We start from the raw sequence: 56,140 nt of genomic DNA on the forward strand, positions 1-56,140 counted from the left end.
AATATGAATAGGTCAGAGCTAGGTAAAATAGATAATATTTACTAATCTAAATTGAATACATAAATACAAAAATAGAATACAGAAGAATAAAAATAGTAATTGTTATCAATTATTGGATAATAAAAAGCCCTGTAGGATTACAGGGCTTAATAATGTATTTAGAATTCGTATTGGAAATAAATCGTGTTGTAGTTACTTCCGCCTTTAATTCTGCCGAATTGAGAGGCGTTTTCGAAGATCGCAGAGCGATGGTGTAACGAATACCCCACCCACATGTTCTCCCAATCTTTTTGGTTAAACAGGTCACCGACGTTCACATCCAATGAAAAGTCCAGATAGTTAAGCAAGTTACTTGGCGTGTAACCTTTCTCTTCCATTTCTGTACCTTCGATATAGGTGATGTTGTCGATGTAAGACATCCCTTCTGCAACACCAAAGCGCCATTGAGTCGGCCAGTTAAAGGTGTAATACGCTTTAATCGCCATGACATATTCGGTACTAGATGACTGAACATCCGACGACCAATGGTGAACCAAACCAGGCGTTAAATAGATATCAAGAGGCAAACCAAACAGTTCATCAGTCAACGGATGTCCGTAGAAAAACGAAGTGAGCTGATTATCGTATTCATCCTTTTCAGCGTTGAACTTGAAAATGTCGCCCATATTGGAAGGCGTCGCCCAGCCGTGCGCAATTCGCAAATATGGACGATTGTGAAGGTCAGATTTTCGCTCTTTGCCTTTGTCGTTAAAGAAGCCGAAACCGACAAACACTTCACCTTGGTAACGATCTTCGACAATTCCGCTCTTGTAAGCTTCGTTGTCTAAGCGCGTCACGCTGGTTTCGCCCAACAAATAGAGGTTAGAAATCACGTGATAACGCGCTTTGATGCCCAGATTAGCATCTGCGCCAGCACCGATTCTTTCCCCTGTCACATCTTTGAAAGCGTAATACTCGCTGTTGAAATCAGAGTCCTTATAACGGATGGTAAAAGATGGTTCGAACTCCCAATCACCCAGCTCGTAATTTGCTGCAATTCTGTAGTTTGAGTGGAACTGAAACTCGTCATCCGTCATCAACTCCACTTCAGCGCGCCAGTTTTCATTGAAGTCATAACGCAGTTGGCCACCAAAATCGACGCGATCACCTTCAAACGCGTTTTGAACGGATTTAGGAATGTCGACAAAACGAAGACGCGTAATCGCACTCACTCGCCAGTCAGAATCCTCTTCGTTAAACAGAAAAGCGCCACCCTCAAGTCCGTTAATGTACAAATGTTCATTTTCAAAAAACATCATCGGTACGAAGGTGCTCACCGTAGAGTCATCGTTAGCAGTGTAAAAAGGAATCGAGGCCGTGCGATACATGGCGGCAATGCCCCACGTTTGCTCATCTGTTGCATAAGCCGTTGATACAGCCGCAGCGAGCGGAAGCATCATGGTGGCTTGTTTCAATCTCTTCATGGGTTTTAATCAAAGTTGATGGAAAAAATCAGTGAATTAAGCTTATGTTCTTTCGATATTAGCCGTTACAATACTTAACGTTGTCATGTGCGTGACAGTTCGCGTCATGCACTTTGATACGTTGGCATGAACATAATCTCAGTGCGTTATTAACCTAACAACGAACTATGCCAGCAATCTAGGCATGTCGTCATCAAAAATCATTAAAAGCAGCCACTTATGGGTTTAGCTTGAACTTAAACATAACGAAGTAAACGTGAAAGCATCAGAACTTATCTCTATCCTCAATAATTTGCCGTCTAACTCCAACCCAGACATCGTGATGGGAGAAGAGTGGCTACCTGAAAGATTAGTGGATACCAAGCTCGATGGTGAGCTCCTGTTTTTGCACTTCGATAACGCACCTGAAGATGGACAAGGTGACGAAGAAGGCCGTGGTTTTGTCGATCATGAAATAGATTTGATCCGCACTCGCCTGCAACAAATTCTGGATGAAGACAGTGACAACGCATCAAAAGCGGATGCGATGCTAGGTTTGTTCTTAATGGGGCATGAACTTAGTAGCTCTCAAGTCATCGAAGTATTAGAAGAAGAATCAGATACATAAGGAAGCGCTTTGCCAACAACGTTGACCAATACTGAACCTACTCCCCTTCCTCTTATTATTGCAGGGCCTGTCCTGCGCAAAGTTACCGCGTCTGAAATCAACATTTGGTTAGTGACGACCAAGCCTCTTAAAGGCGTGGTTGAAGTAATGGATGCAAGCACTCACAACGTATACACATCACAATCACTTGATGAACTTCAGCAGCTCCAAATAGGTCAGAGCGCGTGGGTAAGCTTACTCGCCATTAAAGGTGATTACCCAACTCATCAACCGCTTCGCTACCAAATTCAAACTCAAGATGGTCTATTGACTGAGCTGTTGCCACATCTGAGCTATGAACAAGACCAACATCCACATCAAGGATTGGAGTTTGTGATCAGCGAGAAAGCCGATTACGTTCTTCATGGCTCTTGTCGAAATCCTCACCATTTTAGTCAAGACACTTTAGTCACTGCAGACGAAAAGGTCGCTAGCTTACGTGTTGATGAGCGACCAGACATGCTGATCATGAGTGGTGACCAAATTTATGCAGACCACGTAGCGGGGCCGACTTTGGACGCCATAGAGCAAGTCGTTAAGCTACTAGGGTTACCAGACGAGCAATTTGAGCAAGCGCCCATTGCAGATACAAAAGCACTGTATAAACACCCAGATTGCTACTATGGACGCGATAAGCTTCTGCCACATTATGTCGATGATGGTAGTTTGTTAACTAAGCTGTTCCCTCATCGTGGCACACCCATTTTTAGTGCGAAAGAGTGTGAAAACCACCTGATCAGTTTCGCTGAATGCTTTGCGATGTATCTGCTAGTTTGGTCACCTACCCTTTGGGATCTAATCCAACGCGACCGCTTGCTGGAAAATGCATTCACGGTTGGTGGAAAAACTCTCGAACCAAAATGGCAGCAGCAATGGCGCGAGGAAAAAGTCCAAATCGATAACTTTGTTGCAGGTTTGGCGAAGGTACAAAGACTGCTTGCGCACATTCCTACCTATATGATCTTTGATGATCACGACGTAACCGACGATTGGAACTTAACCATCGGCTGGGAACAAGCGGCTTACAGCAACGTTTTCTCAAAACGCATTATCGGCAACAGTTTGATCGCGTACTGGCTTTGCCAAGGCTGGGGAAACGCGCCAGAAAAGTTTAACGAGACGTTTTGGCGACACGTTAACCACTTTTTCGACGCTCCCTCTTCGCAAGCTCAAGATGCCTTTATTCAACATCTCTATCGCTTCGAAGAATGGCATTATACTATCCCTACTTCACCAAAGGTCGTGGTACTCGACACACGAACTCGCCGCTGGCGGTCTGAATCTCGCATGAATAAACCATCGGGTTTGATGGATTGGGAAGCGATGATTGACTTCCACCAAGAGCTGGTGCATCAAGACAAAGTGATTATTGTTTCTGCCGCTCCCATGTTTGGTGTGAAATTCATTGAAGCCTTGCAGCGTGTGGTAACAATGCTTGGCAAACCGTTGATGGTCGATGCCGAAAACTGGATGGCGCATCCGGGCAGTGCCAATACGCTCATCAGCATTTTTACGCATACCAAAACACCAACCAACTTTGTGATTTTGTCTGGTGACGTTCACTACTCGTTCGCCTATGACATCAAATTGCGTTATCGAAAAAACAGCCCGAATATTTATCAAATCACCTGTAGCGGCATTAAAAACCAATTTCCTACGCAACTGCTCACGATCTGCGATGGCCTAGACAGAATGCTTTACAGTCCGCGTTCACCACTCAACTGGTTTACGAAACGTAAACGCTTGAAGATCTACAAACGCGCGCCAAGCACTCACAATTTTTATCGCTTGGTTAATCACAGTGCTATCGGAGAGTTACGCTTGGACGATGAAGGAAAACCGAGTCACATCGGCATTCTGACTAGCGACGGAGAGGAGATTAACTTCCCTCCAACTCGAGCAGAAGATAAAGGAAAATAACCTGTCAGTGCGGTGCTAAATTTGATAGGACACCTTGAGATTTACCGTATCTATTACCATCTTAAAAGAAAACAGCTTGGTGCTTACTATGTTTAATTCTCTTACTTCGTTGTTCAAACAACTTATCGACGGCTCGGATTTGAGCAAAACCAATGCACTGTCGCCAAACATGGCGATCGCATGTCTGCTGTGTGAAGTGTCTGGTGCGGATCATCTAATTGATGAAAAAGAAGAAAGCACAAAGCGTTCTTTACTGATGAAGTTGCTCGAGTTAAACGAGCAAGAATCGGAGCAGTTACTTGCTCAGGCAAAAGAAAAAACGCAAGACGCTACCTCTTTGTACGATTTTACTTCCCAGCTTCGAGAACTCACACAAGAGACTCGCTACAACTTGATTAAGAGCATGTGGGAAGTCGCTTATGCCGATGGACAAATCGACCCACTTGAGGATGCCGTAATTCGCAAAACCGCAGAACTCTTGTACGTTGACCACAGCGATTTTATCCGCGCAAAACTGCAATCACAGTAACGCAGTGACAATAAAACTTGTGCTCAATGCTCATTTTCTACCAATAAAAAAACGCGCATTACGCGCGTTTTTTCTTCAGCCAACGACATTGTTATTAAAATACTGGTCAAGGTATGAATGTGTTTGACAGCTTCTACACTAAGCTACATCCATGACAAAACAACAATGATTGGATGACGAACTAATTACAGCATGGTGAGCGCAAGCTTCGCTAGGTTGTGCGCATCCACGTAGCCCGAGTGCTGACGCCCTTCCCACTCAATCCCTTTTGCTTCTTGCGCAGCTCGATGGCCAATCCGCTTGTCTTTTAAACGGTTTTGAATACGGTACAGCGTCGCGAGATTGATGAATTCCGTAAACGGCGCTTCAATGCCTTTTTGTTTACACTCTTCAAGAAGAATGACATCGTCACGTCCCCAAGAAGCATAAATCTTGTTGCGACCACCAAAGTTCTTAATCATAGATTTGATTACTTCGGCCAATGGTCTGCCTTGCTTTTCGATTTTACGCGGCGTGATGCCCGTCAGCTCGGCACAAAACAGTGACACTTCATCATGTTCTGGCTTCACGTAGTATTGAGCACGCTTGACGATCTCGCCTTTAGACAAATCTATTTCAGCTAACCCTACTTCGATGATCTCTCCCGTGCGGCCGACGCCATTCTCGCTCCAGCAGCACATTTCTAAATCGAAGCAGACGATACGGTTATGGTTCATAGCTTGTCTTGGTTCCTAGCGTAAATTTGAAAGGGTGCGATTCTACCGCAACACTATGAAAAACTCGAATTTGCGCGCTGATTTAATCACCGATCGACACGGTATTGCGGCCATTTTCCTTACTTAAGTACAGTTGAGCATCCATTTTGTGGTACAAGTTTTCCGGATCTTCGTCGTGATGAACTACCGCACCAATACTCAATGTGCAAATTATAGACGCCTCTTCATAGTCAAATGACGAGCTCGCCACGATGCCGCGTAATTTTTCAAGATACGCTTCTAGCTCTTCTGTGTCCGTCACCGTGGAAAGAATACAAAACTCATCTCCACCTGCGCGATAGAATCGGTCACCCGCATTTAAGTTGGCATTAACCAATTTCGTGACATGAAGTAACGCTTCATCACCCGCCAAATGGCCGTGCTTATCATTAATCACTTTAAAGTGGTCAATATCGAAACCAACCAAAGAGAACGGTTTACCGCTATTAATTTGATTGAGCAAATTGTCGTTAAACACGCGACGGTTCAACAATTGCGTCAGAGGGTCTAACTCGGCCATGCGTTTTAGTTCAACCGTCTTAATATCAAGCATTTCGGCTAAACGCTCTTTTTCTCGTGACTGTAAGTTAACGATGTAGCTGATCAAAAACGCAATCAGAAGACCTGCGATGGTCGTTCCCGTTAAAATGGAGCGCTCCCAAGCAGACACGGCATCTGAAAGTTTGAAATCAATTCGCCATTGTCGATTAGGCAGCTGAATCGTTCGGCTGATCACTTTACCGCTGATCCGATCCCAGTTTTCACTTTGAAACAAAAACGGGTCGTCAGAGGCATCAAAACCTAAATCTTCCACTCTGACCGACATCTCAAGTTCCGTCGCTGTCTTGGTGATCAGTTCTTCGAAATAAACAGTGCTACGAATCACACCTGTGACCACGCCCAACAGGTTTTTATTCTCGAAGTCAAAGACCGGGTGATATACCAGCAAGCCCGATTTGGGGATGGATTTGTCGTAGCCGTCTTGAAGCAGACGAACTTTATCGGAAACATTTGCGCGTTTGTTCGTCGAGATGTCGTCAAAGATCAAATCAAAACGCTTTCGAGAGAAGTAAAAACCAAGTAAAGATAAGTTGGCTTGGGTTCTTGGGTAGATGTCCGTTGCAACGTAAACAGGAGTGTTGTTTTCTAGAATGTAGCCAAAGGTTTTGGGCTGATCTTTTGGAACGGTAAAGATTTGGTAATCTGGGTATGTTTGACGCATTTTAGCAATGTGCGCGTCTAAATCTTCTCGCTCTACTCGTTGCATCCACTGCAAACCAATCAAACTGTGCGAGCTATTGATAACCTGCTCTGCATAAACGGGAAATGCTGACCAATAAGAACTGTCTATAGAATGATAAAAATTGGCCCCCGCTCCGATAAATTTCAAATCATTTTCAACATTTGCTTTTAGAGATTCAGCTTGTCGATCTGCAAGGGTTGCAAAAGTAGCGAGGGTATATCGTTGCTGAATTTGGTAGGCCACACCAACTACGCCTGCAGTGACGAGGAGCGCCGCTACAAAAGCAGAAATGGAATCAGAGTGTCTCTTTATAAAGCTCTTTTGAGCAGTGCTTGTGGTCATCTCGTCTACTGATATTTCCGTAAGTTAAACTTCGGTATTTAGGGAAATACTGCGTTACCAGCGAATAAACATCAAGCAGCAACCTACCAAGCTTAGTTCAATCGTTGATTTTTCACGCTGATCGTACGGTATATTCACGAATTATTACAGCCTTAGGCCTTGAATATGCTACCATCCGTCATCATTTTAATGTCTAAACTTGGTGCAAGATCGCAAAGACGATCGCTTTTAGTCAATAAATTGAGCCAACACTGAGCACCGAGCAATCAATAGAAAGAGAAAAAACGTCATGAACATTGATTTGAACCTAATTCCTCAAACGTTCGATATGCTGCACGCAGGCCTTGCGGCTTCGAGCGTATTGCTTCTTCTGATCGCAGTATCACGCAAATCAAAAGTGATTGAGAAAGTGGTAGAGAAACCTGTCGAGAAAATCGTCGAGGTTGAAAAGCCAGTCGAGAAGATCGTAGAAGTGGAAAAGGTTGTAGAAGTAGAGAAAGTCGTAGAAAAAGTGGTGGAAGTTGAATCAAAACTTGCAACAGCTTCTACTGATTCTGCAATGCAGCTGCTTTCTATCATGCAGCAAGAAGCACGTCTAATCGACTTCCTGAAAGAAGACCTAACTTCGTTCTCTGATGAAGAAGTAGGCGCTGCGGCTCGTGTTATCCACACTGGCGGTCAAAAAGTATTGAACGATTACGTGACACTTGCGCACGTTCGTAACGAAGAAGAAGAAACTCGTATTACGGTTGAAGAAGGCTTCAACCCACAAGAAATCCGCCTAACTGGTAACGTGACAGGCAGCGCGCCGTTCCACGGCACTCTAGTTCACAAAGGTTGGAAGGCAACGTCTATGAACCTGCCTAAACTGGCTGAGAACTACGATGCTTCTGTGATTGCTCCAGCTGAGGTTGAGCTGTAATGGAACACATGAACCAAGAAAACCTTTCTCAAGAGACAGCGCAAGAGCAACAGTCTCCTAAATTCAGTGTTGGTATCGACTTAGGTACCACTCACTGCGTAATGTCTTACGTTGATACTCAAGACGAAGATGCTCGTGTACAAGTCATGCCTATCCCGCAGCTAACAGCTCCGGGTACTGTAGAAACTCGCAGCCAATTAGGCTCGTTCCTATACCAGCCGCATGAGCACGAAATGAACCCGCAATCACGCGTTCTACCATGGTCTAGCGAACCAAAGGCACTTGTCGGTGCGATTGCTCGTAACCTAGGTTCAAAAACACCAATTCGTTTAGTTGCTAGTGCAAAATCTTGGCTTTGCCACGCTGGTGTAAACCGTCGTGACGCATTCCTACCTGCGGGTAGCCCAGAAGAAGTGGAAAAAGTATCCCCTCTTCGCGCAACCGAGCTATACCTTGAGCACCTAAAAGACGCTTGGAATCACGCGAATCCAAACCACAAACTTGCCGATCAAGACGTTACCATTACGGTTCCAGCTTCTTTCGATCCTGCGGCTCGTGACCTGACAGCCGAAGCTGCACGCAACGTTGGTTTTGTGCACCTAACGCTTCTAGAAGAGCCTCAAGCTGCGCTTTACAACTGGATTGATAACAGCAACGACAAATGGCGCGACGAAGTTGAAGTTGGCGACATCGTGCTTGTGGTCGATATCGGTGGTGGTACAACCGACCTTTCTTTAGTTGAAGTAACAGAAGACGAAGGCAACCTAACTCTGAACCGTATCGCGGTAGGTGAACATATCCTACTTGGCGGTGACAACATGGACCTTGCACTTGCGTACCGCTTGAAGATGAAGCTAGCGCAAGAAGGCAAAGAGCTACAGCCATGGCAAGTTCAGGCGATGACGCACGCATGTCGTGATGCTAAAGAAGCGCTATTGAACGACAGCGAGCTTCAGTCAGTGCCAATCGTGGTACCAAGTCGCGGTTCTAAACTGCTTGGTGCAACGCTGAAAACTGAACTGACTCAAGAAGAAGTACAACAAACATTAGTTGACGGTTTCTTCCCTCAAGTTGCGATTACCGACCACCCTGTTCAACGCAACCGTGGTGCACTAACACAAATGGGTCTGCCTTACGCACAAGATGCGGGTATTACTCGCCACATTGCAGCATTCTTGTCTAAGCAAGCACACGCGCAAAGCGGTGGTGAATCAGCGCAAGCTCAAGATTTCAACCCATTTGCAAACATGCCAGGTATGCCTGGCTCTGATGCAGCGCAATCGGCTGACTTCATCAAGCCAACAGCAATCCTATTCAACGGCGGTGTTCTGAAATCGAAACTTCTAGCAACTCGCCTAGAAGACACGATCAACGAATGGCTAATTGAAGCAGATGCACAAATGGCGAAACGCCTAACAGGTGTGGATCTAGACCTTGCGGTTGCTAGCGGTGCGGCTTACTACGGCTCTGTGCGTCGTGGTCAAGGTGTGCGTATCCGTGGTGGTATTGCTTCGGCGTACTACGTGGGTATCGAAAGTGCGATGCCAGCGATTCCGGGCATGGCGCCTCCAATGGAAGCACTTTGTGTCGCACCATTTGGTATGGAAGAAGGTTCAAGCGTTGACGTACCAAGCCAAGAGTTTGGTTTGATCATCGGTCAGCCAGTTAACTTCCAATTCTTCGGCTCAACCGTTCGTCGTGATGACCTAGCAGGTACTCACTTAGACTACTGGGCACCAGAAGAGCTTGAAGAGCTACCAGAAATCCAAGTAACGCTGCCTGTATCTGAAGGTCGTCGTGAAGGTGAAGTGGTTCCGGTAACCCTAGCCTCTCGCGTCACAGAGCTTGGCACGCTTTACTTAGAAGCCATCGCCGCAGATAACGGGCAAAAATGGCATGTTGAGTTCGATGTGCGCGAAGACGCGAAAAGTGACTCAAACGAAGAACAATAATTAGAAGTCAAACGGCATCCAATCGGGTGCCGTTTTTAAATACACGAAGGTTTGGTTTTGTATGGCATCTCCTCGTTTTCTTGTTGGTATTGACCTTGGCACCACAAACACTGTGGTGGCCTACTGTGAAATAACCGACAACCTTGAACAATCCGAAGTATCCCTATTTGACATTGACCAACTGATTGGTCCGGGCGAAGTCGTTCGTAAACCACTTCTGCCCTCTTTCCGCTATCATCCAGCTGTAGGTCAAATCTCCCCTTCTGACCTCACTCTTCCTTGGGACAACGAACCTGTTGCCGGCGACATTAACAATGTAATCGTTGGTGAATGGGCTCGCGAATTAGGCGCGAAAGTAGAAGGCCGTCAGGTATCCAGCGCGAAAAGCTGGCTCTCACATCAAGCGGTTGATCGTAACTCAGACATTCTTCCTTGGGCTGGTGCGCAAGACGTGGATAAAGTCTCGCCAGTTATTGCCAGCGCAAGTTACCTCAATCACATTCGTCAAGCATGGAACTACCGTCATCCAAGTAACAAACTCGAAGACCAAGACGTAGTTGTCACCGTTCCGGCATCATTTGATGAAACCGCGCGTAAACTGACACTTGAAGCCGCCGAGCTTGCTGGCTTGAAAAAAATCGTCTTGCTCGAAGAGCCACAGGCGGTGTGTTACGACTGGTATGCACGCCACCAGCAAACCGCGGCTGACGAATTAAAAGATCTGCCACTAATTCTTGTTTGCGATGTGGGTGGTGGCACAACAGACTTAAGTCTTATCGAAGCTAAGTTCACTCATGACGACTTAGCTCTTGATCGTATTGGCGTTGGTGAACACTTAATGCTAGGGGGTGATAACCTCGACTTAGCGTTAGCGCACCTTGCTGAAAGTCGCTTCAATCAAAACAAAAAACTCACTGCTGCAAGCCTGACTAAGCTGATTCAACAAACTCGTAAAGCCAAAGAAAACCTGCTCTCAACAAGCGCGCCTGACGAAGTAAAGATCACCATGCTAGGCAGTGGTTCTAAGCTGCTTGGGGGCACAAAGAGTATTGCTCTAAGCAAACAAGAAGTGCACCAAATCGCATTAGATGGCTTCTTCCCGCTTTCTGATTTCAGTGAAGTACCAGACAAACGCCGCAGCGCGGTTGTCGAGTTTGGTCTTCCATACGTTGCTGACCCAGCCGTCAGTAAGCACGTTGCCGAGTTCTTAACTCAGCATCAGCAAGTGTCTCGCGCCGCTCTTGGCATTGAAGACGACAAACAAAACGCGATCCCAGTTGGCTTATTGCTGAACGGTGGCGTGTTCAACAGTGATCTGGTAACTGAACGTGTCACTACCCTACTTTCTGACTGGCGCGGCGCACCAGTTACGGTATTAGATAACCCACATCCAGATTGGTCGGTCGCACTAGGTGCGGTTGCGTTTGGTAAAGCGCGTCGTGGCGCACAACTGAAAATTGGTGGTGGTGCTGCACGCTCTTACTTCTTGCATCTACAAGAAAAAAACAAAATGGGTAAAGCCCTCTGTTTACTTGCAAAAGGCACAGAAGAAGGTCACGAGATCCGCTTAAGTGGTCGTCGTTTCTCGCTTACCCTAGGTGAGCCAGTCCGCTTTAACCTGCTGACTTCTACACACGATACCTTAACCAACAACACGGCGATTCAAAACGGTGTGATGGTTGACGTTGACCCAGACTTGTTTGCTCCGCTACCGCCTTACATCACCACACTTGAAGGTGAAGGCGCAGAGCTACAAGCCAACCAGAAAGAGCGCGTAGAAGTGCAACTGGCGTGTCAGTTAACCGAAGTCGGCACTCTTAAGATGGAGTGTGTCAGTGCCGAAGACGACAACAAACGTTGGGAACTGGAATTTGAAGTTCGCAATAAACAAGCCGATGACGGTGAGGAAATTCAGCTTCATCCAAGATTGAACGAATGCAAGGAGCTGATTGCTCGTCTATACAGCGGCAACAAGAAAAGTGCTGAAGGCAAAGAAATCAAAACCTTAGCAAAAGATCTTGAGAAGAAACTGGGTAAACGCGATGAGTGGGATTTCACCACACTCCGTCAGCTTTTCGATACTTTTGCGCAAGGTCGTAAGCGTCGTCGTCGCTCTGAACAACATGAGAAAAACTGGCTTCGTTTGGCTGGCTTTGCACTGCGTCCGGGCTTTGGCGATCCAACAGACTCTTGGCGTATTGAGCAAGTTTGGGGACTGTATCAACAAAATATTCAGTTCAAAAACCATCAAGGCTGGACAGACTGGTGGGTATTCTGGCGACGTATCGCGGGCGGTCTAAGCCAAGAACAACAAGAAACCATTTTGGCAGACATCGCTAAATATCTGCATCCCGGCGCGATGAAAAATCCGCAGTCAGCAAAAGCGGCTCAGGAGATGGGGTACGAATCCATGGTGCGTCTTTCAGCCTCTCTGGAGCATCTAGAAGTGGAAGATAAAGTCCTGCTGGCGACGTGGTTCTTAAGCAAAGCCATCAACCAAAACCAGTTTGAACAAGCACACTGGTGGGCGATGGGACGTTTGGCTTCTCGCACACCGCTTTATGGCAGCCAGCACAACGTCATTCCTCGTGAACAAGCTGAGCAATGGTTACCTAAGCTTTTGGAACAAAATTGGCTGAAAGAACCAATGATCGCTTTCGCAGCCGTAATGATTTGTCGTAAGACAGGTGACCGATTATTCGATATTTCTGACGACTACCGGGAACAAGTTCTAACAAAACTCAAACAGAGCAAAGTACCTGAGTCGTGGGTATCGCTGGTTGAAGAAGTGAAAGAGCTTTCAGAAAGCGAATCAAAACGTGTCTTCGGTGATGCTTTACCAAGCGGTTTAACGCTGGTTCATCATTAAATCCACTTTACAAAAGAAGACGAGTTAAACGTACAAAGCCCTTCCGACGAAGGGCTTTGTTTATCGCATTCTTTTGGTTTTGACCGCGCACAACGCGCTAATTCATTTCTGTCGTAATCACCACATCGCGCGTTTCGTTATCCATATCACTAATACCGACCACCGACACTTCTCTATCCGATAGAGTCTCAATTAGGCTGTCTTCTAATCCACCATCAGCAAGCCAAGAATAGAATTTATCCGCAATACGCTCCGAACCTTCTCCAACAAACGTTAATGTGACCTTCTTCATTTGTGACACTCCATCAATTTACGATTCAGCCACTTAAGCGTAGTATGTTTCCTAAATATCGACATACACTAAGGTTAACTTCTTTTATGAGTATCGAAAAATTTGACGCCATCTATCAACGTGCCGCCGAACGAAAAGGTGGAGAAGATCAGCTCGAAGCACTGCTGTCGCATCCATTAAGTAAAGAAGAGTTAGCAGCCATTCCAAACGACCGTTGGTTAGCGGCATTTTCGATGAAGGTATTTCAAAGTGGCATCTCGTGGAGCGTAGTTCGTAAGAAATGGCCGAACTTCGAAGAGGTCTTTTTCGGCTTTAAGATTGAACCATTACTGATGCTATCTGACGAACAATGGGAAACCAAAGCGACCGATGAGCGCATTATTCGCCACCTAACGAAAGTGATGTCGATTCCTGCCAATGCTCGAATGATCCACGAAGCATCAATCCAGCATGGGTCATTTGGCAAAATGGTCGCAGATTGGCCTCAGGAGAAAATCACTGAGCTTTGGGCGTATCTAAAAAAACATGGCAGCCGTTTGGGCGGTAATACAGGGCCATATACTTTACGTCAAATGGGTGCTGATACGTTTATTTTGTCTAACGATGTGGAAGCATACTTGCGCAATTGCAAAATCATCGAAGGCGGAAAAGACACCAAAAAATCTCACGATGCAGCAACCCAAGCGTTTATGCAATGGCAGAAGGAGAGCGGTCGTAGCCTCACCGAAATCAGTCAAATCATTGCATTTAGTACCGGTGATAATCGACTCTAACGACAGGTTGACAAGCACATTGGCTCTTATCACAGTGTGCTTTTTCTGACCATATCTCTAGCTCCACTCTTGGCTTCATTAAACTTCAACCACCTTCCCACCTTGAGAATCACAAATAATTGTCGTATCGACAAAATTATTTTTTCATACAATATTTTTATTTATCAAACACCTACCTATGGTTGATGTTTTATTAGGCATGTTTTATTGATTCTGCTCAATTGCATTGCCTATTCAAACTGACTAGGATACACGCCCTTCCTGAGTGAACTATCAAAAATAAAATCGAGAAACTTGCTCGAGTTTCTTAACAGTTCACGAACATTCTCGACAATTATATTCATTTCATGATTTTTAGCGCACTTAAGCGCTGATTGAAACGACCATTGCTCCGTACTCGAAAGATTTCGTATTCGCGCTTTCTTACGTGGAGTTATTTATTTCATCAAGGTTGGTCAAAAGGATGATGCCCCTTGAATGCATTTACTGGAGGACAAAAAATGCCAAAAGGTCTAATGCTGACTGACTTAGCCATCGCAGGCTTACTTTTGATTGTAGCGAAAGTGATTCGCGTGCACACGCCATTGCTACAACGCATGTACATTCCATCTGCTGTATTGGCAGGTTTATTTGGTCTCGTGTTTGGCCCTGCCATGCTCGATCTATTACCGTGGACAGACACGTTTACCGCTAACGCAAGCCTATTAACCGCTGCACTTTTTTCTGCGTTAGGGTTAGCAACGGATGTTCCATCCCCAAAAGTTGTCGCACAACGTGCAGGCTCGTTATGGGCATTTAACCAAATTGCTTCTGTCTCACAGTGGTTATTTGCTGCAATGTTTGGCCTGCTCTTAACTACATTTTTCTGGCCAGAAATCAATCCTGGTTTTGGCGTAACAATGTCTGCGGGTTTCATGGGAGGTCACGGTTCAGCCTCAGTTGTGGGAGATATTTTCACGGGTCTTGGTTGGGAAGATGGCTTCACGCTTGGTTTGACCTTTGCGACAGTCGGTATCTTCATCTCAATTTCCATCGGCATGTTGATGCTTCAATTTGCTCTAAAAATGGGTTGGATTCGAAGCTTTACAACTTTTGACAGCATGGATGAACATGAACGAAAAGGTCTTGTAAAACCAACAGAACAAGAACCAGTGATGAAAGACACAATGTCTTCACTCTCTGTGGATTCATTTGCTATTCACGCAGCCCTTGTCGTCGTCGTTACGGCTTTCTCTTATGTCGCAGCAAACTACTTATCGTCGTTCCACGACAAAGTACAAATTCCGACATTTGTAACGGGCTTTTTGGGCGGAATGCTCGTGCGAATTGTCGCGAAACAAACCAAAGCGTCGCGATACCTTTGTGATGGAGCATTTAAGCATGCAGCTGGTATCAGCACCGACTACCTGATCATATTTGGTATTTCGGCAATCAAAATTACTGTTCTTGCTCAGTACCTTGCGCCAATGATCGTACTCGCCATTGGTGGCATCGCATTTACGTTGTGGCTGATCTTCTGGGTTGCGCCTCGAATTATGGGCGATGATTGGTTTGAAAAAGGCATATTCTCCTGGGGCTGGCTAACAGGCACAGTTGCAATGGGCATCGCGCTATTGCGCATTGTTGACCCTAAAATGCGTAGCAAAGTTCTGGATGACTACGCCATTGCTTATGTACCTGGTTCAATTACGGATATCTTTATCATCTCTCTGATGCCTATCGCGATGTATAACGGTATGGAGTGGCAAGCACTTGGTGTCGGCTTAGCTTATATCGCCGTAGTCCTGTTTATCTGGCGATTTGTATTTAAACACAGTGGCCAAACGGTAACGGACGCGTCTTAAATACTCCGGCTCGGGAGATTTTTCCTCCCGAGCACATCTTTATTCATCTTTTTTCCTCCTCTCTTTAAAATCCCAATTGAGAAACCGCTTCAATCTCTAATGAATAAATAGGCAACTTGTTTTATATATGAAATTTGCAATTGCAGTCACACCTTCTCATTCTTTTTTAATACCGATATAACCCCATTTTTATTCCAGAATAGCAGCCTATAAAATGACAAAGCTGGAGGCTGGTTGTGCGTGGTTCACGAGGATTTACCCTTATCGAGTTAATAATGTGCATCATCATTCTTGGTGTTGTTGGCGTTGTTGCCCTACCCAAGTTCCTCGGAATACAAAAAGACGCACGAATTGCCGTTTTGTATGGCGCAAGAGAAGCGCTAATGACAGCCAACAACCTTGTTTACACTAAAGCCGTTATTCAGTCTCAAGAGAACATCAACTCAGAAGACACGCGAAACATCGACTTAGATAACGACGGAGTAAACGATCTTATTGGTTACTTTGGGTTAATCAAAAACGTGATTCCAGCAAAAGAGCTTGCCGGTTTTGACCCACAACTCACCATCAACAAATGGTACGGCGCCGATTCAGAGACTGAACCCTACTTCCTTATCGGCTTTGCCAACAAACCCGTGAGCATCCATCACCTGTGTTATGTCGAAGTGTACTACCCTAAAACACCGGGCGGACAACTTCGCTATGGAATTCAAACTGAAGACTGCTAAAACCCCTCCCAAACAAGCTTCAAAATTGTACATTTTGAAGCTTTCTACGTTTAGCACTCACTTACGCGCCAAAACCTCAACTTAACATAGATTTCACATAATTTTGTTGCATGGTTTTCTTGCAGCGAGAAAGCAAGTAATTCCTGGGTGCATATATTCAAAATCGACACAATCTGTTGTTTTCTTCTTCGCTCAAAAATTGTGCTTGTAAACTCATCATTTCGCTCAATAATAGTTCCATAACAAATTCAATAATTTAAAGCAGGAGGCGTAATGAGAATTTTCTGGCAGCTACGTTGGTACTTCCGACAAAAATGGAAACATTATGTGGGTTCCATTCTTTTATTTGCAGTAATCTCTGCCCTTCAGCTGGTTCCACCCAAGGCAGTCGGAGTGATTGTCGATGGCGTTGTTGATAACACATTAGAAACAAACACGTTAATCATGTGGTTGTTAGGCCTTATTGTTCTACTTTTCACCATCTACGGGTGCAGAATCCTCTGGCGTATATGGCTATTTGGTGCGAGTTGGGAACTTGGAACCATTTTACGCAACCGCCTTTACCGTCACCTTTCGACTCAACCTCCCCGCTTTTTTGAACGATACAAAACTGGCGATTTGATGGCGCGCGGCACGAACGACGTAAGAAACATCGTTATGACAGCTGGCGAAGGGGTATTAACGGCAGCCGACTCGGTTATCACAGGCATAGCAGTATTGATCATCATGGTCACGCAAGTCAGTTGGAAACTGACCGTTATGGCCCTGTTGCCAATGCCATTTCTCGCGGTAATTATTTTCTTTATCGTCCGCATTCTTCACCAACGTTTTCGTGTCGCGCAGGAAGCATTCTCTTCGATGTCCGATATGACGCAAGAATCCCTAAATGGTGTGCGAATGCTGCGTGCTTTTGGTTTAGAAAACCAAGAGCAACAACGATTTGAAGATGTCGTTGACGATACCGGTGCTAAAAACATCGCGGTAGCAAGAGTAGATGCGCGCTTTGACCCTGCGATTCAGTTGACGATTGGTCTTTCGTTTCTTCTTAGTGTGGCGGCAGGCGCGTATCTGGTCGACAAAGGCGAAATCACTCTTGGTGATTTGACAGCCTTCACCATGTACTTGGGTTTGATGATTTGGCCAATGCTAGCGTTCGCATTCTTGTTTAACATCTTAGAGCGCGGTTCTGCCGCATGGAATCGGCTACAAGAAATCTTCGATGAACAACCAGAGATCATCGGTGGTACACAGCCTTTAGATGAAAAACCATTACCGCTGCACATCAAGATTGACGCGTTCCATTGGAGTAAAGAACTCCCACCAGCTCTTGCCGCTGTGGACGTAACGTTAGAGCCAGGGAAAATGCTCGGAATTGCTGGCCCAGTAGGCAGTGGCAAATCGACGTTGCTCACTCTGCTATTGCGTCAACATGATTTAGAAAATGGCACCATTCAGTTTGGCGATGTCAAAATCAAAGACGCTATCTTACCTCAATGGCGTAATCGCTTTGCGGTTGTGAATCAGAGTCCATTTTTGTTCTCAAAATCGATCTTTGACAACATCGCCCTTGGCAATCCTCAAGCAACAAAGGAGCAAGTTTATCAAGCAGCGAAATTGGCGTGTATCCACGACGATATAGAGAAATTCCCTGACGGATACCAAACCGAAGTTGGCGAAAAAGGCATTACTCTTTCTGGCGGTCAGAAGCAGCGTATTGCGATTGCACGCGCCATGCTTCTCAACGCTCAAGTGTTAGTTTTAGATGATGCCCTATCCGCCGTAGATGGTCGAACCGAACATCAGATTCTCAAGAACCTTGAAACACACTACCGTGATCAAGCGTTGATCGTTATCGCACACCGATTAACGGCATTAGAAGCGGCTGATGAAATCATCGTTCTTAATCATGGCCATGTCACCGAGCGAGGGAAACATCATTCTCTACTCGAACACCAAGGCTGGTACGCAGAAATGTTCCAGTACCAAAAACTCGAACAAGCAATGGAGGAGTAATCAATGAAACAAACCAGTACATTTAAGCGGTTGTTGTCTTATCCATTGTCTCAGCCGAAGCCAATGATAAAAGGCTTAGCTTTGCTGTTTATCGCGGCGTTAGCGAGTGCGAGTGGCCCTTGGTTGATCCAGTATTTTATTGATGAACACATTGCCAAAGGTGACTACTCTCGTAACGTATTGATTGCTTTAGCGTTGGGCTATGTATCACTTCAAGTCATTTCAGCAACGTTCCAATATCTTCAATCGTTGCAATTTAGCATGGTGGCAACGAACACGATCAAAACCATTCGCAAGCAAGTGTTTTCGGGAGTGATCAAACAGCCACTTTCTGCGTTTGACTACACACCTGCCGGTAAGCTTGTTTCTCGAATCACGAATGATACAGAATCACTTCAGCAGTTTTACGAGTTGTTAATCGCGACCGTGGTTAAGAACGTTGTGATGATCGTGGTGATGTTGGGTGTCATGTTCTTCATGAGTTGGAAGTTGACGCTGGTTGTTCTCGTCCTGTTACCGATCGTAATTGGCTTTATGTATCTGTTTAAACAACTCAGTACCGATAGTTATCGCAGAATGCGTGACTTGCTCACGGACATTAACGCCAACTTAAGCGAATCAATCCAAGGGATGAGCGTGATTCAGCTGATGCAACAAGAAGAGCGCTTTAATAAACAGTTTAACGAACTCACTGCTGAGCATTTGGTCGCGTCCAAAAAAGTCATTCGCTTAAACGGGTATCTGCTGCGGCCTCTCATGGATCTGTTGGCTGGACTTGCCCTACTCTGCTTAGTTGCCATCTTTGGCTTTAATGGTGTCGAGTTGATTGGTGTCGGTGTACTTTATGCATTCATCAGTTATTTGGCGCGTGTGACCGAACCTCTGATTGAAATGACCCAACAACTTGCACTTTTACAACAAGCGTTGGTATCGAGTGAACGTGTTTTTGAGTTGATTGATGCGAGGCCACAAACTTACGGTGACGATCATCAACCGCTTAAAACGGGCTCGATTGAGCTAAGTAATCTGACGTTCAGTTATGATGGTAAGCAAGATGTATTAAAAGACATATCCTTGAAAGCGGCTCATCAAGATTTTATCGCGCTGGTCGGCCATACTGGCAGCGGCAAGAGCACGTTAGCATCTTTGCTCATGGGCTTTTATCCAACCAATGTGGGCGAGTTATTGATTGATGGGCGGCCACTTAATACATTGGGTAAAGACGTACTTCGCAAAGACGTAGCAATGGTTCAACAAGATCCGCACATTCTCCCAGCCTCTGTACGTGAGAACATTTCTCTTAGCCGAGCAGTGAGCGATGCGCAGATATGGGATGCGTTAGATAAGGTAGGTTTATCGGAGCAAATTCACCGCTATCCAAACGGCTTAGACACTCAACTCGGCCAAGGTGAAACCAACCTTTCGGCAGGTCAAAAGCAATTACTTGCGTTAGCCCGAGTGTTAGTAGCGAAACCAAAAATCTTAATTTTGGATGAGGCAACGGCGAACATCGATTCAGGAACTGAGGCTCTCATTCAAAAAAGCTTAAAAGTTTTGCGCCAAAACATGACGTTAGTGGTCATTGCTCACCGACTGTCCACCATATTGGATGCAGACCAAATTGTGGTTCTACACCATGGTGACTTGGTCGAACAAGGCACGCATAAAGCCTTATTGCAACAAAATGGTCGCTACGCTCAAATGTACCAGTTACAACAAGCGAATAGACACCTTCAACAGATTGAGCAAGAAGATGCTAAACAACTAGAAGAAGCTGTTTAAGCACTGTACAAGCCACCTGCAAATCGCAATGCAGGTGGCGCCATTTAGTTAAATCCATTCACAATTTAAACTAATTTTTTATTTCTTACCTATTATTGACATAACCCCTCGCTATATAACGCAAGGTCGTTGTAAAATCGTAACGAACTTCAGCTCAACTTCTTGCCGATGACTCGGTGAGCTGATTACCTATTTCTCATATTGCATATTAATTTCATGACACAAGTCCATGGACAAAGATAAGTTTACTAACATCTATCGCTTGCCTGGTTCGATTCAAATTCGAATCGGTAAATGGCAAAAAACGTTCCGCGGCACCTCTGATTTGGTTTTACATCAGGCGCTAATGGAGCGTAATAAACAGTTTAAAAAACCAGACTTTCTACCTAAAGGCTGGTGTGTTACTCCTATTGACGAAAACGACATCACCATTACGCACCACGGTAAGTACATCCAAACAGTCATGCGTACCATGTTAGATAGAAAGGTATCGTATAAGCGGCTGTTCATGTCGCGTATGAATGCAGAAGATGGTGAAAAGGCACTTCGAAAATACAAATTGGAGTGGGTTCAAAAACACAATCAGATTGCGAAAAAATACAACCAAATCAAGAAAAAGCAGTACATGAATTTTGCAAGGGAAGAAGAAGAAACACTCTACCCTTCCATTCCAAAAGGCGAGTTCGATAAAACGCTGTGGAACAAATTGGTTATATCCACTTTTGGTCCAGAGAAAAAATACAAAAATCCTCACTTTGTACGCAAAGCAGACATCTAATTAAACACCCCTAAATTTAGGGGTGTTTATCTACACGTTAATACAATAAAAATGCAAGACTGATATTCAACTCAAGTAAACTCGAGATACTTGAGTTCTCGTTTTTGACCTATGGCGTTGAAGGATTGAAATGACGCCATAGCGGTTAATTTAATGACGAGCGTCAGCGCCAAATTCTACTTCTTTATAGATATCGGCCAGCGACTTCTTACCTTGTTTGTCTTTGGCTGAACGCTTTTTCTTTGCATGATAGTGATATTCTTGCTCCTGAAGTGCTTCTTCATGCTCTTTCGCTGACTGCACAAACTCAGGGTTCGCAAGTGCTTGTTGGCGTAAGCGGTTTACTCTCTCAAGGGTTTCCCACAACATACTTCACCTCCAAACTAAATACTGTATATAAAAACAGTATTATTTATAATTTCCTCCTAGTCAATATTCGTGCTCCTTCGTTTACGGGGATTACATCAGCCCTAAGCCTGTGTAGTGCTCAGGATATTTATGGATGATTTGTTTTAGATAACTTTGATGCTCACGCAGCGCGTTGACACATTCTCTGGACAACAATCCTTGATACACCCATTTCTCCAACTCAAGCAAGGCGTAAGGTATCGACCAAGCTTGGCGATATGGGTGGTGAGTCGTAAGCACATCGAATGCGTTAGCCACCGCAACGATTTGCGCTGCAATTGGGATCGCCTCTTTCTTCAAACCGTACGGATAACCAGAACCATTAAGGTTTTCGTATTGGTACGTAATCATCTGCAAAAACAGCGTCACGCTTGGGTGAACTGGATTACCAATACGCGCCACTATATCGTCTGCAGATTCGATACACTGCTCGATATGTTGAAGAAGAATCGCCTCCTGCTCTCTCGTGTAACGTGTTCTACTACAGGCTATTTCTATCGGCAGTTGAATATCGCTCAATGCATGAAACTGCGCAAACGTACCAATATGCTCAACCGTTTCGTCATTGAAATGATGATGATCCGCGAGTTGTGTGGCGATTAACTGGCTGTAATATTTCATCCGTTTAGTATGGGCATAATATTCTGGCGAATAACTCGGCATCATACCCTGCATTCGATCGGCAAGCGTTTCGATGGCATGGACGACATGATCCTCAGACTCAACAGCAAATTGAACCATCTCAAAATAAGGCTTAAGTCCATTCAATGCTTCAAGCTTAAAAGCTTGGGGCTGGACAGAATTTAAAAAGACAAACCCGGTAAAGGCTTTGTTGTCATAGCAAGGAATCGCGACTGATGACTGATAGCCTTCTTTAAGCAGGGTTTGTATGCGGGAACAATGATTGATGTCGTGAAGATCATCGACAATACGTGGTATTGCATTTTCAGCGGAGATAGTAAGGTTGTGGAGCTTTCTAAACGGCGCCTCATGATGAGCCAAGCACCAAGTATCAAATTCACTTTCGGCGAAAGATTTGAGCATGTCTTGATGAGGATGATATTTCGCAAACGACACCCTATCGATACACGGCAAATGTGCCTGCATTCTATTCTTCAACGTTTGCAGTTGCTCATTAAGCGGTTTAGCAAACGGGTAAAAACTCCGGTGCGCCATACTTCACCTCCACACCCAAGTAGAGAAACCAGAAGAAAAAGCTCCTTTCTGTCAGAAATTTTGATGATCTTAGAGCGGCTTTTCCCCACTTAAATAATTGATATACCACAATCTAAGTGTACGAAATAAAAACAGTTTTCCGCCAATTTTTTCACCGAATATCTTACGGTAATTTGATCCAGATTAAAAAAGCCAACAGGTTTCCCTATTGGCTTTTCGCGTTCAATTTAAACAGTGGAACTAACCTAGAGCAGGTAATACACCTAAAGTAATTAGCACTTGCGCTAAAACGATGCCCGTACCCGCTATACCAGTGACGACTAGCGCTCCTTGCCCACCAGCGACACGGTATTCACCAGAGAAATCATCGGAACGACGAACCTTGATCACCATGACAAGAGGAAGGAAAATCGCAAGAATAGCCAATGCAATCGCCGCGTAACCCAGCGCCATAATGAAGCCTTGCGGGTAGAAAAGCGCAAAACCAAGTGGCGGAGTAAACGTAATCACCGCAGCTAACAAGCGATTTGGTTTCTCACTTTTGCCTTTGATCGTATCACCTAAAAATTCGAACAAACCTAAGCTCACACCTAAAAACGAGGTGAGAAGTGCAAGGTCGGCAAATACACCTACAATGCTGCTCAAGTTGGATTTGTGAACAGTTTGAGATAATTGACCAATAAGTGCACTCAAGCCACCGTTTTCAATAAGCGCATCTTGGCTTACTACGCCTAAGGTAACGATTTGCCAGAAAATGTAGATAACTAAAGGAATCGTCGAACCAACAATAACCGCTTTGCGCAAAGATGACGTATCGCCATCTAAGTAGTTTACGATTGCAGGAATACTGCCGTGGAAACCAAACGATGTGAAAATCACTGGAATCGCCGCAACAATAAGTCCCTGTTCGATAGGCATGCTTAGCAAGTATGACTCGGTAACGTTTGGCGCTAAAAATGACAGTACCGCAACCATTGCGACTAGCTTTAACGCAAACAACACACGGTTTACTTTATCAACTGTTCCTGTACCAATAGTCACCACTAAAGTAACGATCAGAGTGAAAATCACTGTCGCTGTCGGACCAGAAATGTCTAACTCAAACCACTGAGATAAGCGGTCACCAAATTGGGCACCGCCACCAGCGATGTATGCCGCACACAATGAGTAGAACAAAAATAGCATCGCAAAACTGGCAACCCACTTACCCTTTTGACCAAGGATTTGTTTCGCCAAGGTATGAAGTGTTGCACTACTTTCAGCATATTGGTGAAGTTCAAGCATCAGTAACGCAGTAAAGGCCATCAATGCCCACAAACTCAACATGATGATCAGTGATGTAGTAAAACCAATGCCAGCGGAGGCAAGAGGAAGAGCTAGCATACCAGCCCCAATTGTAGTACCAGCAATAATTAAGGTACTACCAAACACTTTAGAACGACTCATTGTATATTTATCTTTACATCTTATTGGCGGTTATCAGCATCAGATCGGGCAACGGCGCACCAAAACTGACACCATATTTGTAATAAGCATGATATTGTAGGATCTTTGAGAGAAGATCAAGCAAAGTGTAAGGATAAAAAACCACAGCCGTAAAACTATGTTTACACAAAACAATCTAAGCGCTTATTTCTATCAATAAGCGAGCGCATTCTTCAGAATTCATAAACTTGGGAACGGGGTAATTCCAATGTGCCTCTTTCAGAATCAGGTCAACCAAGTCTTCGATATCATCTTGTTTTATGGCTGTGGTACATTTTTCGATACCAATAGCATCGTACAAGGATTCAATCTGTTCCAAGAAATGCTCAGCACTTGGTTTGTCTTTCGTATTGATATTGGTCTTCTCGGCAAGCGTTCTTAGCTCATCTTCAATTTCAGGCAAAGAGAACTTTAAGACGGGTAGCAACGCTAACCCATTTGCCATGCCATGTGGCAAACCATACCTTGCCCCTAAGTTGTGCGCAAAAGCATGCACGTACCCTAGACTTGCCTTCGTAAAAGCTAACCCTGCGTAGTAAGACGCCATGGCCATTTTGTATCGAGCTTCAATATCTCCCCCCTGAGCCACTGCTTTGGGTAAATAACGAAATATCAATTTGATTGCAGCGACTGAATACGCTTGAGTTTCTGGTGTCGCATTGCGCGAGATGTAGGCTTCTACCGCATGAGTTAACGCATCAATCCCTGTGTCAGCAGTGATTTTGGCTGGCAAACCGATAAGCAAGTCGGGATCGAGCGCGGCCATAATCGGCACCAGTTTCGGGTCCATCAAGGGCGTTTTTAAATGCGTATTTGGGTCTGAAACCACTGCCGCGATCGTCACTTCAGAACCTGTGCCAGAAGTGGTTGGAATAACAAACAGAGGCGCTGGGGTTCGCCATACTTTGAAAAGTCCTGAGAGCTTTTTGATTGAGCGCTTGTTACTTACTCTTGCAGCAATCACTTTTGCACAGTCAATGGCAGATCCGCCACCTAACGCCAAAATGGCTTCCGATTGAGAGGCGTTGTAAACACGTAATCCATCTTCCACTTGATCGTAAGTTGGGTCTGGTTTTACTTCAGAAAACACGCCCACCTGTAAACCCAACCCCTGCGTTTGCTCCAAGACTTTACCTACCATACCGATTCGAACTAATCCCTCATCGGTCACTAGCAACAAACGTCGAAAACCTAGATCAGATATCGCCTCCAACAACTCAGATACGGCTCCCGAACCAGAAAACAGCGTCGGCCGTGGAAGTGGCAGCACATGCGCGGCGATTTTTAGCCCTTTGGTGTAACTGCGATACAAACAATGTTTCAACATACAAATTCCTTTTGAGTTGGAGCAATTAGTCTAGTAGTTTTTTCAGGCAACTCTTCTTTGCGGCTTCACAAATTCGCAATCGAGTCGTTTACCTTTTCTTCCTTTAACTCATTGAGCTAATTAAGAAACAAAATGGGGATATTTTCTTTCCTACAGTGACCACCACAATAGGTATTCCATCTGCACCGTCCTTACGAATTACATTGAGAGTGGCAGCAAAACGTGCACCGTCACTTTGAGGCCGAAAACCCTAAAGTCGTCTCTCCCCCTTTGTGTGCTGATGTTTTAGTCAAAAGTAGAAATAAGAATACGTTGCATCATGATTTATTGTCGTTTTCAAAGAAGTCAACCAAAGCAACAAGAATCTTTTAAAACCAATACTCAGCTCAAAGAACTGACGGTAAACAGTGAGCTTCGAGTGATATTCTTATGTAACTAGGATTATTATCTACGCCATAATTAAAATTACGTCCAAATAGCCCACCTTTAAGGGTTCTTTTCGCTGTCGCGCCCTTTCTCTAAATATCAGGCCATGATGTCGGTTTGCGTGGGCTTAAAAACATGTCGGTATAAATAATGAAGCATTCTTCCTCTCCCGATGCTATTGCGGGTTTTGAAGTCGATCTAAAACAAGCGCTCATCTGGGTCGCCCGTGCACTCGACTATGTAGGTGTCGATGACACTCACCACAGTCACCGCGTCGCATACATCGCCTACCAATGTGCTCTAGCCTTAAATTGGGATTTAAAGAAAGCAGAGTTTTGTTACTTTGCAGGCATGATTCACGATTGTGGCGTCTCTGAAACGCAAGAACATAAAATGCTGTTGGACGAGCTCATCCCTCAAGATGCCAAAGCACACTGTCTGCGCGGCTACCAAACGCTCAAACAATGTCGCCTTTTAAGTCAATTTGCCGTTCCAGTGCTTTATCACCACACCCATTGGGATGAGCTGCAACATCTCGACCTGCCTGAATTCGAAAAAGACGTTGCGGCCCTACTCTACCTTTCTGATCGACTAGACTTCATGCGTGCGCGCTATGTAATGAACTGCCACTGTGACATTGTCACTTTGCATGAGGAGTTGATTGCAGAATGTGTATTGGCGAATGCTGGCACCTTATTTAATCCCGTTATGTGCAAAGCCATGGTTAAGCTCATCATGACCGACGGATTTTGGTTCGCGATGGAATCAGAAAACATCGAAACCATTGGTCTAAATTTTAAGAGCATTGATTGGTTACAAAAACAGCTAACCATTTGGGACATGAACAGCCTTGGATTATTTCTGGCGCGCATTGTCGATGCGAAAAGCCCATTTACTTATCAACACTCGCAAAAAGTTGCTGAGTTGTCGCGCTATTTGGCGGGCAAATTAGGACTCGATGAACACGACCAAGAAATGCTGTTTATTGCCGGTTTGGTTCACGACATAGGTAAGCTAAAGACGCCGGATGAAATTCTACATAAGGAAGGCGCGCTCAGTAAGCAGGAATACACGAGAATCAAACGACATACGATAGATACTCAACTTGCGCTGCATAAGGTGTTCCCAAACGCCAAAATCGCAGAATGGGCTTCAAATCACCATGAACGCTTGGACGGCTCTGGCTACCCTTACCATAAAACAGCAGAAGAACTCGACATCCCTTCTCGCATTATTGCCGTTGCCGATGTGTTTCAGGCACTATCGCAAGATCGCCCTTATCGAGGACGAATGAGCCAAACACAAATTGCTGAGATCATGGATGACCTAATTGAGCAGAATAAACTCTGCGCTCACGTCTATGAGGTGTTAGAGCAGAATATGACGGCTTGCTACAACATGTCTATTTGCCATTAAAAGCCGATTTTCAGACATTAAAAAGGGCGCATCACGCGCCCTTTTTAGTATTTAGTGCCTAGATGTTAACTCGCGATATCCAGAAGGTTATCTCTCACACCATTAATTCTGAACCAGCCTGCGATACTGAAACGCTCCGCGTTAGTCGGCAGCACTTCATGAGGAAACTGTTCAGATAAGAACACCAGTAGACGCCCCCCACGAGGCGGTATTGTTGCGATTTCTTTGTCATTGAGGTCATAGACGACCAGTTCGCCCGCGTCCTCTTCACTCCAAGATTCATTCATGTAGAACACCGTGGTTAAGCGACGGTTTTCGTTCCCTTTAAAGCAATCAAGGTGTTTTTGGTAAAAATCGCCTTTTTCGTACTTTGCAAAGTGTGCTTCATACTCAAACAAACCCAAGAAAAAATGGCGGTTAACCTCTTGTCGAATTTCTTCCATTTTGCTCAAATAATTCGCGATTGGCTGGCCCATAGCTGGTTTTAACCATTGAATTTTGTCACTACGAATTGATTCAATTCGGGTCACATCATCATTTCGACCAATGCGTGCTTTCTTCCAATTATCCGGTATGCAATCACGTAATTGGGTTACTTCGTCTTCAGAAAGAAAGTCATCCCAAATGTAGTAACCATCCGTTGCTAACGCATCGATCAGCTTGTTCATTTATTTTATTCACTCGTGTGGATTGGGCGGTTTATATAAAAAATTCAATCCAATGCAACAAATGCAACTTTTTGTCGAAACGACAAATTCTGAATCAGTAAATAAAATTGAAAGAAAAGCACACAAAAAACCGCTCTCTTGAGCGGCTAAATTAATAAGTTATCGGGCACCATAGACCACGGTTGGTTGATGCATCGGCCTGATTCGCTGGATAGTTCGGCGTTGTTTGTTCTTTAGTTGGATGTGACACAGTTCCAGCACCAAACCAAACGCCATCGCAAAGTACACATACCCTTTATTGATATGGATTGCGAAGCCTTCGGCCATCAGCAAGCCACCCAGCAATACTAGGAACAGTAGCGCTAAGGTTTTGAAACCAGGGTAACGGGTAACTAGGTTATTGATCTTCTCAGCAGTCATAACCATGACCAATGCAGAAGCAATAATTGCAGCAACCATAAGCGGTACGTCACTTGTTAAACCGACTGCAGTGATGACAGAATCCATCGAGAATACCGCATCAACCGCAACGATTTGTAACAAAACCACCGCCAATCCCGTGCGCACATGGGTAGAGTGATTGGTTTCATTGTGAGTTAACCAGCTCCAAAGCTCTTTTAAGCTTTTCGCTAACAAAAACGCACCACCCAAGATCATTATCATATCTCGACCTGTCACTGCATGGTTTGCAACGCTAAATAGTGGTTGTGTAAGTTGCATGATCCATGTGATAGAAAACACCAATCCAATACGCGCGAACACCGCAAGACCAATACCTAGGTTTCGTGCGAGCTTTCTCTGGTGGGATGGCAATCTTTCACATAACACGGAAATAAAAACGACGTTATCTACGCCTAAAACAACTTCGAGAGCAAATAAGGTGGCAAATATCACCCATGCTTCGGGCTGCATGAAAAGTTCTAACATGAGTATGCCTCCTGAGAATGGAAGCGATACGGAGAAGGGTTCAGTCGACTAAAGGGGTCGTCCATTAATTATTTATACCTCTGTTACTTAGGGATCTAGAGTTAAGCACCTCTTGGTTTGCAACACAATACTCTTTTCAACACAAAAACTAGTGTCTTTATTTGTGCTCTAAAGGATTCTTTCCATCTCACCCCTCCTCTGTTTATCACTCGGAAAAGTTTATAGTGTAGGCTTAAGGAGCATCCCCGTTCGGAACGCTTCTATATCAAGCGTATTCAGACATTCGGCAAGTAAAACGACAAGTCCGCCAAGCATCTTTTATCAAATAAAGCCAACAATGGACCTTAAGCTATTCCATTGAGCTCAAAGAAAAAGATGCTATTTTTACTCAGTGAACAATAGTAAAAATTTGTTTCATGCTGATATACTGGCAGAAATCGCAAGAAATCATCGCTCTCATGGATTATATCGCTCTATCGCGCATTAGCTTAAAACACCTCACCGTCCTTCACATGTTGCTGACAACTCACAGTGTCACTCAGGCGGCCGAGCGACTTTGTGTGACGCCTTCTAGTGTCAGTAAAACGCTAAGCCAGTTGCGTGAAACGCTCAAAGATGATCTTTTCTATCGTGATGGTACGCGTTTGGTGCCCACACCATTTGCGTTGAATATTGGCCCGTCCATTCACGGTATTCTGTCTAGTATGAACGGCCTATTGCACCAAGGTTCATTCAACCCCGCTTATTATCAAGGTACGTTTTCTCTGTCGATGAGAGGCAGTTCTTTTGAGCTGTTTGCTCCCGTGTTAACGCGCATTTCTCAACAGTTGGGGAACAATGCTCACTTAAGCGTCCATGCAAAAGAAGAGATGAGTTTTGATTCACTAGTGAGAGGACAAGTCGACTTTTTGTTGCTGCCGCATGACATCAGCCAGCCGCCAACTCAAAATAAAGACTTGGTTTGGCAAACAATCTTGAAAGATGAAATGGTGTGTTTAATGGGCGAATCAAACCCGTTAGCTAAAGCGCCCCTGTCGATTGAAGGTTATCTTTGTGCTCGCCACATCGGGATTCACGATAAAGATCTTTCTCAGCCTTACTTCGAGCAAAACCTCACTCAGCAGCATTCAAAACGTAATATGGCGATGCGTGTGGCAGATTTCGGTTCGGCAGCCGTCATGTGCCATCATTCCGATTATCTATTTACGTGTTCAAAACTTTGGGCGGGAGTCGCGCATCAAGCGAAAGGTTTAGTGCAGCGCTCTTTACCGTTTGATTACGGGCAAGTGGCTTACAGCTTGGTGTGGAACAAAGCGAGTCTCAATGATCCTGCTCTGAGATGGCTGCAACAACAGTTGCTTGATGCTTGTATAGAGCTCGAAGGCTGAGGTGTGTAAAGATAAGAGGCAGCTCTAAACGAATACGGAAGGAACAGCGATAGGACGATCAACAAACTTTCCAAGCTGTTCCTTTAGTTGCTCTATCTCTTCTTTTGAACACTTGTCCCAGCTACGTGCCTCTCCCACCACGCCATGATGTTGAAAGGCATTGAGGCGAACGTGTACCGAGCTTGGTAGCGCATTAAGATACCGCCCTACCGATTCGATTTCCGTATCTAAGTCACTTTTACCGGGAATATGCAGAAGACGTACTTCGTGCAGCTTTTGTTGTTCTGCAAGAAACTCAATCGTCTGAAAAACTCGGTGATGTTCTCGGCCAGTTAACCAACGATGTGTGTCGGTTTGCCACGCTTTTAAATCAATCATTGCGCCATCCATAAAAGGTAAGACACGCAACCATCCCGAGACTGACAATGAACCATTGCTGTCGATGAAACAAGTGAGGTGCTGTAGTTCAGGATCCTGCTTGATCCCTTTAAACAGCTCAATAATGAAAGGAAGTTGTAAGGTAGATTCCCCACCGGATACCGTCACACCGCTAATAAAAAAGCGTTGTTTTCGTATCAAATCGAGCATTGTCGGCACAGAGTAGTCAGTAATTTTTGGATTAGATTGGTTCTGACATATCTCTATACAATGATCGCAGTGGGTGCACTCCTCTTTAAGCCAAACAACGTTGTTGCTTTCGTCGAACTTCAATGCGCCTGCCGGACACTCTGCAACACAATCACCACAGTGATTACAATGGTTGATAGTGTGAGGGTTGTGACAGTTCAAACACTGATAGTTACAACCTTGTAGAAAGATGACTAGACGATTTCCTGGCCCATCAACACAAGAGAAAGGAAGGATACGAGTTACTTTCGCCAAAAGGCTTTCACTTCGTCTAGACATCTTGTTCTTTCCGTCACTAGTTACTTGTAGACTGGTGACATTTCTTGGCTCACCACTCGTGGTGAACGCTCTAAAATTCCTGTGTTTTTCGCCGCTTCAGCGCCCAAAAACGTCGTATTAGTACGGGAACCTTCCGCATAGTATTTCGCGATATCAGATAACTTCACCATATAACCGGTCACTCGAACTAAATCATTCGATGCGACGTTTGCGGTGAACTCTCGATACCCCGCGTTCAACGCGCCCTTGCATAAATTGAACATGGCTTCTGGGTTTGACTTCACCGTTTCATCAATCGTTAGAATATCGCTGATACCCGCTCGATAATATTGATGATGCGCCGCAGTTGCTTGTACATAAGTAACAGGGTCTGGCTCGCTACCGTAAGGCAGGCGCACACCTGGCGTTACATCCAGATCGAGACTGATACCACCTTGAGCATGCAACAACGCTTTGCCCTCTAAGCCATATCTCACAGGCGTAGAATCAACCAATGTCGCTAGTGTCGCTGAAATCTCGTGGCCTAATGCATTTGCACGTTCATCTTGTCCGTAGCGGGAGGTTTGCCCTTCTTTTTCAAGAAGTAAGTTGACCGCTTCAGCCATGCCATAAATGCCGTACATTGGCGCAAAGCGTGACTCTTCAATCAAGCCTTCTTGGGTTAAGAAGCCTTGGAAGAACTGTGATTGTTCATGCAAGTGCGCGCTTCTTGCGTCCATCAACTCCGTCATTAGTTGATGATACGTCGGTAATACATTACTGAAAAAATCGTCGCGACTTGCTGCACGTTTCGCCACTTCTTTTAGATTCATGCGTACAAGCGTGTTTGAACCACCAGCTAGCGGGAGTGAGTTGTAGCAACTGACGATACCAAACTGCGCTCCGTCATAAGCATTTGCGTGAATTGGGTAATTCGCAATATGAGGCTTGCTACACTCACAAATGTTTGTCGTCGCCTGACGTAACAAATCATCTGGTGTGATCGATTCGTCGTACATAAACGTGAGATTTGGTGCAATTTGCTTGAGCTCTGCGTCCACACGCAAAATAGTGCGACAGATAATGTTGTCTGTCGGCCCGATATTCACGTGCATGAAGGCATCCGGCAACGTGCGATCCAACATGAGCCAGAAATGTCGAAGTTTTTTGTAAATCTGCGCTTCAGTTTGGTCGCCTACATAAGGCATCAGGACGTCGTCTAACTGCCCTAAATACACCGGAATATTGGTAACAGACGGCACATGATGATAGATGATGGTAAGCATATTTAGCGCATCATCAAAATCTTCTGCAGATGACAACTCCAAATACTCAGAGCCTTGAGATAAAAACTTAGCATAGTCAGGTAAAACGTAACGCGGTTTAAAAGGCGCATGACCTTCAAACATGTCACAGATTACGCCATCGCTCATCGCTTCACGAAGTGCTTCAGAAATGGGCATGTATGGAATACATGCTTCGGCTTCTAAAGCGAGGAAGTTAGACTTCTGTTTCGGAGACAAACGGCCGTCAGTTGCGATATTGAGAAAACGCTGTTGGAGTTCAGATAGGCTTGTCATCAAGGATGTTCCTGCAAAAAAGACCACGACATCTGGATCTGGGTAGGTACAGACCATTACCGCTAAAGGGCTAGAGTGAATTTTACGCCTAGTTAAGCCTTGCCACTAATGAAAAAAAACAAACCGTTAATTTCCATATTGGAAATAAGCTATCCCTAAATTAGGGGTTACATCACAATCTAGCTGCGATTCGCCGTAGATAGCATCACACCAGCACTGATAAACACTCCACCCGTTAAGCGATTGAACAACTTAGCTCGTCCTGCTTCAAATAACCAATTGGATGTTTTCACCCCTAATAAGGCGTAAAAGGTTAACCAGCTCAATTCGAATACTACGAAAGTACCCGCGAAAATCGCATATTGGGTCAGCAGCGAAGCGGTTGGGTCAATGAATTGTGGGAATAGTGCCGTAAAGAAAATAATGGCTTTCGGATTACTGGAACCAACGATAAAACCACTGGTATAGGCGCTGACGTAGCTGGTTGACACCTGTGCAGAGTCGGACTTCGAAAAATCGGTTTGTTTTGATCGAAATGCTTGAATGCCTAACCAAATCAAGTATGCCGCACCACACCATTTGATGATGTTAAACACGAACTCAGAAGACGCAATCACAACGCCTAAACCGGTAAAAGAAAGGGTAAGAATGATGGTAATCGCACTTAAACTGCCTAGAGCCGTCGTCAGTGCGAGACGGAAGCCGCTGCTGACGCCTTTACTTAAGCAAAGTAGAGAACTTGGCCCAGGAGAGGCTGTGAGAACGAGTATCGCGAGAGTGTAGTAAATCCAAGTATCGAGTTGCATTGGCGCTCCTTTCCAATCATGGTTTGATGCCACATATTAAGCCTTAAGCTAAGTGATGTAGCATCGACGCTTCTATCCTTGAAACGTATTTTTGAGGCAAATACGCAACCAAAATTGCGCATTAATTATGCAACCAAAATACTCGCTATATGCAATAGTGTAAAGAAAATAGTCAGTAATGATTCAAGCTAAGCACCGATTTAGTCATAGAACGGTTTTGGATCGATTTCTAAAGATGAAGGCGCTATCGCTCTTTCAATTTTGTGCGTACTTGTTTTTAAATCCACCATCGCGACATCAATGTATCGTTTGTACTTACGGGAGTAGAAACATTTCACTTCTGGCTTTAACGCTTGAGATGGATTCGAAGACCACACAATACCCACTCTGCCATCACTGAGTTCCACGATAGAACCTACTGGATACACACCAATGCAGTTAATGAACTTGTAAACCAGATCAGGGTCGAGATGGAAAGGCGTTAGACTGAGCAAAATCTTAAATGCTTCTGCTGAGCTCATGCCTTTTTTGTAGCAACGATCAGCGGTGAGCGCGTCATAAATGTCGACGATACAACTCATGCGACCATGAATCGGAATCTCGTCGCCCGATAGTCCGCGCGGATACCCTGTTCCATCAAGCTTTTCATGATGCATTAAACACACGTCTCGGCTGACATCGCTCAACCCTTTCACTTCAACGATGATCTCGCCCGCAAAGACTTGGTGCAACTTCATGTGCTCAAACTCTTCTGGCGTTAAACGCGCTGGCTTGTGAAGAATTTTATCGTCCACTTTGATTTTACCTACATCGTGAATGATGCCACCAATCGCCAATTGCTTGAGGGTATCTTTGTCTAAACCTAAGTGTTTGCCGAACGAAACCAACAGACAGGCGACATTTACTGAGTGCTCGAGTAAATAAGAATCTTTCTGGCGCAATGCAGAAACACACTGCAAAGCGTCTGAATCAATAAATACACTTTCGATCATGTCATCCGCCCACGATTCAATCTCGTCGACTTGGATAACTTTGCCTTCAAAAGTTTGGTTGAGAAGTTTCTGCGCTAGGCCTTTTGCTTCCGCAATCAGCTTTTTAGCACGCTTGTGTTGGACTTCTCGCGAGCGATACGCACGTTGTACTTTGCTTGAAACGGAAAGCGTTTTATCCCCTACTTCGATATCGATAGGTTCTTCGACGGGTTTGAATACGCACTGCTGAGCAGAAAGTGATTGATCAACCCAAACGAATTTCACGCCACTTGCGCGAAGCTTTTTAATGCCCTCTGCGCTCGAAACTCGACCAGCATTGGCTAAATTGACTCGTTTGTTATGCTCTATCGCGGTAACAAACATGCCGACAGCAACATCTGCGATTGCAATTTTAATTGAGTCTTCTGGGTTGTACTGCATATGGTGACATTTATTAAATACTATTAGGTAACGCGTGCATTATAAAAGATATCGCGCATAGCTGTTATAAGAATCCTCAATTCATTTCAATTAATGAGTATTCAGTCAATTAATAGAGCGATTCACTTCATAAAACCATTTTATTTTTATGGACTTAGCTCAAGAAATGACAGCATTATTAACTAATTTTAATAATTTGAGGAATGCATCAATAACTATTTCATATAAACACGATTTACTGTTGACTAAGTTTTATAAATATCGATGATCAGCAAGTTAAACTGAACGAAGTTTTATTCATTTGAAAGCGCAAGAACATGACTGTCTACTATTTTAAATTAGCATTTGTATCTTAATAATGCGCATGATTACTTCATTTCCCTGTTACAGGAACGCCCACTCATCTCTGTCGCCAGTAAGGCACGAGGAGGACATGTCTTGACCACCATTTTTGATCAACAGGCCTCAGACAATGATCGCGAGTTTCTCAAGATCGTCGAAGAACGCTTTATTCATATCTTTGATGTGTTCAACGAAGGCCTCTTCTACATGGACGAGTTCGGGACGATGGTTTTCTACAATCAGGGATTTTATGAGCAACTTGGAATCAATGCTGGACGCATCAACCTAGATCGTTGGTTGGATTTAGTGCATCCGTTGGATAGGGAAAGACTGTCCAAGCGCGTCGATGCCCACATTAATACCGACAATAAGCGCGTCACAACCACTTACCGCCTGCGCAAACCCAACGGGCAATACGTTTGGATTGAAGGCGTTGCGATGACCAAAGAAACTGAGCATGGTCATTATATGGTGGGTAGCCATCGCGACATTTCTGAACGTAAATTGATGGAGAGTTACATTCATCAAGTCGCGTTCCATGATAACGCCTCAGGTATGGCAAACCGTGCGCATTTGTTGCTTGATATTGAAGAACACGTCTGTTCGACAGACACGCCAACGTCGATTTGCTACATCCAAATCAATGAGATCAAATCCTATCTGAACCAGTACGGCAATGAACTGGTCAATGGTTTGGTGGAAAAGCTGCTGCAAACGCTCAGTCATCTGCCATCCCCCAACTGCTCAGTGTATCGCGTACATGATGACGATTTCGCAATTTTAATTCAGGACGATTGCTCAATAGATACGCTTCAAGCTTACGCTGAGACGATAAAACAAACCTATCACGAAGCCGTGGTGGAAGAAGGCCAGTATCTTGGCAGTAACATCAGCATTGGCTTGTACCCTTGTATCGACCCTGCTCACTCTGCTGATGAAATTTTGCGTAAAGCTGCAAGAACATGCCAATACGCCAGTGAACAAAATAAAGATAGGATTGCCATTTACAGCCAACGCACTCAACACGCGGTAGATCGTTACTTTTTTATCGAACAAGGTTTGAAAAGCGCACTAGAAAAGCAAACCTTGAGTGTGAAGTTTCAACCAATCATTAATGCCAAAAGCTCCGAAGTGGTGAGTTTTGAATCTCTCGTTCGTTGGCGTAGCAAAGAGTTTGGCGAAATTTATCCCGATGAGTTTATTCCCGTAGCCGAGAACAAAGGCTTGATTGTCGAGCTAGGCTATCAAGTATTCGCGAAAGCATGTCAGTTCATAAAACAATACCGCGAACGCTACCAAAATGAAGTGAGAGTGAACGTAAACGTCTCCGTTCTTCAGCTTATGAATGGTGAGTTTCCCTCAAGAATCAAAGCCATGGCTGACGAGGCTGGCGTCGCACCTCAGTCTATCGTGCTAGAGCTCACCGAAACATTCATTTTGGATAACAACCAAACGGCTATGGCCCCCTTAAACACGCTTCGTGAGTTGGGCTTTGCGTTGTCTTTGGATGACTTTGGTTCCGGGTACAGTTCTTTAAACTGCTTCTTTGATTTACCGATGACGCAGATAAAAATCGATAAATCGATGGCTTGGAAAACGCTGACAAACCACTCTTCGCGAGAGTACCTAAAGTTTTTGATTGCAATGTGCCACGAGAACAATATTGAGGTAGTGATTGAAGGCATTGAGGATGCGAAGATGTGCGACTTCTTTACTCAGATGGGCGTCGACTATTTACAAGGTTACTGGTTCTCAAAACCCTTGTCTGTCGCAAGTGCTAGCCGATATTCATTGAATTCATAGTTCGAATTTTGGAATTCTCACCTGTTCCGCACAGCCACCGTTTAGTTACCGGTTTTTACATCGAAACAGAACGTGGCTGTGGCGAAAACTCAGGTTAACTTTACCCACCTATCTTAAGCGGTCAAACACAACGTTTTGATCTAAGTGCTCGTGATATTGCGTGTAATCGAGCCCCATATCAAAAATGTATTGTGTAACGAGGTTTCTTACGCACTCAATCAACTGATTGGCTTGCCAAGGCTTTTCGAAATATCGATCGATGCCCGCAGAGTTAATCGCATTGATCGTATCAGTGTGCGTGGCCTGCCCAGTCAACAAGACTTTGCGAGTGCGAACAAAGCGGCTGTCTTTGGAAATTTCCGTCAGCAGCTCAACACCCGTTTTACCTGGCATCACGTGATCCGAAATAATTAACGCGATCATTTCACCATCTGCATCAAGCTCATCCATCAGCTCAAGCACTTCATCAGCAGACTCACAATCCTCAATATTCAGCCATTTATTCAACGGTTCTAGATCTTGTAGAACCGCACTTAATACCTCTCGTTGGTCATCAACGCAAATTAAATTAAGCTTCTCCATGTTCACCCTCTACCGGTAATTTGATTCTAAAAATGGTCTTTTCACTGTCACTTTTTACGACAATGGAACCGTTGTAACCTGCAATAATTCGTTTAACGATCGAGAGCCCAAGCCCCAACCCAAAAGACAATCCGCCCTTCTTCGTTGTAAAGTTCGGCCTAAATATTTTTCGGCGTGTGGCCTCATCAATTTCAGGGCCGTTGTTGGCGATCGTGACTAAAATCTTTCCTTTGCTCACGCGTGTATGAATTTCAATGGTCGGCGACTCAATGTTGATCATCGCATCGCACGCATTCTTTAAAATATTCACCCAAATTTGAACAAGCTCAGTTTGCGATCCAATAAAAACCGGCAGTTCTGCAGGGCTGAAACGCACACTAACGCGCCTCAAATCACTCTGCAGCAACGCCAATGCCCGATTTATCGAATCATTAATGTTGATGGCCTCATCAAGGTCGATATCCGTTCTGCCCAATTGCTTAACGGAACGAACAATGCCAACCGTATGCTTAGACGCGATACGCAAGTCGTGCAGGTCTCGCCCAACTTGCCAGTAACGAATCGCCTCTTCTGGCCTTTTCAACCAATGCTCCGAGAGGTAGTTACTCGGCACGGCTCTCGCTAAATCACGCGCCAACTCTTTAGGCAACCCATAATATTTTTCGAAATGACGACCGCGCTTTCTCGCTTCACTAGACGATACTTTTTGCCCTTGCATCAAACCAAAATCAAAGAACTGACTCGCCTCTGGATGCACTTCTTCAAGCAGCGTCATGATGACGGACTCTAAACGCTCCGATTTACTGCTGACCACACCAATCGCATTGTTAAGTTCGTGTGCGATACCTGCGGCTAACTGACCGAGTGTTGTCATTTGCTCTGCGGTGTGGAGCTTTTGCAGCGCCTTTTCTTTTGCTATCGCTTCTTGCATCGCGCGGCGCTGACGGCGAGACAACTCATTCACCATAACGGGCATAAACTGTGTGGTTAATGGCCCGTAAGTTTCTTCTTCAACGGCTGGCGTATCGCGTTCTATCCACGCAAGTTCTACATCGGTTTGTGCAATCACCGTAGATGAAGCAGTCCATGTTCCTGAAAAAAAACTGTGCACTCCAATAAATGCCCCTTGAGAGGCGGAGAATACCTGAATGGGTTTTCTGTCTTCGTCCGCATAGAAGCCAGCAAGCTCGCCAGAGAGCACATAATATAGACGGTCGTTGTAGCCTTGCTGTTCGATCAATACGGAGCCGGCCAACACAGTCAGCCGACGTTCGATATGATTAAAGTAGCGTTCTACTAACGCATCTAACTTGGTTTCGTACATGTATTACCCAATATGCCCAACCGTATGAAGAATCCACACCATCACAAAGCTTAGCAGCACACCAACAATACCAAGTACCGCACCCACTCTCGCCATTTGGCTACTTTCTACATGGCCAGTGGCATGCGCGAGCGCGTTAGGCGGTGTACTGATAGGCAGTGACATACCAAGCGAAGCCGCGAAGGTCACAACAAGAATAAGCGTGACTTCACCACCTAATGGCGTTAAAGAAGCCATGGACGTACCAAGTGCAGCCATTATTGGCATCAGCAAGTTGGCTGTGGCCGTGTGTGACATGAAGTTTGCCATTAGTAAGCAGAGGAATGCCGCGCCGAATAGCACCACATAAGGCGAGAATTCATCAAACGGAATACTGTGCACCACCAGCTTAGCAAGCCCTGTTTTGTCGAGCGCTAAACCGAGAGCAATACCACCCGATACTAACCAAAGTACATCCCATGAGATCTTTTTGAGGTCTTCTTTGTTGATGATCCCTGTCAGCGAGAACACGGCAACCGGAATTAAAGCGACGGTGTATGAGTTCATGCCATGCGCTGAGCCCATCAACCAAAGAATGATGGTGCCAGCGAATGTGACGTAAACAATCATCGCCTTTGGTGTTTTTAGGAACTTACTTTTGATGTTCAGATCAATCTTAGTCTGCTCGGCTTTGTATAAATAGCCTATCAGAAGCCAAGCAAGTGCCATCATGATCACCACAAATGGTACGCCGAATACCATCCACTCCCCAAAGGTAATCAAGTTATCACCCACGAGGTATTTCAAAGCAATCGCGTTTGGTGGCGTACCGATTGGCGTACCAATACCACCGATGTTCGCAGCAACAGGAATACAAAGCGCGAATGCAATTCGACCCGGGTCTTTAGGCCCAAACACGGCGATAACTGGCGTTAATATCGACAACATCATCGCGGTGGTCGCGGTATTCGACATAAACATCGAGAATATTGCGGTGATCAGCATCAGGCCTAACATGACAAACTTAGGGTTTTGCCCAAACGGCTTGAGCAACACCCTAGCGAGGTTCACATCCAAACGATATTTGGTTGCGGCCATTGCTAAGAAAAAACCACCTAAAAACAGCATGATGATTGGGCTGGCAAAGGTAGCCATGATTTCGTGATATTGCAGTAGTTCGCCAAAATGAGGCTGCCCTTCTTGTGTTCGAAACAAGACAATGCCTTTGTTCGAAACGAGCAATAACTCAAGCACGATGATCACCACCGACGTGGCATAAATTGGAATAGGCTCGAACACCCAACAGAGCGCAGCCAGCAAAAAGATCGCGATAACTCGCTGTTGGACGATGGTGATGCCGTCAAAAGGAAACGCTGACAAAGGCATCAGCCAAATAAGTAACGGAATCACCGTTGGGATGATGTATTTGAGATATGGGCGCATAGTACTACTACTCTTCCTGAGTTGGTTGGCCATGACATTAGGCATTTCGAGCCACATTCAGTCATCTTTCTATCAATCTGATTTTTATGAACAACTTTGCGGTTGTGAGATAGAAACATACCTGTTTGATAACTCTGAGTAGAGATTATGTACACTGTTTTGAAACGAAATTTTGGTCTTAGATCAATGAACTGGAATTCACATCAGAAAACATCTCTTATCTGTGTCCAAGCTCACTAATTACGCGATAGATACTTCTTCATCACATAATTAGTTAAGTGTTGCCCTCTCACTTCAACTTCTTGATGTTTAATCACTTTAAATCCCATCCGTTCAAAGAACGGACGAGCAGTGATACTGACCTCTGAGTACAAATACGGTAACGCTAATGACTCCGCTTGAGAGAAAATATGAGCCATCAATGCGCGGCCAACACCTGTCCCTTGATGCTGGTGATGGCAAAAGAAATGGTCAATGAAACCATCTGGCTGTAAGTCCGCGTAACCGACAATCTCACCTTCAATTTCGGCAATAAATGGGGTAATGGTGTCCATCCTTGCTTGCCAACTTTGTGGTTCAAAATCATCGGGAGCCCAAGCTTTCACTTGTTCTGTTTGGTAATCGCGGCAGTTTACTTCTCGAATCGTATGGTAGAAGAGCGTCCATAGTGTTGGCGCATCATCAGCGCGATAGCTGCGTATTGAAAGCATCATTACAGTGTTCCAGACAGACGAAACAAAAACGTGGTCACAATCGCGCTCACTAACAAAGTATTGATTGGCAAGTAGTGCGGAAACAAATAAGGCAGAGAGCGTAAATCTGGTTTGGTAATAACTCTTTGAGGCTGGATATCTAGGCTCGTCGCGACCTCACAAGCCCGAACCGTTAACGGATGTTTAAAAAGCCATTGTGAATAAGCGCTATAAAGTGCCACCACTCCCGCCATTCCGATAACTTCTATCAACACAATAGCCTCTAGAGTAAAAGGCAGTAAAGTTGGGCCACTTAAAAGCAGCGCTGCGGCAAAAAACCACTGTTTGTACGTCATCATCCATCCTTGAATTGCATTCTATAAATGTACATTTGAGACCAATCGTCCATGATCAGCCTTGCAAGCGTATTTTCTATAAGCCTGTGTACTAAGTTATTTTGATTACTGACCAAAATCAAGCAGACGCAAACATAAACAAATCAAGTCAGACTACCTCAATAGTATCCACACAGTTGACACGAGTGATTCGACCGTCTTCGATAATGAAAAACGCATCTTGAGGTAAATCTTGCTGCCAAACTTGAGTGTAATCCATACCCAACAGCAATCCTCTTAGCACGATGCCTGTTAGCCCATGGCTCACCACGACAATGTCTTCGTCATGCGTTACATCACTCAACCAACTGGACAAACGCTCCCTTACCGACTCATAAGTTTCACAGTTTGGCGCTTGAAGGTACCAATCATTTTGAGCCAATAAGTTGGGAACTTCTTGCTCTAAGCTGGGAATCGTTCTTTGCTCCCACTCACCAAGAGAAAACTCTTTTAGCCTAGGCTCTTTGTTGAGGTTTTCATACGAGTAGTTAAGCTCTTCACATACGATTTGCGATGTTTGCAGTGCTCTCCCAAGCGTACTTGAGTAGACACGGAAAGGACGGTTTTCAACATACTGTTTGAGCGTCGTACCGACGCGCCTTGCTTGGTCGCTACCTTTAGATGTCAGTGAAGAGTTACAGTGACCTTGTAACTTTTTATCTGCGTTAAACTCTGTTTCACCATGGCGCAATACGAATATTCTTCTCGTCATTTCTTTACCTTAAACGGTTTAAATTCATAGGTAAGCTAACGTAAAGTCGCTAACTGGGCAAAAAACACTATTTGAGTCAACTTTGACACAGAATGACTCGCCTCATTATGCCTGAACATCCAAAATTTCATAATGGCGCTCAACATTCACTGTCACCCGCCCCCAGTCTGAATCTTTGACTCGGAGTTGATGGTGCTCGAACGTATCTCGATTTGTAAACTCTTCGTACACATCAAAACGCAACGGGTTGTCAGGGTTTTCCACCACTTGAAACACAAGGCACCCAGCCTCGCTTTTAGTTAATCGCATATGAATAGGCAGCGCACTTTTTACCGTTTCAAGTTCCTCTTCAGGCACCAATATAAATCCTTTTAATATGACTTTGGGCATCACGACTCCATCGCTATTTTACTACCTACAAAAAACGCATAACCGAAAAGTTATGCGTTAAAACCATTAATACTGATTGAAAGGTTACCCAATTATTTTAACGTGAGGGTAAACACCTCGTTGTTCACGCCACCAATCATCATTGGTTTTCCAAGCTGATCTTGCTGGACAAAGAGCGTGGTTTTTAACTCACGACTTGAGTGACGAGATTTACTTTTGCGAACCACAAGCACATCAACAACGTAATCCGAATATTCCTTAATCACGGAGCCTGAGAGCTCGATGATTTCCTCATCATTGTCTTCAACGGCGTCAAATCCTCGATCAACCTGTATCGGTGCTGAAACCGAGGTTTGTCCGTAGTTTAAAACTGCAGTTTGAGGCTCTTCAAGCTGTGAAGCAACACTAGTAAAGGCAATAAAACACGTTGCCAATAACGCTTTGGATATTATTTTCATTAGTATTTTTCTGATTTCCGGCAAGCAAATAGAAATAAAAACCTTAGATAAGAGTTTGATAAATAGTTAATAATGGCTATCTAAGGCGTGACTGGAAACAATACCGATTTCATTGCGAATAAACAACTTTTACAGCATGTATCGTAATGTGATTTATCTCATCTCGTTCGTAGACGTTTGCAGTAACCACACGAAAGCCTGACTGTTCTAGTTCCGTAATCAAAGATTGTTGTGAAGATACATGTCGATAAACATGGTCATTTTTGGTGATTTCGTAGCTATTACTGTCTTTGGCACACAAGCTGCTCACAAAGAAAACGCCATTTTCAACCAAAGAATTATAGATATGACCTAGAAAAGTATTCCGATCTTCACCAATGATGCAGTGTAAACAGTTTCCGTCGATCACCACATCATAGATCTCTGGAATCTCAAGCGTTTTCTCGGTCAAGTCCGCGACGTAAAACGCCCCTTGAATGCCAGTATCTCTCGCTTTTTCTTTTGCCCAAGATATGGCAGTCGGTGAAATATCAATACCTGTTACTTCAAAGCCTAATTTAAAAAATGCTCGACAGTGATGCCCTTCGCCACAGCCAACTTCCAAGAGTTTGCCAAAAGTCGGAGCTCCTTCTAGCTCAGTAAAGCGCTGAACAAGAATGGCTTGCGATATGCGCTCATTGCCTCCCCACCCTTCCCAGCCCTCTTTTCGGGCTTGAACATACATATCCTCGTGGACATGGTAGTTCGATCTCATATTCATCCTTGATAATTCCTTACGTTAAAGCGCTATCGACCTATCAATATATTACGGGTTGTACGACTCAACATGTTCATGTACTGCGTGCATTATCGACGCTTTAATATCCTTTAAATATTTCGCGTGTGGGCACCACATTGAAAGCGGCAGCTTCATCCCTTCTAGCATTAGGTCGATACTCACAGGCTCGATACCTTCTGCTTTAAACTGAGGCTTGGTTAATGCCTTGGGTAGCCACGACCACCCTAACCCCTCTCGCACCATATTGATGACAACGGAGAGCTGATCGACTTGCTCATTATTGGCTGAAAATATGAATTTCTCTTTTAAACCTTCATCGACCAGCGATTTTAGAATGAACTGTCTCTCGGTCACCATCGCGTCAACGACAGAGCTCTGATCTAATTTCGCTAATCGTCCACCAGCTTGAACATATGGAACGAACTCGACGTGGCCTAAAAAAACCGAGTCCATGCTGTGCATCGCGCTACTTTCGTGCACATTAACTAACCCAAAGTGGATTGAGCCATCAACAATACCACGCTTGATTTCAGCGCGATCACGCACTAATAACTCAACACGCATGGTCGGAAAATCTTTCGCTAGTTGTTTGCGAATCATGAACAAAGCAGAAGGCGGCATAAAGCTCGAATAGGCAATCACCACGCGCTCCAAACCTCCGAAAGAAAGGCTCAGTGCGATGTTTTCAAATATCCTCGCCTGTTCAACTGTTTTCTTGGCGTAGTGATAAAGCAAGTGACCATCTTCGGTAGGCTCAACAGAACGGCCTACTCGGTCAAATAAAGTGATCGCCAACTGATCTTCAAGATTGCTGATGACTTGCCCCGTTGTCGTTCGGTGCTTATTGAGCTTAACGGCTGCTTTACTAAATGATAATTCTTCATACACAGTGACAAATGCCAACAGCTGCTCAAAGTTAAACGTCATGTTATTCCCCCACGTTCAGTGACTTACTCAAAATATCACTATCGTTCACCGTCGTGTCCTTAGAAATGAGTGAGATGTGACAATCGATCAGTTTATTGCCTCGCGGTTTACTATTCCAGATTTCTATACCATCGAGAGCGCCATGAGTTTCTTGACAGGGAAATCAAACGTAGGCTCGACAAACTCATGCTGGCCTGCGATCGTTTCTAGCTCCGAACTCCCATTGTCATAAGTCAACTCTAGTACGCCATACACCGCATTGTTGGTATGACGTAACGCTGCAACCGGAGACATACGCTTGACTAAACAGGCCGTAAACACCACCGCTGTTAAGTCCCCAACACCAGCTGGTGGCGTTTCAAAATCTAGCATCGTCCTTTGACTTAGATAGATAGATTTCGGTGTCGCTAGCATCATCGTGAAGTGTTCTTCAGGCTCAACATTTGTCACAAGGATGATCTTCGGGCCCATTTCGAGGGCCTTTTGGCAAGCCTGCGTCGCTGATTCAACATTACTAATCTTGACTCCTGTAAACTGCTCCAGCACATACTTACTCGATACAATCACGTCGGCCATTGGCATCAGACTCTCAAACAATGGAGTGTGAGGCTCTTTATCAGCGATAGGCTCAGCTAGCTCTGGGTGACAGACATAAAGTACTTGGCGACTTTCCTCCTTTACTCGCGTAACTAACTCACAAACTGAATCGCAGAACTTTGAGTCCGTTTGATAACCCGCAATGACAGCGCCACATTCGGATAGCTGACGGAGGCTTTCTACACCATCCGTCAACGCTAGTAATTCATCGGCAAAGCTTTTACCGACAAACACCTCTTGGTCTTGTATTTGTTGTGCATTTTGAACTGCATGGATTGGCCATATGTCCAACCCCATTCGTTGAACAGGAAACCCGGTCACGCTGCTACTTAAATGCCGACCTACGCCGTAAGTTTTAATTGAAATGATACCTTTCATCGCTATGCCTACATTACTTTGCTGTACATCTATTCATTGAGTATTCGGCATAGCAATTACGCTCGAATCCCTCGCTATCAAGTGTTCTCACAAATTATCGAGGTTATCCATAAGCAGGTAGAAGAAACCAATTGAACGACCGTATTCGTCTACACGGATGCGCTCATTCACACCATGGAAACCTTCAAACTCTGTTGTATTCTCCAACTGAATTGCCGTAATCGTGTAAACATCTTGTGCAAAATCACTGCGATCTTGATTGGAAATTGTTGGGAATTACACCGCTTTTGATAGGCGTTTTGCTGCCCCATCTAAGTCGACCTTAACTTCGATTTGCTCCACGCCTTTCATCTGCATTGAGCTAAAGTCTTGATCGCCTGCCGCCCAAGCTGAAACGCCCGCAGTAAAGGAAATTGCTGAAGCGACGCCAGCGAAAATTTTTGAATGTTTTGTCATGTCCATTTTCCTTTTCAATAGGAAGTAAATTGGATTATTGCTCGTTGATATGGTCAGTATTATCGAAAAGCATTACCTCAACCAATCGCTTATGTAGGACCTAACCCTACAAACGGTTTCATCGTATAAGGACGTAATAGACAACCATCAAAAGCTTCGCTCGCAGAGCTCATCACCTTTGGGAGCTGGTGACATAGGAATGCGCCGAAGTGTTACAAGTCGGCGCTTTTTCTGATCTGCATGCTTCATGTGAACATCAATTTGAGGGTAAGAGATTTCAACATGATTCTCTTTGAAGAGTTGATTTATTTTCTTATTCACCAAATGCAATGTTGGTAAACGATCATCAATGGAGTTGATGTGAAGTCGAAGCTCGAACTCTAAACTGCTATCGTCAGGGCATTAATCGTTTCCGGCCAAATCGACGAACACTGCCCTTGAGTAAGCTTAGTCAAAGATTCAATGATTCAATGTCTAACATGAACAAAAACGGGCATTGATGAGCTGGCAATAGCTCTACTGTTCAGGCTTTGAACATCAAGCGCATCACTCTTCGGTTTTCGGTGCAGAACAAGACTCAGATTTTACTTACACCATTTGTAGGATGGCGTCCTACAAATGCGATTATCTGCTTTTCATCTCTTCCCTTATCTTTGCCTCATCCAAGACAAACGAGACAACTTCATGAACACAATGCCGCACGAGCTGGTATGGGGTGAAATCTATTTCCCGCCGCTGCTTTTAGTCATCGGATTGGCTTACGTTCTGACCACGATGGTGACTTCGCTAGCAACGAGATGCGGACTACATAAGTACGTTGCATTCCCTGCACTGGCAGAGCTAAGTCTGATTGTCATTTTTACCGGCGTTATTGGCCAATTTATTTCGATCTTTTGAGGAAAGCGCACTGTGATTAAACGTTATCTCATTACTCTTATTTTGTTGTGTACCGCGGGTACTGTGCTTTACACCCACTACCAAACATACACAAACAATCCATGGACGCGAGACGGACAGGTGAGTGCCTATGTTATCTCCATTACGCCTCGAGTCACTGGGCAGGTTACGCAGGTGTATGTTGCTGATAACTCAAAAGTAAAAAAGGGAGATTTGCTGTTTGAGATTGATCCAAGCACATACGTTGCGTCTTACCACAAAGCACTGGCAAACCAGAAACAAGCGACTGCATTGCTAGCAAAGGCACAAAATGAAGAACAGCGTGCGCGAAAATTAGAGAAACGTACGCACGGTGCAGTGCCTGCATTAACACTTAGCAATTTACACAATGCCGTACAAACAGCGCAGGCAAATGTTGAACTAGCGAAAGCAAACATTGAAGAAGCGCAGCTTAACTTGGACTTCACCAAAGTTTACGCGCCGACCGATGGTTACATCACCAATCTAAACGTTCGAGTGGGCTCTCAAGTGGTCGCTAACTCCCCTGTTGTCGCCCTTATTGATGAAAATAGCTTCTGGATTGAAGGTTACTTTAAAGAAACAGACCTCGCGGGCATTGCCCCTAACGACCGCGCAACCGTGACATTACTCATGCATGATGACGTCGCATTAGAGGGCAAAATCAAAAGCATTGGTTTTGGCATTGCGAAAAAAGATGGCATAACAGGCAATGACCTTCTGCCAACAGTGAACCCTAACTTTCAGTGGATTCGCTTAGCTCAACGTATCCCAGTCAAAGTGACATTGAATGAAATGCCAAAAGATCTGCAGCTTCGCGTAGGCATGACGGCATCGATAAAAATCATCAAACACTAATTAGGTGAAGGTCATGCTGAGTTCATCGACTAAAGAAGCAATAAAAGCAGCGCTCTCAATTGTTGTCGCTATTTGCCTTGCACTGTGGTTTCAGTGGGAAAAACCTTATTGGGCGGCCATTGCGGTTGCTGTTATGGCACTAAATGAAAGCTTTGCCCACTCAATTCATAAAGGACACAACCGCGTTTGGGGAACGCTCATCGGAATCGCTTATGCGCTTTTCTTAATTGGTACATTTCCTCAAGATCCATTTTTGTTTTTGAGCTTTTTAACTCTGTTTCTTGGCTTGTGTATTTTTATGTCGAGTGACGAAAAATATGGCTACATATTTTCGATGGCCTTTACGGTTTGTGCGTTAGTTGCTTGTATGGGTCAATTTGACGACCAAACTATATTTCATTTCGCGATATTACGACTTCAAGAAACAGTTCTAGGTGTAATAACATTCTCTGTTGTTTATCGAGTCATTTGGCCAGTAAATACTGAGCAGAAATTTATTCAGCAGTTTGAAGAAAGTCGAACGTTGCTACTGGAAGCTCTTAAAAATAAGCACGACTTTAACCTTGAAGCGCTAGAAGCCAATTCAGGAAATATCAACAAGCTTTATCAACTGCTTAACCTACCGTTAAAAGGCAGCTATCGGCTCAGACAGCACCGACGTGCTTGGCTTGAGCGAGTCAACGAACTGACTCACATTCAAGAAAAACTACTAAACCGAGGGGATAAGTCAAATTCAAACAGTGCAGAATGGAAAGCTCTTACCGAACAGTTAGAAAACTTTTATGTAGATAAGCCTCAAACTTCGCTCATTGGTGTCAAAGATAGCGATAAAATAGAAAGCGTTAACTCATCACTTCGCCAAGGAAAACGAACATTTTTCCAACATATCAAAGAGGATAAACGTAAAGTGTTTCACGGGGTGTCGATGTTCGTAACATCATTGCTCGTTTGGATTTATCTCCCAATACCCGGTGGTTCTATTTTTCCGATGATCGCAGCGGCTTTTTCTTGCATCTTACCGACAATGCCACCGAGCGTACTTAAAGATGCTTTCTTTGGTGTTATAGGCACAGGAACCGTAATTCTACTGGAGTACGTGTTTTTGATGCCACTCATGACTGAGCTATGGCAGTTAGCGTTATTTTACTTCATCAACACGATAGTAATTTGGGAGGTATTTTCAACACCCAAAATGCTGATTCATCGAGTTCTAGGGATTAATCTATTGGTTGTACTGACCTCCGGCGCGTTAAACCTGACTCCAATATATAGAATTGAAACACCAATTTTAATGCTGACGAATATTTTAATTATTCTTCTGATCGGCAAATTGTTTTCTGACCTGTTTTGTAAACCTCAAAATGTGCGCAGAGTTTAGAAACTCGATATTAATAGCCATGCTATTCATGTAATGAATTATCAAAATAAATTTTGAAATAACACATACACATTTTTAGAAAATGGGTATTTAGAATATTAAAGAGAGACCATTGTGAAATTAAAAATAGGACTGGTATTTTTAACCACTTTATTTACCCAGTTAAGTTTTGCTCAAGATTCATTTTTCCCTATTTGGGGAGATGAAGCAGAAAAGCGTGGCTATTCACTGCCAAAACCTTATGGTCTTTCCCTTTCATACATGGATATGAGCAATCCAATCACGGTCAACAGCATTGATTTAACAGGACATCCGGTACTTGAGGCGCTTGATATTGATGCTAACCACGCCGATTTTAAAGGTTCCAATATTACTCTAAGGGGAGACGTGTGGATTTTCCCGTTTATGAATATCTATGGAATTATTGGTTATACCCAAGGCACGAGCACAGCAAAAATTAACGCTTTAAGTTGCGATACTTCCTCCGTGCAAGGTATCGGAAACAAAGTTCTGTGTTCGCTGCTCGATGCCGCGGGTGACGAACTACCGGATAGCGCCGCATTTGAGTTAGAGATGGACGGAGGAACCTATGGAGCAGGCACCACATTAGCTGGCGGTGTGGGAAATTGGTTCGCACTACTCGATATGAACTACACCTACACCAGCATAGCCGCCATTGATGGCAATATTAAAACCTTCGTGGCTGCCCCTAGAGTCGGATATCGCTGGCAATACGATGGCGGACGCGAACTGCGCGTATTTGTTGGCGCCATGTATCAAAATGTTCAACAAGAATTGTCTGGTGACCTCAAAAGCTTAAACCTACCACCGCAACTACTTGGCTTAGTTGAAAACTTGAGCCCTGATGCGGGCTTCAACGTAAGTCAAAGTGCCGATGAGAACTGGAACAGTGTACTTGGTTTCCAATATGCCTTTAACAAAGACTGGGAGATATTGATGGAGGCCGGATTTGGGGAGCGTGAGACCTTATTCTTTTCATTAGGTCGTCGATTCTAGGGTTGAAAGCATGACAAGATTACTTCCTATTATCTGTCTATTGCTATCTGGAGCAACTCTCGCCGAAGAGGCTTTGCAAGAGTCAGAAACGCATGAACTGACAAGCTATCAGCAATATCAAGCGTGGCTTGAGAACTTATTGCTGGAACTAGGCGCGGATGGTCAGTTCGATCCTGAAAAAGGCATAGACTGGAGTGTCATGCCCGGCCCCTTTTATACTCCAGAGAAAAAGTTTGGTATTGGCGTCTCGGCGGTCGGCCTCTATAAGCCAGATATCAATGATATCGACTCACAACCAAGCTCTATTACCGTTAACGGTTTTGGGTCAATAAATGGTGCTTATGGGGTATCTATCAACAATGCCAACTACTTAAACAACGATAAATACCGCTTGTTTGTTGACGCTGAACTAACGGATTCTCCCGATGTATTTCATGGTATGGGCGTTGATGCAGGAATGCACAATGAACGAGTTAATTATGACCGACGCAGTTATTCCGCCTCAATCACTGGTATGACGCGTGTATTACCATTTACCTACTTAGGCATAGGGCTCTCCTTTTTCCACAATGAAGCGTCCAACGCCAAACAAGAAAATACACACATCCCCTGGATAGGTGATGATTTGGCGGAGTTTCCTAGCACGCAGCGAAATATTGGCAGCATGCTCAACCTCACTTATGACTCTCGGGACTTCGCCCTAAATGCCTCAAAAGGCAGGCTGATTGAGCTTGAATACCAGCACTTCAGCACTGAATTAGGCTCAGATAATGATTTTGAACGTGTGAGGCTTAATTACAGCGATTATCGTGCCCTATCGTCAATTCCTGGTGTTTTGGCCTGGCAAATACGCTCCGAATCCAACTTCGGCGACGTGAGCTGGGATCAAATGGCAATGCTCGGAGGCGCTGAGGCTCTTCGTGGCTATGAACAAGGCCAATATCGCGGCAGAAATATGCTGATTTCCCAAGTAGAGTACCGGCAGCCGCTATCTGGGCGCCATGGCATGGTGTACTGGTTAGGAGCAGGCACACTGGCTGAAGAATTTGATCAACTGGGTCAAGACGAATGGCTCTACTCTGTCGGCGTTGGCTACCGATTTGAAATCAAGCAGCGAGTTAACTTGCGCTTAGATATCGGCTTTGGTAACGATCAAAGTGGATTTTACTTTGCAATTAATGAAGCGTTTTAACTGAAATGAACCGTATACTTTTTATATCTCTTTACACTGCCACCCTTTGTACCTTCTTGGCTGGATGCTCGTCCGACAATTGGGCAATTCATGCGATGCCAAGTTCGAATCAGGCCGCTGATATGCTCGCAGGTGATCTGACGACCAATCAAAATTGGTATTTGGATGAGTCTCGCTACCCTCAATTGACCGTACCGCAGAACGTACGCCCGTGTTGTGCCTTTGGGGATATGCAGAAAGTCAAAATTGGACCAGTTCCAGTGCCCTTTTTCCGACTGAACAACGTTGTCGAACTCGAGGAGATAGGCCCACACAAGTTTGCCAGCGGGATATATCACTACACACCGTCATCCTCATCGGCATTGGGTCATGGCGGTAGCGAAAATAACGGAATCTTATACACGCAAAAAGGTGGCTTTATCGACCTCGCCCATGTGCGCGATACCGCCGATGACACCATGGGCTTATTTTTCGAGATACTCGCCAACTTAGACCAAGCCCATCGCATTGATTTACCTGCTGAATTAGGGCCAAGATACATCGAGATGGCCTCGTTCGACGCATCTTCTCTAACCGATGAACAAAGGTGGTCTGTGGCCGCTCATTTAGCCGCACGCTTAGCCTACTTCAAGGCTGAATCCCATGAGATCGCCCAGTGGCACGGCTACGCAAGTTTTTCAGGTTGGCCAGAAACCATTTCCGCCTACTCGCTTGAAGATCTCTACTCCAACATGTTGGGAGCTAAAATTGTACTTAACCTCATTCAACAATATAAGATGCTGAGCGAAAGAGAATACAACCAAAATGTCAGCTTGCTTCTCAATGCAAGTCTGCAAGAACTTGGCGTCGTTGATAAATCTCAATCAAAACTGGTATTAGCCGCCGTCGACGGTAAATGGTGGAACTCACACGAGTCAATCCCAAACAAATACATGGTTCTGCAACGTAACTATGACCTAGGAGATATACAAAAGCCCCACCGACTAACACCGGATCTATTAGGTAAAGAGAACTCGAACTTACAGTATCTCGCGCAATCTCCCGCGATTGTGCTCACCATACCAGCATCTGTAGAGTCGCTGGATCTAGATAACATTGCCAAGTTAGTACTTGAAGTAGCGCCGAGTTATGCAGATACCTTCAACCACATCCCAAAACGTATCTGGTCAGAGCGTATCGAACATACTCAGTTTCCTGTCATTGCGAAGTATGCAGAGTTACAAGATGGTCAAGAAATGAAAGCGTTAGATGTGACGGAGAAGTAATTTAGAGAAATAATAGCTGTACATAACCTCTCATTTAGACACGACATACCCTAAAGTGTACGAATTCAGACCTGAGCTGACAACTACCCACTTTTAGACTCGGTGCCTGTCAGATTATATCTGGGATAGATTCCTTTCAGCCCAGATTGATTTCCCATCCTCTAATGTTTCTATTGGCGTTCTGCCACAGCACATTTTTCCTTGATGAGTACGATGATTGTTGTAGTACTCCATCCATTCACCCAGATATTTCTGCAACTCTTCCATTGAGCCATACAGTTTCTTTCTGAACGTAACTTGATAGAGCTCATTCAATATGGTTTTGTGGAAGCGTTCGCAGATCCCGTTTGCATTGGAACCGACATGCACATGAGCAGCAACCTTGCCATCGACAAGCTCGGACAGCAAACCAGCAGGTACCCAATATACATCGCCGTTTGAGGAGATATTAGGTCATGGGTTACCACATTGAGGACACGACTCAGATTTAAAGCCCGAATTAGTAGAGAAAGTCTTAATTTGAGGTTCGCCAGTTTACCATTCAAAATTTGACACTTTGACAATCAAAACTGAGCTAGATGAAAAACCCAACACTTTGCGACACAATTAGCAATGACATTGATAAATGAGTGGTAACTCTCCTTATAACTCAAACGAAACTTCCCCGCACAAATAATTTCCCTTCAATCTAATTAATCCTTGTTAACTAGACGCATAATACCGTTGTAACCGGTTAAAAATAGTTGGCTAAAAATTTTGTGAGGCACGAGCGAAGCCAACTGTTTTTGTTTGCGTTTAGGGCCTTGTTATGCTTAATAGCTCGGACAACTTATGTCCTCTTCGCTTTTTATCACTTTCTCGAACTTACCGAAAACGTAGCTTGGCATTAAGTCATCTATATGTATAACACCACTTGAATTAGATGACCCTTCACCTCTTAGCGAAACAAGTATCCAGTGGTTATAGCCACCTTTAACCCATCTCTTAATTACATATTCAATTCCATTGGATGTTTCATTTCTATCTACAGACAAAGTTACTGCACCCAATGCCGTTCCATTCATTTTGACGGTCGAGCCTTTTGAGCGATAGCATTTATCAATATAGCTTTTAACGTTTTCATCTAATTTTACTAAAGGTACACCTGATTCATATCTTTCACTTTTAGGTTCATCATTTCTCAAATTTTCAAGTGTATTTATGTTTGCACAAGCTGCTAGTGTTGATACAGCCAAAATAGTAAAGACCTTTTTCATTTTTATTTAACTACTCCAAGTTTAAATTGAGCATAACGCCCAGTTGAGGGGTGAAGCACGCAATGACTAAGCTGCTGCATGGCACTTCAACACCGAAACCAACGCATACCAAAAATGCAGTGCGTGCTGAACCCCTCTTGAACTGTTTGTTAAATTCATTAGTACGTCACTGAAATATTGTACTTTTGTATAAATGCACTAGAGCTAAAACACCCGATCAAACTCCCCAACGTAACCAAGAAAGCGATAATAAAAATTACAGCCTTTGATATGTCACTGTTAAAAATATTACTTCCAAACAAATAAGCCATCAGTGATAAAAGAAATTACACAATTGCATATTTATTTAATGGAAAAAACCATTGGATTTCAAAGTCCCAAATTTCGCTGCGACCTTTAAAGGAAAACAAACCCCAAAGTACATATGTGAGTACACTAAGTAATGCTACAAAAATAATTGTCAATATACAGGGTAGGCAAGGTTTATCCATCAAAAGATAGAACCCCATACGCTACGTAAAAAAGAATGGCACTATCCAGAAAACCACCACTGGTGCAATTACGAGTTCCATTTATCCTCCATGAATTTAACACCCTGTTAAGGGGTGAGCAACGCAATATCGAAGCTACCGCACACCACCTTAAACACTAAAACCAACGCATAGTGAAAATGCCTCGCGTTGCGAGTCACTCTTGAACAGTTTGTTAGCACTCTATTTCGGCTTTTTGCTCTGATGGTTCTACTGTTTTTTCTAACTGAACAACTTTGGTTCCTGCTATAAAATCATGTATACATCGACGGTCTTTACGAAAAATAAACAAGGCGTCTAAAATAGGTAAAAAGCTACCAATAACAGGAAGATATGTTACCAAGGAAATTGGAAGGTAACGCTTCAATAACACAGGAGCAAATTCAATTTTTGAATTGTCCAATTTGACGATTGATATATCAAAAACCCACTTACCAAAAGTCTGCCCATTTTTGTATAGTAAATAGCCATGACATAAAAGAAAAACTCCCCAACCGTATAGCATTAGCAAAAATGCTTCCATTGGCAAGACTATCTCAGAGGACATGATTTTCTCACCAAAATCAGTAGCATATAAAATAGCCAGGCTACTACCTAAAGCTATCAAAGCATCGATGAAAGCAGCCCAAAACCGTGACATACGAGAAGCCAATTTTTTATCAACGATAGTTATTTCTTGATTTGTTTCCAACATATTTACCTTTTATCCTTACTACCATACTCCTGAGAGTACTAACGCCCAATTAAGGGGTGAAGCACGCAATACCAATGTTACCGCATAGCACTTCAACACCGAAACCACCGCATACCAAAAATGCCATGCGTTGCGAATCCCACTTGAACTGTTTGTTATGTTTATCCACAAGGTGGCTTAGGAAAGCCCCCCTTCGAAAATGCCTGGGTCTCGACGGTTCGTGAATCGGAGTTAATTTCAATTTTACTCGATGAACTTGAGATGCCTGTACATTTCCACCAACATCGAGAACAACCAATTTAGCCGAACCTTCAGCTTTAGCGTCCAACGTAAAACTAACTTCTAACTCCACCTCCTCCATTAAAAAAAAGAGTTTCTTCACCAACCGCACTTTTTAGTTCACTTTTCACTTCTTCTATGAAGTCTTTGAGGCTGACATTTCCTTTTTTGACACTTAAAACTCCTATAAACATAACGCCCAATTAAGGGGTGAACAACGCCTCCACCGAAACCTAAAGCATTGTGCCATAAACACTAAGTTTGAAGTAAAAGCAAAAGTGCCAAGCGTTGTGAATCCCTCTTGAATGCTTTGTTAGTTGCCAAGCCTAAAGCTTTTCTTTGAGGTTAATCGCCGCTTTGCCAACACTAGCTTTACGTGTTTTAAGAAACTCAAATCAGGCGCAGATTCAAAGCACCTGCTACTGAAATCACTTGGAAAAACAACACCGTAGAAAACGAACTGACAACACCAAAAAGACCTTTTGGAGAAACAATGCCACAAAGCTGACTTTCAACAAGTAAATCGGTTTCTGAAACGGTAAATTTAACCAAAAAAAGAAACCTGAGAACGATTTTCACAAACCCAAACGATTGGAAATTGAAGTTCGAAACCTCACTCAAAACACACTGACTTTAACTCTAAACATTCTGCTTTAGCTGCGTTTTCCTCATTGGCAACTAACGCCCTGTTAAGGGGTGAGCAACGCAATACCGAAGCCGCCGCAAACCACCTTAAACACTAAAA

General features: G+C 44.2%; 51 protein-coding genes and 2 pseudogenes. 21 read left to right on the plus strand and 32 right to left on the minus strand.

Annotation, left to right across the window (positions count from 1 at the left end; translation table 11 throughout):
- Positions 1–158 precede the first annotated feature (158 nt).
- Complete coding sequence (locus BIW15_RS07005; protein ID WP_224067100.1) at positions 159–1,439, minus strand: MipA/OmpV family protein; 1,281 nt, start codon at positions 1,437–1,439, stop codon at positions 159–161.
- 280 nt (positions 1,440–1,719) lie between these two features.
- On the opposite strand from BIW15_RS07005, the gene BIW15_RS07010 reads away from it, so the two are divergent.
- The 3 genes from BIW15_RS07010 (at position 1,720) to BIW15_RS07020 (ending at position 4,558) form a co-directional block, all read left to right on the plus strand.
- On the plus strand, positions 1,720–2,070 hold the full coding sequence (locus tag BIW15_RS07010) for a hypothetical protein (RefSeq protein WP_015296697.1): 351 nt from the start codon (positions 1,720–1,722) through the stop codon (positions 2,068–2,070).
- Between the two features lie 9 nt (positions 2,071–2,079).
- The gene (locus BIW15_RS07015; protein ID WP_077280729.1) at positions 2,080–4,029 is read left to right on the plus strand and encodes an alkaline phosphatase D family protein; all 1,950 of its coding nucleotides are present in this window, start codon (positions 2,080–2,082) and stop codon (positions 4,027–4,029) included.
- Between the two features lie 88 nt (positions 4,030–4,117).
- Complete coding sequence (locus BIW15_RS07020; protein ID WP_005454910.1) at positions 4,118–4,558, plus strand: TerB family tellurite resistance protein; 441 nt, start codon at positions 4,118–4,120, stop codon at positions 4,556–4,558.
- Between the two features lie 185 nt (positions 4,559–4,743).
- Here the strand turns inward: BIW15_RS07020 and BIW15_RS07025 are convergent, their stop codons facing one another.
- Positions 4,744–5,274, minus strand: a complete 531-nt coding sequence (locus BIW15_RS07025; RefSeq protein ID WP_005454828.1) for a 3'-5' exonuclease — start codon at positions 5,272–5,274, stop codon at positions 4,744–4,746.
- 82 nt (positions 5,275–5,356) lie between these two features.
- Positions 5,357–6,898 carry a sensor domain-containing diguanylate cyclase gene (locus BIW15_RS07030; RefSeq protein ID WP_021486717.1) on the minus strand — a complete coding sequence of 514 codons (1,542 nt, stop codon included), beginning with the start codon at positions 6,896–6,898 and terminating at the stop codon, positions 5,357–5,359.
- A 289-nt stretch (positions 6,899–7,187) separates the two neighbouring features.
- Between BIW15_RS07030 and BIW15_RS07035 the strand changes: the two genes are divergently transcribed.
- From BIW15_RS07035 to BIW15_RS07045, 3 genes are all read left to right on the plus strand, one after another.
- Entirely contained in the window at positions 7,188–7,820 is a 633-nt protein-coding gene (locus BIW15_RS07035; protein WP_005454971.1) for a DUF2760 domain-containing protein, read from the plus strand.
- Positions 7,820–9,772, plus strand: a complete 1,953-nt coding sequence (locus tag BIW15_RS07040; protein ID WP_179115241.1) for an Hsp70 family protein — start codon at positions 7,820–7,822, stop codon at positions 9,770–9,772. Before BIW15_RS07035 ends, BIW15_RS07040 begins: the two co-directional genes overlap by 1 nt.
- A gap of 61 nt (positions 9,773–9,833) precedes the next feature.
- The gene (locus tag BIW15_RS07045; RefSeq protein ID WP_053340028.1) at positions 9,834–12,641 is read left to right on the plus strand and encodes an Hsp70 family protein; all 2,808 of its coding nucleotides are present in this window, start codon (positions 9,834–9,836) and stop codon (positions 12,639–12,641) included.
- A gap of 97 nt (positions 12,642–12,738) precedes the next feature.
- On the opposite strand, the gene BIW15_RS07050 is transcribed toward BIW15_RS07045, so the two are convergent.
- Positions 12,739–12,933, minus strand: coding sequence for a hypothetical protein (locus tag BIW15_RS07050; protein ID WP_005455030.1), 195 nt, complete (start codon positions 12,931–12,933; stop codon positions 12,739–12,741).
- 86 nt (positions 12,934–13,019) lie between these two features.
- On the opposite strand from BIW15_RS07050, the gene BIW15_RS07055 reads away from it, so the two are divergent.
- From BIW15_RS07055 to BIW15_RS07080, 6 genes are all read left to right on the plus strand, one after another.
- Positions 13,020–13,706, plus strand: coding sequence for a DNA-3-methyladenine glycosylase I (locus BIW15_RS07055; protein ID WP_005454984.1), 687 nt, complete (start codon positions 13,020–13,022; stop codon positions 13,704–13,706).
- A gap of 500 nt (positions 13,707–14,206) precedes the next feature.
- A complete protein-coding gene (locus BIW15_RS07060; RefSeq protein ID WP_077280730.1) occupies positions 14,207–15,550 on the plus strand; it encodes a sodium/glutamate symporter in 1,344 nt (447 codons plus the stop codon).
- Between the two features lie 236 nt (positions 15,551–15,786).
- On the plus strand, positions 15,787–16,278 hold the full coding sequence (locus BIW15_RS07065; protein WP_005454955.1) for a prepilin-type N-terminal cleavage/methylation domain-containing protein: 492 nt from the start codon (positions 15,787–15,789) through the stop codon (positions 16,276–16,278).
- Between the two features lie 273 nt (positions 16,279–16,551).
- Complete coding sequence (locus BIW15_RS07070) at positions 16,552–18,291, plus strand: ABC transporter transmembrane domain-containing protein (protein ID WP_025534532.1); 1,740 nt, start codon at positions 16,552–16,554, stop codon at positions 18,289–18,291.
- Positions 18,292–18,294: 3 nt separating this feature from the next.
- A complete protein-coding gene (locus BIW15_RS07075; protein WP_025587278.1) occupies positions 18,295–20,073 on the plus strand; it encodes an ABC transporter transmembrane domain-containing protein in 1,779 nt (592 codons plus the stop codon).
- Between the two features lie 229 nt (positions 20,074–20,302).
- Positions 20,303–20,851: a hypothetical protein gene (locus BIW15_RS07080; protein WP_015296689.1), complete on the plus strand. Its 549-nt coding sequence runs from the start codon at positions 20,303–20,305 to the stop codon at positions 20,849–20,851.
- A 150-nt stretch (positions 20,852–21,001) separates the two neighbouring features.
- Here BIW15_RS07080 and BIW15_RS07085 read toward each other — a convergent pair whose 3' ends face one another.
- From BIW15_RS07085 to BIW15_RS07100, 4 genes are all read right to left on the minus strand, one after another.
- Entirely contained in the window at positions 21,002–21,220 is a 219-nt protein-coding gene (locus BIW15_RS07085; RefSeq protein ID WP_005455055.1) for a hypothetical protein, read from the minus strand.
- A gap of 90 nt (positions 21,221–21,310) precedes the next feature.
- Positions 21,311–22,435, minus strand: coding sequence for an HD-GYP domain-containing protein (locus BIW15_RS07090; RefSeq protein ID WP_047123187.1), 1,125 nt, complete (start codon positions 22,433–22,435; stop codon positions 21,311–21,313).
- Positions 22,436–22,675: 240 nt separating this feature from the next.
- On the minus strand, positions 22,676–23,881 hold the full coding sequence (locus BIW15_RS07095) for an aromatic amino acid transport family protein (protein ID WP_005455065.1): 1,206 nt from the start codon (positions 23,879–23,881) through the stop codon (positions 22,676–22,678).
- Between the two features lie 175 nt (positions 23,882–24,056).
- Positions 24,057–25,247, minus strand: a complete 1,191-nt coding sequence (locus BIW15_RS07100; protein ID WP_077280731.1) for an iron-containing alcohol dehydrogenase — start codon at positions 25,245–25,247, stop codon at positions 24,057–24,059.
- 576 nt (positions 25,248–25,823) lie between these two features.
- Here BIW15_RS07100 and BIW15_RS07105 point away from each other — a divergent pair.
- Complete coding sequence (locus BIW15_RS07105) at positions 25,824–27,089, plus strand: HD-GYP domain-containing protein (RefSeq protein ID WP_015296685.1); 1,266 nt, start codon at positions 25,824–25,826, stop codon at positions 27,087–27,089.
- A gap of 65 nt (positions 27,090–27,154) precedes the next feature.
- Here the strand turns inward: BIW15_RS07105 and BIW15_RS07110 are convergent, their stop codons facing one another.
- Both BIW15_RS07110 and BIW15_RS07115 read right to left on the minus strand, forming a co-directional pair.
- Positions 27,155–27,757: a 2OG-Fe(II) oxygenase gene (locus tag BIW15_RS07110; RefSeq protein WP_005454888.1), complete on the minus strand. Its 603-nt coding sequence runs from the start codon at positions 27,755–27,757 to the stop codon at positions 27,155–27,157.
- 159 nt (positions 27,758–27,916) lie between these two features.
- Positions 27,917–28,684 carry a TerC family protein gene (locus tag BIW15_RS07115; protein WP_077280732.1) on the minus strand — a complete coding sequence of 256 codons (768 nt, stop codon included), beginning with the start codon at positions 28,682–28,684 and terminating at the stop codon, positions 27,917–27,919.
- Between the two features lie 458 nt (positions 28,685–29,142).
- Between BIW15_RS07115 and BIW15_RS07120 the strand changes: the two genes are divergently transcribed.
- Complete coding sequence (locus tag BIW15_RS07120) at positions 29,143–30,072, plus strand: LysR family transcriptional regulator (RefSeq protein ID WP_021486644.1); 930 nt, start codon at positions 29,143–29,145, stop codon at positions 30,070–30,072.
- Between the two features lie 24 nt (positions 30,073–30,096).
- Here the strand turns inward: BIW15_RS07120 and BIW15_RS07125 are convergent, their stop codons facing one another.
- The 4 genes from BIW15_RS07125 to BIW15_RS07140 all read right to left on the minus strand — a co-directional run bounded on the left by BIW15_RS07125 (position 30,097) and on the right by BIW15_RS07140 (position 34,755).
- Positions 30,097–30,978 carry a YjjW family glycine radical enzyme activase gene (locus BIW15_RS07125; RefSeq protein ID WP_029804348.1) on the minus strand — a complete coding sequence of 294 codons (882 nt, stop codon included), beginning with the start codon at positions 30,976–30,978 and terminating at the stop codon, positions 30,097–30,099.
- A 20-nt stretch (positions 30,979–30,998) separates the two neighbouring features.
- Entirely contained in the window at positions 30,999–32,537 is a 1,539-nt protein-coding gene (locus tag BIW15_RS07130) for a YjjI family glycine radical enzyme (protein ID WP_218673956.1), read from the minus strand.
- A gap of 179 nt (positions 32,538–32,716) precedes the next feature.
- Positions 32,717–33,343, minus strand: coding sequence for a LysE family translocator (locus BIW15_RS07135; protein WP_179115243.1), 627 nt, complete (start codon positions 33,341–33,343; stop codon positions 32,717–32,719).
- A 200-nt stretch (positions 33,344–33,543) separates the two neighbouring features.
- Positions 33,544–34,755 carry an HD-GYP domain-containing protein gene (locus BIW15_RS07140; protein WP_005480625.1) on the minus strand — a complete coding sequence of 404 codons (1,212 nt, stop codon included), beginning with the start codon at positions 34,753–34,755 and terminating at the stop codon, positions 33,544–33,546.
- Between the two features lie 345 nt (positions 34,756–35,100).
- Between BIW15_RS07140 and scrG the strand changes: the two genes are divergently transcribed.
- On the plus strand, positions 35,101–36,900 hold the full coding sequence (gene scrG / locus BIW15_RS07145; RefSeq protein WP_011105816.1) for a regulatory protein ScrG: 1,800 nt from the start codon (positions 35,101–35,103) through the stop codon (positions 36,898–36,900).
- 108 nt (positions 36,901–37,008) lie between these two features.
- Here the strand turns inward: scrG and BIW15_RS07150 are convergent, their stop codons facing one another.
- From BIW15_RS07150 to BIW15_RS25460, 13 genes and pseudogenes are all read right to left on the minus strand, one after another.
- On the minus strand, positions 37,009–37,482 hold the full coding sequence (locus BIW15_RS07150; protein ID WP_005454901.1) for a response regulator: 474 nt from the start codon (positions 37,480–37,482) through the stop codon (positions 37,009–37,011).
- Entirely contained in the window at positions 37,469–38,806 is a 1,338-nt protein-coding gene (locus tag BIW15_RS07155; RefSeq protein WP_005480639.1) for a sensor histidine kinase, read from the minus strand. Before BIW15_RS07155 ends, BIW15_RS07150 begins: the two co-directional genes overlap by 14 nt.
- Before the next feature lie 3 nt (positions 38,807–38,809).
- On the minus strand, positions 38,810–40,228 hold the full coding sequence (locus tag BIW15_RS07160) for a DASS family sodium-coupled anion symporter (RefSeq protein ID WP_021453231.1): 1,419 nt from the start codon (positions 40,226–40,228) through the stop codon (positions 38,810–38,812).
- Between the two features lie 236 nt (positions 40,229–40,464).
- Positions 40,465–40,941, minus strand: coding sequence for a GNAT family N-acetyltransferase (locus BIW15_RS07165; protein WP_077280736.1), 477 nt, complete (start codon positions 40,939–40,941; stop codon positions 40,465–40,467).
- Positions 40,941–41,276 (minus strand): hypothetical protein, encoded by a 336-nt coding sequence (locus BIW15_RS07170; protein ID WP_021453367.1) that lies wholly within the window; start codon positions 41,274–41,276, stop codon positions 40,941–40,943. The genes BIW15_RS07165 and BIW15_RS07170 overlap by 1 nt, the downstream gene beginning before the upstream one ends.
- Positions 41,277–41,424: 148 nt before the next feature.
- On the minus strand, positions 41,425–42,027 hold the full coding sequence (locus BIW15_RS07175) for a histidine phosphatase family protein (RefSeq protein WP_020840524.1): 603 nt from the start codon (positions 42,025–42,027) through the stop codon (positions 41,425–41,427).
- Between the two features lie 105 nt (positions 42,028–42,132).
- Positions 42,133–42,417, minus strand: coding sequence for a putative quinol monooxygenase (locus BIW15_RS07180; protein WP_023585805.1), 285 nt, complete (start codon positions 42,415–42,417; stop codon positions 42,133–42,135).
- A gap of 92 nt (positions 42,418–42,509) precedes the next feature.
- On the minus strand, positions 42,510–42,875 hold the full coding sequence (locus BIW15_RS07185) for a hypothetical protein (protein WP_005454850.1): 366 nt from the start codon (positions 42,873–42,875) through the stop codon (positions 42,510–42,512).
- 109 nt (positions 42,876–42,984) lie between these two features.
- Positions 42,985–43,629 carry a bifunctional 2-polyprenyl-6-hydroxyphenol methylase/3-demethylubiquinol 3-O-methyltransferase UbiG gene (locus BIW15_RS07190; RefSeq protein ID WP_021823497.1) on the minus strand — a complete coding sequence of 215 codons (645 nt, stop codon included), beginning with the start codon at positions 43,627–43,629 and terminating at the stop codon, positions 42,985–42,987.
- Between the two features lie 51 nt (positions 43,630–43,680).
- Entirely contained in the window at positions 43,681–44,580 is a 900-nt protein-coding gene (locus BIW15_RS07195; protein WP_005455031.1) for a LysR family transcriptional regulator, read from the minus strand.
- 123 nt (positions 44,581–44,703) lie between these two features.
- Positions 44,704–45,555, minus strand: coding sequence for a pyridoxal kinase (gene pdxY / locus BIW15_RS07200; protein WP_077280738.1), 852 nt, complete (start codon positions 45,553–45,555; stop codon positions 44,704–44,706).
- Between the two features lie 276 nt (positions 45,556–45,831).
- Positions 45,832–46,011, minus strand: a complete 180-nt coding sequence (locus BIW15_RS25270) for a hypothetical protein (RefSeq protein ID WP_020903854.1) — start codon at positions 46,009–46,011, stop codon at positions 45,832–45,834.
- Positions 46,012–46,158: 147 nt separating this feature from the next.
- Positions 46,159–46,395: pseudogene (locus BIW15_RS25460) on the minus strand (hypothetical protein); the annotation flags it as partial.
- Positions 46,396–46,695: 300 nt separating this feature from the next.
- Between BIW15_RS25460 and BIW15_RS07215 the strand changes: the two are divergent.
- The 6 genes from BIW15_RS07215 (at position 46,696) to BIW15_RS07240 (ending at position 52,636) form a co-directional block, all read left to right on the plus strand.
- Entirely contained in the window at positions 46,696–46,908 is a 213-nt protein-coding gene (locus tag BIW15_RS07215; protein ID WP_005454886.1) for a DUF1656 domain-containing protein, read from the plus strand.
- 12 nt (positions 46,909–46,920) lie between these two features.
- Complete coding sequence (locus BIW15_RS07220) at positions 46,921–47,784, plus strand: HlyD family secretion protein (RefSeq protein WP_015296643.1); 864 nt, start codon at positions 46,921–46,923, stop codon at positions 47,782–47,784.
- A gap of 13 nt (positions 47,785–47,797) precedes the next feature.
- Complete coding sequence (locus tag BIW15_RS07225; RefSeq protein ID WP_025626379.1) at positions 47,798–49,162, plus strand: FUSC family protein; 1,365 nt, start codon at positions 47,798–47,800, stop codon at positions 49,160–49,162.
- A gap of 114 nt (positions 49,163–49,276) precedes the next feature.
- The gene (locus BIW15_RS07230) at positions 49,277–50,179 is read left to right on the plus strand and encodes a hypothetical protein (RefSeq protein ID WP_005455036.1); all 903 of its coding nucleotides are present in this window, start codon (positions 49,277–49,279) and stop codon (positions 50,177–50,179) included.
- Positions 50,180–50,189: 10 nt separating this feature from the next.
- Positions 50,190–51,371 (plus strand): BamA/TamA family outer membrane protein, encoded by a 1,182-nt coding sequence (locus BIW15_RS07235; RefSeq protein WP_025634579.1) that lies wholly within the window; start codon positions 50,190–50,192, stop codon positions 51,369–51,371.
- A gap of 95 nt (positions 51,372–51,466) precedes the next feature.
- A complete protein-coding gene (locus tag BIW15_RS07240; protein ID WP_256856977.1) occupies positions 51,467–52,636 on the plus strand; it encodes a DUF4056 domain-containing protein in 1,170 nt (389 codons plus the stop codon).
- A 114-nt stretch (positions 52,637–52,750) separates the two neighbouring features.
- Here BIW15_RS07240 and BIW15_RS25070 read toward each other — a convergent pair.
- The 5 genes and pseudogenes from BIW15_RS25070 to BIW15_RS07275 form a co-directional block, all read right to left on the minus strand.
- Positions 52,751–52,984 (minus strand): annotated as a pseudogene (locus BIW15_RS25070) (integrase core domain-containing protein); the annotation flags it as partial.
- Positions 52,985–53,448: 464 nt separating this feature from the next.
- Entirely contained in the window at positions 53,449–53,892 is a 444-nt protein-coding gene (locus tag BIW15_RS07250; RefSeq protein WP_077280742.1) for a hypothetical protein, read from the minus strand.
- Positions 53,893–54,597: 705 nt separating this feature from the next.
- Positions 54,598–55,116, minus strand: a complete 519-nt coding sequence (locus BIW15_RS07265; protein WP_069502071.1) for an RDD family protein — start codon at positions 55,114–55,116, stop codon at positions 54,598–54,600.
- A 49-nt stretch (positions 55,117–55,165) separates the two neighbouring features.
- A complete protein-coding gene (locus tag BIW15_RS25465; RefSeq protein WP_219577736.1) occupies positions 55,166–55,498 on the minus strand; it encodes a trypco2 family protein in 333 nt (110 codons plus the stop codon).
- A 287-nt stretch (positions 55,499–55,785) separates the two neighbouring features.
- Positions 55,786–55,947 carry a hypothetical protein gene (locus BIW15_RS07275; protein ID WP_256856978.1) on the minus strand — a complete coding sequence of 54 codons (162 nt, stop codon included), beginning with the start codon at positions 55,945–55,947 and terminating at the stop codon, positions 55,786–55,788.
- Positions 55,948–56,140: the final 193 nt, after the last annotated feature.

Source organism: Vibrio sp. SALL6 (assembly GCF_002002385.1).
GTDB lineage: Bacteria > Pseudomonadota > Gammaproteobacteria > Enterobacterales > Vibrionaceae > Vibrio > Vibrio parahaemolyticus.

Coding starts and splice junctions, on each gene's coding strand:
- BIW15_RS07005 (WP_224067100.1), bottom strand. CDS start 1,439: ATGATGCTTCCGCTCGCTGCGGCTGTATCAACGGCTTATGCAACAGAT.
- BIW15_RS07020 (WP_005454910.1), top strand. CDS start 4,118: ATGTTTAATTCTCTTACTTCGTTGTTCAAACAACTTATCGACGGCTCG.
- BIW15_RS07025 (WP_005454828.1), bottom strand. CDS start 5,274: ATGAACCATAACCGTATCGTCTGCTTCGATTTAGAAATGTGCTGCTGG.
- BIW15_RS07030 (WP_021486717.1), bottom strand. CDS start 6,898: ATGACCACAAGCACTGCTCAAAAGAGCTTTATAAAGAGACACTCTGAT.
- BIW15_RS07035 (WP_005454971.1), top strand. CDS start 7,188: ATGAACATTGATTTGAACCTAATTCCTCAAACGTTCGATATGCTGCAC.
- BIW15_RS07040 (WP_179115241.1), top strand. CDS start 7,820: ATGGAACACATGAACCAAGAAAACCTTTCTCAAGAGACAGCGCAAGAG.
- BIW15_RS07045 (WP_053340028.1), top strand. CDS start 9,834: ATGGCATCTCCTCGTTTTCTTGTTGGTATTGACCTTGGCACCACAAAC.
- BIW15_RS07050 (WP_005455030.1), bottom strand. CDS start 12,933: ATGAAGAAGGTCACATTAACGTTTGTTGGAGAAGGTTCGGAGCGTATT.
- BIW15_RS07055 (WP_005454984.1), top strand. CDS start 13,020: ATGAGTATCGAAAAATTTGACGCCATCTATCAACGTGCCGCCGAACGA.
- BIW15_RS07060 (WP_077280730.1), top strand. CDS start 14,207: ATGCCAAAAGGTCTAATGCTGACTGACTTAGCCATCGCAGGCTTACTT.
- BIW15_RS07070 (WP_025534532.1), top strand. CDS start 16,552: ATGAGAATTTTCTGGCAGCTACGTTGGTACTTCCGACAAAAATGGAAA.
- BIW15_RS07075 (WP_025587278.1), top strand. CDS start 18,295: ATGAAACAAACCAGTACATTTAAGCGGTTGTTGTCTTATCCATTGTCT.
- BIW15_RS07080 (WP_015296689.1), top strand. CDS start 20,303: ATGGACAAAGATAAGTTTACTAACATCTATCGCTTGCCTGGTTCGATT.
- BIW15_RS07085 (WP_005455055.1), bottom strand. CDS start 21,220: ATGTTGTGGGAAACCCTTGAGAGAGTAAACCGCTTACGCCAACAAGCA.
- BIW15_RS07090 (WP_047123187.1), bottom strand. CDS start 22,435: ATGGCGCACCGGAGTTTTTACCCGTTTGCTAAACCGCTTAATGAGCAA.
- BIW15_RS07095 (WP_005455065.1), bottom strand. CDS start 23,881: ATGAGTCGTTCTAAAGTGTTTGGTAGTACCTTAATTATTGCTGGTACT.
- BIW15_RS07100 (WP_077280731.1), bottom strand. CDS start 25,247: ATGTTGAAACATTGTTTGTATCGCAGTTACACCAAAGGGCTAAAAATC.
- BIW15_RS07105 (WP_015296685.1), top strand. CDS start 25,824: ATGAAGCATTCTTCCTCTCCCGATGCTATTGCGGGTTTTGAAGTCGAT.
- BIW15_RS07110 (WP_005454888.1), bottom strand. CDS start 27,757: ATGAACAAGCTGATCGATGCGTTAGCAACGGATGGTTACTACATTTGG.
- BIW15_RS07115 (WP_077280732.1), bottom strand. CDS start 28,684: ATGTTAGAACTTTTCATGCAGCCCGAAGCATGGGTGATATTTGCCACC.
- BIW15_RS07120 (WP_021486644.1), top strand. CDS start 29,143: ATGGATTATATCGCTCTATCGCGCATTAGCTTAAAACACCTCACCGTC.
- BIW15_RS07125 (WP_029804348.1), bottom strand. CDS start 30,978: ATGTCTAGACGAAGTGAAAGCCTTTTGGCGAAAGTAACTCGTATCCTT.
- BIW15_RS07130 (WP_218673956.1), bottom strand. CDS start 32,537: ATGACAAGCCTATCTGAACTCCAACAGCGTTTTCTCAATATCGCAACT.
- BIW15_RS07135 (WP_179115243.1), bottom strand. CDS start 33,343: ATGCAACTCGATACTTGGATTTACTACACTCTCGCGATACTCGTTCTC.
- BIW15_RS07140 (WP_005480625.1), bottom strand. CDS start 34,755: ATGCAGTACAACCCAGAAGACTCAATTAAAATTGCAATCGCAGATGTT.
- BIW15_RS07150 (WP_005454901.1), bottom strand. CDS start 37,482: ATGGAGAAGCTTAATTTAATTTGCGTTGATGACCAACGAGAGGTATTA.
- BIW15_RS07155 (WP_005480639.1), bottom strand. CDS start 38,806: ATGTACGAAACCAAGTTAGATGCGTTAGTAGAACGCTACTTTAATCAT.
- BIW15_RS07160 (WP_021453231.1), bottom strand. CDS start 40,228: ATGCGCCCATATCTCAAATACATCATCCCAACGGTGATTCCGTTACTT.
- BIW15_RS07165 (WP_077280736.1), bottom strand. CDS start 40,941: ATGATGCTTTCAATACGCAGCTATCGCGCTGATGATGCGCCAACACTA.
- BIW15_RS07170 (WP_021453367.1), bottom strand. CDS start 41,276: ATGACGTACAAACAGTGGTTTTTTGCCGCAGCGCTGCTTTTAAGTGGC.
- BIW15_RS07175 (WP_020840524.1), bottom strand. CDS start 42,027: ATGACGAGAAGAATATTCGTATTGCGCCATGGTGAAACAGAGTTTAAC.
- BIW15_RS07180 (WP_023585805.1), bottom strand. CDS start 42,417: ATGCCCAAAGTCATATTAAAAGGATTTATATTGGTGCCTGAAGAGGAA.
- BIW15_RS07185 (WP_005454850.1), bottom strand. CDS start 42,875: ATGAAAATAATATCCAAAGCGTTATTGGCAACGTGTTTTATTGCCTTT.
- BIW15_RS07190 (WP_021823497.1), bottom strand. CDS start 43,629: ATGAGATCGAACTACCATGTCCACGAGGATATGTATGTTCAAGCCCGA.
- BIW15_RS07195 (WP_005455031.1), bottom strand. CDS start 44,580: ATGACGTTTAACTTTGAGCAGCTGTTGGCATTTGTCACTGTGTATGAA.
- pdxY (WP_077280738.1), bottom strand. CDS start 45,555: ATGAAAGGTATCATTTCAATTAAAACTTACGGCGTAGGTCGGCATTTA.
- BIW15_RS25270 (WP_020903854.1), bottom strand. CDS start 46,011: ATGACAAAACATTCAAAAATTTTCGCTGGCGTCGCTTCAGCAATTTCC.
- BIW15_RS07215 (WP_005454886.1), top strand. CDS start 46,696: ATGAACACAATGCCGCACGAGCTGGTATGGGGTGAAATCTATTTCCCG.
- BIW15_RS07225 (WP_025626379.1), top strand. CDS start 47,798: ATGCTGAGTTCATCGACTAAAGAAGCAATAAAAGCAGCGCTCTCAATT.
- BIW15_RS07235 (WP_025634579.1), top strand. CDS start 50,190: ATGACAAGATTACTTCCTATTATCTGTCTATTGCTATCTGGAGCAACT.
- BIW15_RS07240 (WP_256856977.1), top strand. CDS start 51,467: ATGCCAAGTTCGAATCAGGCCGCTGATATGCTCGCAGGTGATCTGACG.
- BIW15_RS07250 (WP_077280742.1), bottom strand. CDS start 53,892: ATGAAAAAGGTCTTTACTATTTTGGCTGTATCAACACTAGCAGCTTGT.
- BIW15_RS07265 (WP_069502071.1), bottom strand. CDS start 55,116: ATGTTGGAAACAAATCAAGAAATAACTATCGTTGATAAAAAATTGGCT.